The organism is Clostridium moutaii (genome assembly GCF_041205085.1).
Lineage (GTDB): Bacteria > Bacillota > Clostridia > Clostridiales > Clostridiaceae > Clostridium_B > Clostridium_B moutaii.
The window spans coordinates 1-56,448 of record NZ_JBGEWD010000016.1; the positions used below are offsets into that span (position 1 = coordinate 1).

The following is a 56,448-nucleotide window of genomic DNA, read 5'->3' on the forward strand; positions in this document are numbered from 1 at the left end:
AAGACGGTGTCTTCTGAGTCAGTACCTTCCAAAGTATTATTTTCTGAGGTGATGTCTTCTGAATCAGTATCTTCCGAAGTATTATTTTCTGAGGTGATGTCTTCTAAATAATAATTTTTCAGAGTGCTATTTTCTATATCAGTATTTTCTAAGGAAGTATAGTTCTTATTTTGTGAAATATTATATTTTATATATCGTTGGTTTTGATCGTCACAATAACTTTTATATGGATCAGTATACTCTACAATTTTATCATGCTCAGGTGTTAAAGATTCTTTATAACAATATTTTTCCGAATGATGACGATGCCCTTTGTGGCGGTTTTTATCATATTTTCTATTATGTCTATCATCATGTTCTCTTTTAACATGTTTTTTGTCAGGGTGTCTTTTATGGTGATTTTTATCATGTTTCCTATTATGTCTATTATCGTCATGCTCTTTTTTATCATATTCTTCGTCAGGGTATCTTTTATGGCGGTTTTCATTATGTTTTCCGTTATGTTCATCATGTGTTTTTTCACGATGTTCTTCGCCATGGAGTCTTTTATGACGTTTTTCATTATGTTTTCTATTATGTCTATCATCATAATAATTTTTTTCAGGATGATCTTTATCATATTTTCTTGAATGGTGTCTTCTCCCCATAATTTATTCGCTCCTTAAAAATATTGTAAATTGAAGTACTTGAAAGATATAATTATTTATAAATCGATTTAGCTATAGGTCCTTTTGGATCAATAATATCTTTTATAAAATTAAGTGGTATAGTAAATTGAGTAATACAATAAATAGAAGAGCAATTAGGTATGCACAAATATTTATCTTCTTCTAAAAACAGATCCAAAACCTATCTTAAGCAAGTTTTGGATCTTCAGTGTATAAAATTAGTTTATATTAAAAGATATTATTAAATTTCTAGGCTTAACAATCTTTTTCTTTAGGCCATGGATCATCTGATTTAGATGGTTCGCATGAAGGACATTTAGGAGCAGGAATAGCATATTTTTCAGGCGCTTTTTTAGGTCTGCCCAGTGAATCAATTCTTACTTGTTGTTTTTGTAATACTTTCAAAGTTAAATCTATTACTATTTTTTCAGTGAATTTACGGAATTCTTGCTCCGTAGGATTTTCACAGAATTTATTATTTATTGAAGTTGGATATTTATGAATATCAACTTCAGTAATACATGTCTTTACTAATTCACAGAAAGGTTTTTCATTAAATATTTCTGTAGTAGTGAAATTTTGATCGCAAGGATCACGTCCAATTACAGGATCTGCACAAACATCGCAGCTTCTAAGATTATCTGTAAAGTATTGTAATTCTTGCGGATTAGGATTATTACAGAAGAAAGGTTCCCTAAAGAAAGTAACTCTAGTAGTACAATTAAAAGGTACTTTAACTGTACAGTGCCTTATATCTCCACATATATTTTTTCTGTCATTGCTTATACATCTTTCTGTTGCATATTCAATATTTTTTCTCACAAAACCGGATATATATAATATACCAGTACCAGACTTCTTATCCTGAGAGAATGGGATAAGGTGGCATTGGGTTAAATATACATTCTTTTTAATACGTTTTATCTCTATGGCCTCTCTGTCTAATGTGATTGTAGCTTCAACTGGAATCGTTATATTTGTTTCTGCTAGTATAACTGGAATTTTAACAAATGCATCTCCATGCGGAATTACATTAGGCTTTACATGAACTTGATCACACATACCTTCAGTTTTAGCTGTAACAGCTGCACAAGATCCATTAGTATCTTCAGTACAAGCTAAATTATCAGGATTATCATCTGCATAAACGTCATTTTTTTGTGTTGATTCATATATATCATTCATAAATAATGTTATCCTCCTTTTTATCTAACAAAAATATAATTTAGTGAATGTTAATTCTGTCAGGTTCTAATATATATTATTCAGGCTTATGTTTTTTGTTACAGGACTTAATTGATAAGGAGGATTTGTTTTGATATAATAATTCAAAATATATATAATATAGATTTGATTTTTAAGAGAAGAGGAATGAAAATATATGAAAGTACTGCTTATGAAAATTACCTTGAGAGCAACGTGGGTGCATTCATTGAAAGAAAAGAGAATGGTTGTAAAAAGTATAATTCAAAAATTGAAAAACAAGTTTAACATATCAGTAGCTGAAGTGGATAAACAAGATATTCATCAAATGATAGTAATAGGTATTGCAGGCATATGTGGAAGTTCGGCACAATTGGATTCCACAATGGAGAATGTTATAAATTTTACAGAATGTAATACTGATGCAGAAATAATTGATATTCAAAAAGAAGACATTAGAAATATTTAGATTATTTTATCCGAAGTTTATCATTGCTAACATCCCCAGCTTCGTAAAGTGGGGGTGCCAGCAGTGCTTGTTTTTCAGACAATAGCTGTTTAAATAATTAAATATATTGCTGTATTATTAGAAAGAATATTTATTAGCATAACTGTCAAGATATACTTTCCTATATTCAAGCTTTTCAAGATCTGCAGGGGATGGAATTTTAGCAGCATATCCTACTGAAATCATGGATAATACATTTATATTTGAAGGTATGTTTAGGATCTGACGTACATAATCTTCAGATGTTATATTATCATTGTATTTTCTATTTCTAACTTGAATCCAGCATGATCCCAATCCTTCAGATTCAGCTGTTATATGCATTAAAGCAGATGCTATAGAGGCATCTTCAATCCAAACATCACTTAGCTCAGAATTTCCAAGGACAACTATTCCTAAATCTGCATTTTTTAAAAAAGCTGCTCCTGCTTTTGTAAAAGAGAGTTTTTCTAATTTATCTTTATCTTCAACTATTATAAATTCCCAAGGCTTGGAGTTTTTTGAAGAAGGGGAAAGTAATCCAGCTTGAATTATTTTAATGATTTTTTCCTTTTGAACTTTGCGTGGGGTGTATTTTCTGATGCTCCTTCTTTTCCTCAATAATTCTACCAATTTTTATACCTCCTATACATTTTTATTAATTTTACCACTAAAATAGGAGAAAATATATATTAATTAAGAATAAAAAACATTTAAAATTGGATTTTTAATTACAAGTAAAGCTGAGAATAAAGTATATATTCTCAGCTTTACTTAATATTAATATTTAAATGTAGTTATTTACCAGGATTTATAAACATCTGAACCCAATATGGAGTTCCATTTTTATCTTTAGCAACTCCAACTCCAATTTCTGTAAAATTAGAATTTAATATGTTTGCTCTATGACCTGAAGAATTCATCCATGCATTCATTACTTCAGCAGGAGTTTTCTGGCCATATGCTATGTTTTCACCTGCAGCTATATAGCTGATACCAAATTTTTTCATCATATCAAAAGGTGAACCATAAGTAGGTGAAGTATGGTTGAAATAGTTTTTATCAATCATATCCTGGGCCTTCAATGTTGCCACTTTAGATAATTCAGCATTGGCCTTAAGTGGAGCTAGTCCATTTTTACTTCTCTCCACATTAACTAATTTTATTACTTCATTTGCTTCTGCACTTATAGTAGAAGTTTGTCCACTATTTTGTGCTGGTTTTGCAGGCGTAGTATTAGATTTTGTACTAGCTGCAGGCTTTGTAGTATTTGCCGATGATTTGGCGGCACATGTATTGTTGTTTACAACTGTCTTTTTTGAAGTAACAATTTTTAAGTCTTTAAGCTGAGGATATTTAGCTGCAATATCTTTTAACAACGTCTGTTGATTTACTGAAGTAGGGCAGGTAGTTCCGGCCGCCTTTGCTATATTAGGTACAATAGTTGGTATAGTTCCAGCAATAACTAGCGCTGCAATTATTGACTTAATTCTTTTATTCATAAAATGAACCCCCAAAAGTTTTGATTTGTAAGAAATTATACTAAATTAATATGTAGAATTTAATATAATTTCAGTGTAGCTTTTTATATATTAAAAAACTTATTTTAGAGTATAAATAATAAATATGAACAACATGTCACTATTTTGTAAATGCAGTAAAAACATTTCAAAAAATTCTCAAAACATTCTGGTAATAAAGGCTCATATTTCAATATAAACATAAATTTAAATATAAATTTAGAAAGATGTTCCTAATCAGTCATTTTTATGCTCAGCATAAAATTTTTTATAGTTTCCAAGCTCTCTTTTTAAAAGATTTGGAGTATCTAGTTTATATGGGCAATGATTTTTACAGTGTCCACATTCTATACAATTATTTATTAGCTCCATTTTTTCTTTGAAATCATCTTTCATGAAATCTTTGTAGGGAGATCTTCCCAAGAGCAGAGTTATTCTTGCAGAGGTAGGAATATCAATTCCAGCAGGACATGGAAGGCAATATCCGCAGCCACGGCAGAAATCTCCAGCTAATTCAGAACGATCCTTGTTTATAATGGCCCACATGGATTCATCCAGTACTGGTGGCTTTTTCTCAAGGGCAATAAATTCATCTAATTCAGATTCCCTTTGTATACCCCATATGGGTACAACGTTATTGAACTGCCTTAAAAATGCAAATGTGGATGCAGCATTGGTTATAAGTCCTCCTGAAAGAGCTTTCATTGCAATGACTCCAATATCTCTTTTTTTGCATTCTGTTATGAGTTTTAAATCATTGTCTGCAGATAAGGAGCTTAGAGGAAACTGGATGGTATCGTATAGCTCAGAGTTTGCAGCCTCTATAGCATTATCTATTCTATGATTTGTAATTCCTAAAAAGCGGGTCATACCTCGTTTTTTAGCTTCCAGAAGACCAGCATAAAGTCCTTCAGGATCTTCAGGATCAGGTAGTTCATCAGGATTATGTAACTGGATAATATCTACATAATCTGTTTTTAAATTTTTTAGACTTGTCTCTAAATGTTTCAGTAAGGTTTTTTTATCTTTTGCATGACTTTTAGTAGATATTATAATATCTTTTCGCACATCTGCAAGAGAATAGCCTATTTTTTCTTCACTATCGGAATACATTCTTGCAGTATCAAAAAAGTTTATTCCATTGTCATAGGCTTTACGTAGAATCTTTTTAGCTTCTTCAAAGGAAACTCTTTGTATGGGTAAAGCACCAAAACCGCTTCTTGTCACCATCAAATTTGTTCTTCCCAATCTTATTTTATCCATAATAACACCTCCGAGTATTCTTATAATTGTATATTTAATTATATACTAAAATCAGGCAGCTGGTAACATAAAATATAATGTATTTATATTATTTTATATTTTTAATTTATGTATTATAATTATTAGATTAGATAAAAAGAATATGAATATTTCAAAGTATGTAGGAGGACAAAATGGAGTATACATTAATTGCAACATCAACATTTGGATTGGAATCCATAGTTGCCAGAGAACTTAAAGATCTTGGATATGAGGATTTAAAGATTGAAAATGGAAGAGTCATATTTCAGGGAGATGAAATGGATATAGTTACTTGTAATCTATGGCTCAGAACTGCAGACAGGGTTCTTATAAGAATGGCGGAATTCAATGCAGAGAGCTTTGAGGAGCTTTTTCAAGGTACACTTTCTGTGGAGTGGGGAAGCCTAATGCCTGAGGATGCATTTATGCATGTGACGGGAAAATCTATAAAATCAAAGCTGCACAGTGTACCTGACTGTCAGTCCATAGTTAAAAAAGCCGTAGTTGAATCCATGAAAAATAAATATAATATAGAAAGGTTCGAGGAAACTGGAGCCGAGTATAAAATAGAAGTTGGCATTTTAAAAGATGTTGTTACATTGACGGTGGATACATCCGGTGAGGGATTGCATAAAAGAGGGTACAGGAAGAATTCAGGGGAAGCACCTATAAAGGAAACCTTAGCGGCAGCTATGGTACTGTTAAGCAAGTGGGAGCCTTCCAGGGTGCTTGCAGATCCAATGTGCGGTTCTGGAACCATTGCCATTGAGGCTGCATTAATAGGGAAGAACATAGCTCCAGGACTAAATAGAAGTTTTGTTTCAGAACAGTGGAATATAATTCCCCAGGATTTATGGAGAGATTTGAGAAAATTCGCTTTAAACTCTATAAATAATAATGAATTCAGAATTTTGGCGTCGGATATAGATGGAAGAGTAATTAGAACTGCCATGAACAATGCCGAAAAGGCAGGGGTACAAGATTATATAGCATTTCAAAAAATACCGGTACAGAAGTTCAGCTCAAAGAAGAGTTGTGGATTTATAATAAGCAATCCACCTTATGGAGAAAGACTTGGAGAAAGGGAGGAAGCTGAAAAACTGTATGAGGACATGGGCAAGGTATTTTCAGAGCTTAAAGACTGGAATTATTTCATAATAACGGCTCATGACAAATTTGAAGAGCATTTTGGAAAAAAGTCTGATAAGAACAGAAAACTTTATAATGGCAGATTAAAATGCTATTATTATCAGTATTTTAATGGTATCAAGTGATTCCTGGATTCAGAGGGAGTTCTAAAATAACCAGGAGGGATTGGCAAGATCCCTTCAGTTAAATGCCAGGTGCTCAAATTTATTTCATTGCTTTTTCAGCTCTTATTGTTTTACCTTTTATAGTTTTATTTTGAAGTGACTTAAGAACTATATCACCTTTACCGGATAGAATGTTTACATAGGAAAAATTATCCTCTATGTCTATTATGCCTACGTCATCAGGATTTACTCCCTTTATACTTGATATAGTTCCAGCTATGTCTCCGGGTCTTATTTTTTTCTTTTTCCCTGCACTTATATATATTTTGGTCATATCTTTGTTTATATATCTGGAGCTGTCATTTTTTATTTTTGGTCCGGTTTTTAATTTTTCATTGAATGATTTTTTACCTGTTTCAACTTCTTCTCTTGATGGAATTTTACCTTTTTCAATGTTCAGATTAAAAAACTCACCTATTTTTTCTAAAAATCTATATTCTTTAGGAGTAACAAATGTTATAGCAATTCCTCTATTTCCTGCCCGGCCTGTTCTTCCGATTCTATGAATATAGCTTTCTTTTTCCATAGGTATGTCATAATTTATGATATGCGTTATATTTTCAACATCTATTCCACGGGCTGCTATATCCGTACATACCAGGAAAATGAACTCTCCTCTTTTAAATCTTTTAGTTACATCAATTCTCTTAGATTGAAGCATTCCGCCATGTAGGCCGTCACATGGATAGCCTTTATCTTTCATCTGTAATACTAAGTCATCTACATTTTTTTTAGTCCTGCAAAATATCATAACACTATCAGGTTTCTCAGTATATATTATTTTATTTAGCAGATCAAATTTTTCAGGTGCTTCAACTTCATAGTATAGTTGCCTGATTCTGCTTACTGCAGAATTTTTAGATTTAATGTTTATATTAATTGGATTATTCATATAATTATTAAATAATTCCAGCATTTCCTGAGGTATAGTTGCAGAAAAAAGAAGAGTCAGTCTATTTTTGGGAAGAGCATCTATTATAAGTTTAACTTGATCTATGAATCCCATATCCAGCATCTCATCTGCTTCATCTATAACTAAATATCTTATTTTTTTAAGATTTAAAGTATTTCTCTTTATATGATCCATTATTCTTCCAGGAGTTCCAACTACAACATGAACTCTCTGTTTAAGTGCTCTTATTTGAACTGTTATAGGTTCTTTGCCAAATACAGCGGTGCAGTTTATCCTCTTGAATTTTCCTATATTTGAGAAGTCCTCCATTGTCTGAAGAGCAAGTTCTCTTGTAGGAGTGAGCACCAGTACCTGAGGCAGTTTTTCCTCTAATTCTATTTTCTCACAAATTGGTATGGCAAAAGCTGCAGTTTTTCCGCTGCCGGTTTCAGATTTTATTATAATATCTTTATTTTTTAAAATGAGTGGGATAACTTTTTCCTGAACCTCGGATGGATTTTCATATCCTAATTTTTTTATTGATTCCAATATGTCTGAATCTAGTCCAAAATCATTAAAGCTTAATTTATCCATATTATTTGACCCCTTATGTTTTAATAATACTATAATACTATTATATATTCATAATGTATAGGAAAACTTATTGGAGTACACCATACTGGGTAGTTTCAAGTTGGACATCTACATTTATTACAGAATCCCTATATACTCTTGACCAATCATTTTTCTTCCAATAGCTATTATATTTTGCTCTCACTATATTGCCTATTCCAATTGGGTCACTATTTATTTCCTGTAAATAATTGATTACATTCCTGCAGTCTTTATTTAACTCCTCCTGCATTTTTAAGTTTAAATTTTCTAGGTTTCCGCTCTCATCAAGATTATCAGTTTCATATTCATCAATGCTAGCTGATAGTTTTAAAGAGATATCTACTACAGGTCTATTGTCTATGATTTTTACTTTTATTTTTCTTTTACACTTGTTGAATCCGATGGAAATCCCGTGCTTTGACCGTAAATCATTTTCTGATAAATACAGGGAGTTGAATTGATATTCTGTGTGTTTTAAACTTCCCATCATAGTCATTAATAATGAAGTATTTTTTGGAGTTAAACTACCAACCATCTTATCTTTTGAAAATAGAGCTGTTCCCTCAATGACAACTCCATCTTTCTCCATCTTTACAAGAGGTGCAATATTATCAACACCTTCTCTGAAACTAATAGTATCAAATTTATTAACTCTAGTTTCAGGTGTATAACCACTTTGAGTATTTCTTTCAAGAAGCTGTGTTAAATATATAGAAGGTCTTTGTTTATCAGATAATTTTTCAATCTCCCTTAAAAATCCCTCAGTGCTTCCATCTACCACTATTAACCATGCAATTATAGAGTCGGTAGGATCTCTTTCAAGGATCTCATTTATTTTATATATTTTTTCTTTTTCAGCAATTTCTTTAGAATAAAGTACCACTTGAGTCTTACCTGCTTCCATGGATTTAGAAGACTTTCTTCTTAATTCTTCTCTAGATGATCGAATCAGACTGGATGTGGTGGTAAGTATTTCACTTCGACTTTTTGTTTCGGGATCTGTTACGGGACTTATGGTAGTAATTTTCATTCCGGAAATATCTTTGGATTCTTCTATTCCTAACAATGTTATAAAACCAATTCTTTCAAAAGGATGTTGATCCCAACACCCGGAAAATATCATGGCAGTTATTATAAATGTTACAATAATTATAGGCTTATGAATTGATTTATTCACTTGTTTTAACTCCTTCCTTTTTCACAGAAGAAAAAAAATGACATAATATAACAAATGCCAAAAATATAGCTCCATATATTATTATAATGTGAGTATATTTATAAATCTCGTAATGATTTTTGGGAATTCTGCTAATTAAGACAGTTGCTACTGTAAATAATATGAGAGAAGGTATTTTCCTTTTTATTTTAAAAAGTTTTTGTATACTATAGTAAGCAGGGAAAAAGTATGAGCTTACGGACATAACCATAACGGGAATCCATGAGGAAATATATAGCAGATCAATTCTTTCAAATATAGGAACAGTATAGGTCCGTGATAATCTGATTAAGGGAAAAACCATTTTTTGCAGCTGATTTTCACCAAAAAAAGTTGTACATATAAGGACAATTGATAAAAAAAATGTAATGACAATACTTTGAGTTATTAAGGAATATTTTATAATTTTCTCCTTATCGGTGATGAATGGATAGATAATTACTATAATTTCAAAACCTAGAAATATATAATAACACTCCCCCATTCCACCTAAAATTCCAGAAAAGCCGCTTTCTCCTATGGGCATCAAAATTTTTATATCACAGGAATTTATAGAAAATAATAATAAAGTATAAGTAATTACTAAAAAAAACCATATAATAAAAGAAAATCTAGCTATTGCTTTAAAACCATACATACATAAATAAAAAGTAGGTGATATTATAAAAAAAGTCAATACAATGCTTGGAGTAAATCTTAAGTAATTTATTTTAAGTGTTTCAGCAAACAGCCTTAAATTTAAACAGGCAGCAAACCATAAATATAGAAAAATAAGGATATTGAAAAGTGTACCTATATATTTACCATAAAGATAATTACTGATATCATATATTGAGCTATTTTTACATTTTTCAAGCAGCATAATAATAAATATTAGGGAAACAGCTACAAGGATACCTACTATAATTACAGGTATCCATCCATCATGACCGCTTTTTTGAGCCAAAACGTTTGGAGTCTGAAGTAACTTTACACCTATCTGGGCAGACAATAAAAAATTAATCAATTGTCTGCAGGTTATATTATTGCTATTTTTCTTCTTCATTTTTATGACCTCTCCATTTATCCTTTGGCTTTGCAATATCAGGTCTTCTTTTTAGATGTTTTATGGAAGCTCTCATGTTGGTATCTTTAAGTTCCCTTAGCTTTAAGGGTTCTATAGGTTGAAGATAAGGCTGACCCAATGATTCAAGTACTACAAGATGAGCTATAAGAAGTAAAATTGATATCATTATACCTACCATTCCGAATACAGCTGCAGCTATCATTACTAAAAATCTGGTAATTCTAAGTGCAATGCCCATATCGTACATTGGTATTGTAAATGTTGCTATCATGGTCAATGCAACTGCAATTACCATCTGACTACTCACAATGCCAGCTTCTACTGCAGATTGCCCTATAATAAGCCCACTTACTACTCCTACTATTGAACCTATATATGTTGGAAGCCTGATAGCTGCTTCTCTTAATATTTCAACAAATATTTCCATAACAGTAGCTTCGATTATAGGTGGAAAAGGAACTCGGGATCTTGACTGAGCTATATTTACAAGCAAACCCACTGGAATTATATAGTAGTTATATGCAATTATAGCTATATAAAGACCTGGAAGAAATATAGCTATAAATAGACAGCTCATTCTTAAAAGTCTGAGAAAGGAACCGGAAAACCAGGGTACATTATAATCATCAGGTGCCTGGAGGAAGGAGTAAAAATTAACTGGTGCTATAAGTACGGTTGGTGTGCTTTCTAAAATTATTGCAAACTTTCCTTCCAGTAAATCCGCAGTGATTTTGTCTGGCCTTTCAGTAATATTGTATTGTGGGAAAATAGAATAAGGATGATCTATAATCATCTCTTCAATAGATCCTATTCCAATAAAACCATCATAATCCACAGTGCTTATTTTTTCACATAATGTCTGCAGCAGAACATCATTTGCTATATTCTGAATATAGGCTATTGCTATGGACTGATTTGTGGAGGCACCAATCCTGAATATTTTAAATTTAAGATTTGGATTTTTTATTCTCATTCTTAATATGGAGATATTTGTATTTAGATCTTCAATGAAACCATCATGAGAGCCTCTTACATTTTTTTCTATCTCAGGCTCGCTAATAGCTCTTTTATTGAATTTTTTTAAAGAGCAGGATACAGCAAATTCAAGGGCTTTACTTATAAACACCGTATTGCCTAACATTATTTCATTTACTATATCATAAATATTCACAGGATAATTAATACTGCCTACAGGTATTGTATTATAGAGAAAATTAAATTGATTATAATTGGAATCTTTTAAATTGATTACGGGATTAATAAAGTCTCTCTGAATAAGATCCACATCCACGAGCCCTTGGACATAGAAAAAACAACCTTCACTATCCATATTTGAGTATACTTTTGTCCTTACTATATCTGGGCAATCAGTTAACATCTGTTCTATTTTTGAAATGTTCTGTTCATAGTCTGATGTCAGTATATCTTTAAAAACTTTATTATTTTTATCCATAAAATATCACCAATTTTAGTATAGCCAGATTTGAATATATTATTTATACTTTTATGTAACAGATATAATAAGGACATACTTGTTAATAAAATTATTGAGTTATATAATAACACTTGAAAGAGAAAATTATAAAATAAGGAATTTATGAGGAGGCGTATATTATGAAAGTAGTTGCTTTTAATGGAAGTCCTAAAAAAAATGGAAATACTTATGAGGCAATAAAAGCTGTGGCGGCGGAATTAAAAAAAGAAAACATAGAAGTAGAGGTTGTTCATGTAGGAAATAAGGTAATACGTGGATGTTTGGCCTGTGGTGGATGCAGTAAAAATATGAATGAAAGATGTGTTATAGAAAATGATGAAGTTAATGACTGGATTCAAAAAATGAAAGAAGCGGATGGTATTATTTTAGCTTCCCCAGTACATTATTCAGCCATAGCAGGAACTATGAAATCATTTTTGGATCGTGCATTTCTTGTAACATCTGTAAATAATGGCATGCTCAGGCACAAAGTAGGGGCCAGCGTAGTTGCAGTGAGAAGAGCCGGTGGTGTTCCTGCATTTGGGCAATTGAATAATTACATCAACTATTCAGAAATGGTAATGCCTACGTCAAATTATTGGAATGTAGTTTATGGAACAAATCCGGGAGAGGCAGTCCAAGATAAAGAGGGAATGCAAATTATGAGTGTCTTAGGCAAAAATATGGCCTGGTTGATGAAGAGCATTGATTTTGCAAAAGATCATATAAAGGAAAATCAAATAGAAGATAAAATATTTATGAATTTTATAAGATAGGATTTAAAAATATTTATGAAAATGCTTCACAAATTTATTTGTGGTGATAGTAACTAATTTGGAATTTTAGAAAACTTATTCAAGCTTATGGCGGAAATGCCTATACTGCAAAGGTAAATACAAATGGAGAATGGATGAAGCCATAAGACAAACAGAAAATGAGTTAAAAATAAAACTTATAGAAATATTTATAAAAATAGATATTTCTATAAGTTGAAGATATATTAATTCTTATTTTATCAAATTTTGATCTCTCAAAAACTGATCAGCAACTGTCTCTGGTTTTTGTCCCAGACTATCAACTTTATAATTCAATTCCATCATGGTTTCATCATTTATTTTTCCACTCAATTTATTTAAAATTCCTTCAAGTTCAGGATGTTTCCTTAAAGTTTCCTCTCTCACTATAGGTACAGCATAATAGGGTGGAAATATTTTTTTGTCATCTTTTAAGACTTTTAAGTTAAATTGCTTAAGCAGTCCATCTGTAGAAAAAGCATCAATTACGTCTGCTTTATTTTGATTTAGTGCAGTATATCTAAGTCCTCCATCCACACTATTAATTTCTTTAAAATTAATACCATATACATCTTGAAGAGGTTTTAACGTATCTGATCTTCCTGAATTAAATTCCATGGTACAACTTAGTCTTAAATCATTACTTACCTTTGCAAGATCAGATATGGTATTTAAATTATATTTACTAGCAGTATTTTGAGATACGGCCAGTGTATAAGTATTATTGAATCCAATAGGGCCAAGCCATTTTATCCCAAGGTTCTTAGCATAGTAATCTTTAACTGTACTGTATACTTTATTGGGATCCTGAATTAAACCATGTTTCATTACATCCATGAGCCCGGTACCTGTATATTCTACACTTACATCTACATTTCCCGATTTCATGGCACTGAGTACTACATTTGTCCCACCTAAATTGGGCTTGTAATCCACTTTTATATTACTATTCTTTTCAATAAGTTCTCCCACCATGTCTACTAATATGATTTGCTCTGTATAGTTCTTTCCTCCAACTACTATTTTATTTTTTGAATTATTATAATAAAATATTGAACCAGCAGCTATTACGATACAAAGTACGGCAGCAATTGATCTTTTATATTTTAATGATATTTTCTTCTTTTTTCTTTTAGTTGCTGATTTTTCAATTTTACCGATTAAAAAATCTATAGCGAGTGCCAATATACATGCTGGTATTGCTCCTGCAAGTATCATATTATTATTAACACTTTGGACTCCTGTAAATACCATGTATCCCAGGCCACCGGCTCCTATAAATGCAGCTATGGTCATCAGTCCAACTGCTGTAACTGCCGAGATTCTTATACCTGCCATTATTACAGGGAGAGCAAGGGGCAATTTCACGATTTTCAAAATCTGTGATTCTGTCATCCCCATTCCCTCAGCAGATTCTATAATATTGGGATCTATACCTATAAGTCCAGTATAGGTATTTTTTATAATTGGAAGCAGTGAATATAAAATCACCATTACGATGGCCGGTTTACTTCCAATACCTAGAATGGGAATTAAAAATCCTAAAAGAGCTAAACTTGGAATTGCCTGTACTACATTTGCGATGCCTATTACAGTTGAAGATAATTTCTTTTTATTTTCTATAAGTATTCCTAAAGGTACTCCTATTAATATGGCTATAGCAACTGACAATAAAGTCAATTCAATGTGCTGCAAAAAAAGCTGTAATATTTGATCTGATCTGCTTGCCAAAAAATTGCAGAATTCTATAATCGAAGTCATTAAATACCCTCCTCATCATTCAAAAATTGAGTACTTAACACTGTTATAAGACTACTTCTTGTAATAAGTCCCACCAGTTTACTTTTGCTATTTAAGACAGGTACATAGCCTATTCTATTATCACTTATCTCCTGAAGTACATCAACTATGCTATCTTCTTCAGATACGGTAAATACATCTTTTTCCATTATATTTTTTAATCTCAGTGTTTTATCCATACTTTTTCTTATATCTTTAAAGGTTACTATTCCAAGAAGTGTTAAATTTTTATCTACTATCATAAGGCTGTCTACTTTATTTGCCCTCATTATCTCTACTGCTTGAACTATAGTCCTCTCTGAATTGGTCATTACCGGGTTGGTTATCATTATGTCCTTTGCTTTTATGAACTCTGGTTTATTCCAAATCCTATTTTTACCTATAAATTCTTCTACAAAGCCATGAGATGGATTTTTTAATATTTTCTCAGGAGTATCAAATTGAAGTATATTCCCATCTTTCATTATGCATATTCTATCTCCCAGCTTTATTGCCTCATCCATATCATGGGTTACAAATACTATAGTCTTTTTTAACTGTTGCTGGAGACTGAATAACTCATCTTGAAGCTGGTTTCTGCTTATAGGATCAAGAGCACTAAAAGGTTCATCCATAAGCACTATATCTGAATTCATGGCAAATGCTCTTGCTACTCCCACTCTCTGCTGCTGGCCGCCGCTGAGTTCATTGGGATATCTGTCTAAAAAATCTTTTGCATTCATGCCAATCATGTCTAAAAGTTCAACAGTTCTATGTTCTATCTTATTTTCAGACCATTTTTGAAGCCTTGGTATCAATGTTATATTTTCCCGTATGGTCATATGGGGAAAAAGGCCGGTTTGTTGAATTACATATCCGATATTTCTTCTAAGGTTTATAGTATCTTCCTCCTTTATGTTTTTACTATTCACAAAGATATCGCCAGAAGTGGGTGTTATGAGTTTGTTTATCATTTTTAAAGTGGTTGTTTTCCCACATCCGCTTGGACCAATGATTACTGCTAATTCGCCTTTATGGATCTTTAAATTTATATTGTTCAATACTGCTTTGTTTTTAAAAGATTTATTTACATCTTTAAACTCTATCATAAATCATCCTCCGTTTCATTAAATACGATTTTCACTATTTGTGGAATGCAAATTACTGAAATTTAGAAATTCTATAGATATATATAAGAATTGATTTTAAAAGCTGTAGCATACTAATTTTAATAAGCTACCTGATAATTATATTTAATTATCAAATAATTTTATATATTTAATAATTTGACTAATTTGATGTTATTACTTTTAATGTTAACATAAAAATACCTTATATATCAAATGGGTAAACTTGCGAAAAGCACAAATAAAGAAAAATTTTGTAAAAAAAGAGGACATTTTTATAAAATAATAGCTGCACTCATGCCCTTTATTAGAGACCTTAAAGCAGATTTTTATAAATTTAAAATTTTTTTGCAATTTAAATAAAAATTTACATTATATTAACATAAATTTTATATTTTTATTTTCCAGAATATTAATTATCGAAATATACAAACCCATGAAATTTGTAAAAAGCTGTAGAAATATTTTAATATACATTATTAATATTATGTATATTAAAATATAAAATAAACCAAAAGATAAATTTCAATATGTCGCTATATCACATGATTTGGGAACTTTCTTATTTTACTCCAATGCAGGGTATATTTGATCTCATAAATACATACCAGCCTATGAGCGCTGCGCATGAAAAAATTGTTATTAAACATCCAAGTTCTATAACTATGTTCCCACAGGGTATGGAGGCTATGGACATTCCCATACTGCCGAATACAGTAAACAATGTATTGATTAATGAAGAAGCTGAACCTGTGTCTCCCTTTTGCTGATCAAGGAGAACGTTGGTACTGAATGGCCGAATTGCAGTGCCCATAAGAGAAGTTATCATAAATGACAATACAAAAAACACCGGAGACAACCTTCCAATGATCATTACCAGAATTCCGCTTAAAACACTTAACAAGAAACAGACCATGGCAAAAGTATTTTTCTTTAATGTGCTTAAATACTTCACGTATATTACAGGCCCCATAATGGATACTAAGGCATTTGCAGCAAAAAAATAGCTGTAAGCTTGCTCGGTAAGTCTGAAATAGTCCACATATATGTAGGATGATATGGCAATGTATCCCATGAAAGGCAGTGAACTCAGTGAAAATATAAGTGTCGGGATGATGAAACCTTTATTTTTCCCAACCACAAACAAACGTCTTATGGCTCCTGACAATGTTCCTGTGTATCTTTCATCATTTTTTAAGGTTTCTTTATATAGAAGTGCCAATAATAAATTTACAGCACTGACTGCTGCCAAGATCCAGAAAGTGCCTCTCCAATTGAAAACCTTTAAAATAAAAGCTCCCATAATAGGTGCAATCATAGGTGCTATACCTGACATTGATTGCACTATTGCCAATATAGTTTCTCTTTTTTTCCCTGAAAAGTAGTCTTTGATTATAGCAATTGAGATAGATGTGATGCCACCAGCACCAATTCCTTGTGTTATTCTCGCCAAAATAAGGAAATAAATACTTGAAGATAAGGCACAAAAAATACTGCTTATCATATATATAATACTTCCTATAATAAGAACAGGTTTGCGTCCATACTTATCGCTTATAGGTCCCCAGATTAAAATACCTACTGCATAAAAAAAGAAAAAAGCACTCAACGTCAAATTGGTTATTGAAGTATTAGTTCCAAAATATGAACTCATTTTAGGCAAAGCTGGTAAATACAAGTCCATAGAGAGCGGAATAAACATATTCATTAATGTTATAAAAGCAATAAGGCCTTTATCTTTTAAATACTTCTGACCGTTTATCAATTGTGCAGTTTTATATTTTTTTTGATTCATTTTTTACCTACTTTCTACAATCCTTAATCCCTTTTGACAATTCTCAGTATAGTTAAAATCATTCCAACGATACATATAAAAGCTGCAAATAAATACACCACCTTCATACCATAAAGAAATATATCAGGTCTTCCCTGTACAAATCCTGTAACTTTATATCCTATTTTGCTGCTCATTCTATTATACAAAAGAGCTACGGAAAAAGTTATTCCCGATACCATTCCTATATTCCTGACCAATCCATTTATACTGCCCACTATACCCAATTTATTTTTTGGTGCCAAGGACATCACTATGGAATTATTAGGAGATTGAAACATACCATTTCCTATACCCATTAACGCTATGCTGATGGCTATTTGTACATAGCTGGATTTGAGATTCAAAAAAGCCATGGCACAAAGCCCTGAAGCCATGGTAAAAAGTCCGAATACAGTAAATATCTTGGCTCCTATTTTATCTGATATATAACCGCTTAGAGGTGCCACTATGGCTGTACTTACAGGAATGAACAGCATGATAATACCAGATACAGCTGGAGATATTGACCTGGCGCTTTGGAGATAAAAAGGCTGAATTATGTTTACACAAAACATACACAGAAAAGAAATAAATGCACACAATATACTTATATTGAAAAGTTTATTGTGGAATATGGAAAAATCAATCATTGGATTTTTGGAAGTTTTTTCTGTAAAAAAGAAACTTAATCCACAGAGTATGCTTATAATAAAACCTATAATTATCTTATTGTTACTCCAGCCTATGGTTTCACCGCTTAATAAGGCCCAAAAAAGAGAAACTATTAGTAGTATGAATAAAAAAGCACCTTTTAGATCAAAATTCAGTGAAACTTCATTTGCTTTTTCTTTTGGAAGTATGAATTTGCCTGCAATAAATGCAAAGATGGATATAGGTATATTTATTAAAAATATAGATTGCCAGTTAAAAATCTGTACCATAATTCCTCCAAGTGGAGGTCCAAGCATGGTGCCAATGGCTACAGAACTTCCTAAAAGCCCAAGAGCTCTTCCTCTTTCTTCTTTAGGAAAAGAAACAACTATTATGGCTTGATTTGCAGACATGAACATTGCAGCTCCTATAGCTTGAATTATTCGCGAAAAAACCAAAAAGCTGAGACTTTTTGAAATTGTACATAAAAATGAACCAAATCCGAATATTAGAAAGCCATAATTAAAAATAACTACCTTTCCAAATTTGTCAGATAGCTTTCCAAATATAAGTATAGATGCAGATATTACTATTAAATAACTTGTAACCACCCATTGTATACTGTTTATTTCAACACCCAAATGATTAGACATCACAGGCAGTGCTATGTTCACAATACTGCTATCTATATTCCCCATAAATGGAGATATTAAAACTACTGCTAATATTCTCCATCTGTTTTTATAAATTTCTTCATTCATACTAAAAATCTCCTGCAAATTATATACGATAAATAATAATATACAAGGAGAAGTTAAATTTGTCAACTTTTACATGATTTTAAGAAAATTTTAAGGAAACACCTATAAAATTTAGATGTATAGGTAAGGTTTACAAAATTAAATTTAAGAGGTGACATTGATGAATACTATAAGTGATAATCAAAGTACAATTAATTGGTATCAACAAATTAAAAATGTCCAGGATCAGGAAAGTACCATACAAAATATCTTTAACTCAGGTGAACAATTTCAATAATAGATTATTTTTATGATAGGATAGTGGTAGTTGTATGAAAAGGAAATTGATTTCATTGGTAGTCAGTATATTCATAATTGGAAGTTTCTTTCCTGCTGTTAACGCCAGTGCTTCTAAAAGTCAATTGAGGATGGATACCTCCAGGTATATAGTTACTGTAACATCTCAAAAGGATATCAATAATATAAAATCTAGTATTCCACAGGCAGGAGTCAAGGTATTAAATAATGGTCAAGCTATTGTATACTCTAATCAGATTTCAAAAAATACGCTTAATAAGGGATTGTCTAAAATTAGAGGAGTAAAAGATGTAAGAAGTCCAGTCAAAATGAGCATAGATGGATTCTCAAGGAGAACAGCCAGTAATTCTCCAAGAAATTTGGAGTGGGATATATCTGATGTAGAGGCCGATAAGGCATGGTCAAATATAGATCAGGGAGAAACTGTAAAAATTGCTGTAGTGGATACCGGAGTGGATTATAATAATTTGCTGCTGAAAGGAAAAATTGATGTTGATGATGGTTATAATTTTATCACGAATACTTCAAATGCGATGGATGATAATGGACATGGTACAGGAGTGACAGGTATTATAACCACGAATTCAACATTAAATGGTACGGGGCTTCTTGGTATAGATGGAAACTTAGATGTTCAAATAATTCCTGTAAAAGTACTTGATAGTACTGGTTCTGGTGATTCTGATATAATTGCAGAAGGCATACAATATGCAGCAGACAAGGGAGCTGATATAATCAACTTAAGCTTTGGAGGAAAAGGATCTTCACCTGAGATAGATTCTGCTATAAAATATGCTACCTCCAAAGGTTCATTTGTAGTTACTGCAGCAGGTAACGATAATGCTGATGTAAAAGATTATTCGCCTGCGTCCAATCCAGATGCATTTACTGTATCAGCGCTCAATATGCACAATACTAAATCCTATTATTCAAATTATGGTTATAATGTTCAAGGTGCTGCACCGGGAGATAATATTTTGAGCATTGAATTAAATAATACATATTATTTTATGACAGGTACGTCTATGTCAACTCCGATAGTATCGGCAGTTGCAGCTATGGTTAAGTCTGTAAATCCAGCTCTAAATTCATCCCAGATAGATCAGATACTTGATGAATCTACAGATAGTATTATGACAAGTGGAAAAAATATATATTATGGATATGGGAAGATAAATGCATTGAAAGCAGTAGAAACAGCCATAAAAGCTAATAATCAGTAAAATAAAGCAGCCATATGGCTGCTTTATTTTGTAGTGAATCTGGTATAAAATAACTAGAAAAATCAGGGACTCGGCAATATTTTAATATTTATCTCATTAAATATATATTAAAAATTCATTTTTAATAAAATTTTTCTGTAATTTAATTTTATTTTAATATATATGGATTAAAATAATTAATGGTGAAAAATTGTAGTAAAACTAAAAATAATAAAAAATATATTAATCTTATAAGGAGGTGATTAAAAAATGTATTTGGTACTTATAATAAAAGCCATTATAATAGGTATTGTAGAGGGTATTACTGAATTTTTGCCTATATCATCTACAGGTCATATGATTATAGTAGGTGACTTAATAAATTTTAGGGATCCAACTTATAGAAAAGCTTATGTGGATATGTTTGAAATTGTAATTCAACTAGGAGCTATACTTGCAATATTGGTGCTTTACTGGAATAAGATATCTGGTTCATTAAAAAATCTTGCCCCTGGAAAATGGGGGTTTAGACTCTGGTGCAATGTAATGATTGCTTTTATACCAGCTGCTGTAATAGGTGTATTATTTAACAATATAATACAGGAGAAATTATTTAATTCTATTACAGTAGCTTGTGCACTTGTATTTGGTGGTTTTCTAATGATATTTATGGAAAATAAGTACAGAATGGGAAATAAAATAAATAGAATTGAAGATATAACTGCAGGACAGGCTTTTAAAATAGGATGCTTTCAATGTCTTTCCCTTTGGCCGGGAATGTCCAGGTCTGCATCTACAATAATGGGTGCATGGACAGGTGGACTTACCAATGTGGCAGCAGCAGAGTTTTCGTTTATTCTGGCAATACCAACTATGATAGCTGCGTCAGGTTTTTCATTGTTAAAGGTAAAAATAACAATGACTGCTCCAGAAATAATAGCGCTTATAATAGGGTTTGCAGTTGCATTTGTAGTTGCGTTGGTGGTTGTTGATAAATTCATAAGCTTTTTAAAGAAAAAACCCATGAGAGTTTTCGCCATATATAGAATATTTATAGGAATATTGGTATTGATATTGACATATGCAAATATCATACATGTTACAAAATAAATTAATACATCTTTATTTAACCTTAGTTAAGTAACTTGAATTTTAAAATTACTTAACTAAGGTATTATAAATCAATTCTAATTTGAGAACTTCCTATTATTCGATTATTATAATAAGCATCCACTTTCTAATATGCTTTAGATTTAATAATGTCAATATTCCATCTTTTACACAGTATCTTCCATAATCATAGGTAACACGTTGAATAATTATATTTTTTATGCAAATTTAATATAAATACAATTATATTTTAATAATATAGATTTAAAATAGAAAATACAGTTGAGATATTAAGTGTTACCTTAGTTGCTGAAAATAAAATTTGAATTGATAATTAAGCTAATTATATGAGGGGGAGTAAAAATGGATGATAAACTAGCTATGTGCAGAATAATAACTAATTTTAAGAATTTTAATATGTTAATTGATGAGTTTATTGAAAAATTTCCAGCAAAAATTGAGAACTATGGGTATATTACAATAATTAATTCTTTTATTATCAATAATATGCTCAGTTTTGACATTAAGTATTCTTGTTCAGATCAAGATATAAAAGATATTTTTGGAGATGTATTTAAAAATGTAGTTAAAGAAATAATGAAAAGTCCGTCAAAATTTACAATTGAACTAGAAGCCATTAATTAAAACAACAGAAGTTTAAACAAGAGAGTCATACTTATCTGTATCATATTTTAGCAGTACTCTGGTTAAATGTTCGGCATGCTCTTTTTCATCACTGGCTATTAAATAGAATATACGCTTGATGTCTTGTTGATAGAATTCCACTAAGTGTTGTTCATATAAAATAACAGCTTCAAATTCACCTTTTATATCTGCTCTGACATTATTTAAAATAATTTGTTTATCATAATTAGGCTTATATGATTGCATAGTTGTTTTGATGATGGGAGGCTGATTTTTTTGAACATTGTATTTTTGATATTGTACCGAATCATATTTACGAAGTAAATTAAGTAACATTCCATAGTGATTTTTTTCATCCTGTATTATACTTTTCCAAACAGCATTGATGTCTTCCATATTTGAGTCTGCTATGTGTTGGGCGTATCCGTTTATAGCAATAATTTCACCGATAAGAGCTTCACGTATCTTATTTGTAAAAAAATAAGGATGTCCTTGTGGTTGACCGTCTTTAATAGTATAGCTCATTATAACACCTCCAGGTCTTTTTTATTTATTATATTATGGGTTATAATATAATATGTCTAAATACATTAGTTTTTAATTTGATTTTAATCTATTTAATTTAATATACAATATTGAGGAAAAGTGTTAAAGTACTATTTTAGAGGTGATTTTTTGGAAAACTATAAAATACTTATAATTGAAGATGAAAAGAAAATGTCAACATTTATTCAAATGGAGCTCAATCATGAAGGATACACTACTGACGTTGAATATAATGGAAGAGATGGGTTGGAAAAAATACAGAATGAAAACTATGATCTGGTGCTTTTAGATATAATGCTGCCTGGGCTAAATGGAATGGAGGTCTGTAGAAGAGTGAGGCAGTTTTCCAAGATTCCAATTATAATGATAACTGCTAAAGATGATGTGACAGATAAAGTAATGGGGCTGGATATTGGAGCGGATGATTATCTTACAAAACCATTTGCCATAGAAGAGCTTCTAGCTAGAATACGTGTTATAAGAAGAAATAATAATGAAAATTTAAATGATTACAAATATAAAGTAGATAATCTAATAATGGACACCAAAACACATGAAGTTACAAGAGATGGTAAACTTATTGAACTTACTAAAAAAGAATATGATCTTTTAGAGCTTCTTCTAGCGAATAAAAATGTGGTTTTAACAAGAGATCAACTGATTGAAAAAGTCTGGGGTTATGATTATTTTAATGATACCAATGTGGTTAGTGTATTTATAAGATACCTTAGAAGTAAAGTTGATGATGGATTTGAGAATAAATTAATCACTACCGTAAGAGGAGTTGGATATGTAATAAAGGGAGATAAGTCATGAATTTAAATATAATAAAAGATGCAAAGATATCTGTTAAATTGACCGGAATATTTGCTTTCATGTTCTCTATAATGCTTGTAGTGTCTAATGCATATATATTAAATGGATTAAAGCATTATTTATATACACAGGCAGGTAAACGTGTAGAAGATGTAAATGTAATAATACTCAATAAGTTAAAATCAAATGAAAATTCCAATAATGAGTTATTTTCCGATATAATGCCTAATGAAAATATATTTATAAAAATAATGGATAAAAACGGAAAAATAATAAGCGAATCAAATAAATTTAATTATCGTTTAAAAAATTCTGAGCCCTATGGTAAAATAAAACATATGGAAGAACATGAAAAACATCTTACGTATTTAAATACAAAAATATTAAATAAAAATTATGGAACTGTATATATACAAATAATTAAGGATATGGACAATGAATATGATTTCTTGAAGATATTGTTTTTCTTTATGGCTGCGGCAGATTTATTCGGAATAATTTTATCAATTCTACTAGGATATGTTATAAGTAAAAAAATGCTGAATCCGATTGACAGTATCACAAAAACTGCAGAGGAGATAAGTATTAACAATTTAAAAGAGAGAATAGATATACAAGGTCCCAATGATGAGCTTAAAAGGCTTGCAAGTACACTAAATGATATGATCGACAGGCTACAAGGATCTTTTAATAGGCAGGTTCAATTTGTATCAGATGCATCTCATGAGCTTAGGACACCGATAGCCATAATTCAGGGATATGCCAGCCTTTTAGATAGATGGGGAAAAGATGACAGGGAGGCTCTTGAAAAGTCTATTGAAGCCATTAAATCCGAGTCACATAATATGGGCAAACTAGTAGAAAAATTGCTTTTTTTAGCCCGTGGTGATAATAAGTCGCAAAAGATAGAGAAAAATAGATTTCATCTCAACAAATTGATAGATGAAGTTATTGAAGAGACTAGATTAATAGATAAAAATCATATAATATCAAATACCAACAATGAAAATATACAGGTTGTTGCAGATTATAAACTTATAAAGCAATTGGTCAGGATAATTGTGGATAACAGTGTAAAGTTTACAGCAGAGCATGGAAAAATAGATATAAGTTCTATTAAATTTGGGAAATACATTAATATAGTAGTAAGTGATACCGGTATAGGAATTCCACAAAGTGAAATTCCTAAAATATTTGATAGATTTTATTGTGTAGATAAATCCAGATCTAAAGATATTGGGGGAAGTGGGCTTGGACTATCCATTGCTAAGCAAATTGTGGATACATACAATGGAACTGTGGATGTTAAAAGTGAAGAGGGGAAAGGTACGAAAATAACTATAAGTTTAGATATATGATTGAAGATTACATATTATTAATTGCACGTCATCAGCTTAATCTAGCACGTTTATGTAATATATCTTTAACCTCATTTATATCTTTTGCATTATTCTTTGCCATTTTTATATAAGCTAAAGCTGAAGGAATTAAAAATAGTTGAAATAATGATAAGGTAATTATATAATTCTGAGGTTCTCTTATATTTACAGAGATAGCGGAGAGTAAAATTCCTACCCCGGCGTTTCCTATAGTTCTACCCAGGCCATTAGCTAGATTAGCTATACTAAAAGCAGTTCCTCTGTGTTCAGGAAGATTTACATCGGTTATTAAAGCAAGCCAATTTGGTGTATTTGCAGATTGCAGTGCACTTGCAAAAAAAGATAAAGTAAATATCATGCATACCCATGGATTTGTTACAATTCCTTTCAATAAGGTCATAAGTATCATTAATGGATCGTTATTTTGCGGTAGTTTAAGTCCATTCATTGGGACTATAAACATTGCTATGTAAAATGGTATTATGGCGAATACAAAATATGAGGTGAGAATAGCTCTTCCCTTATATGTTTTCTTTTGAACTATATCACCTATATGACCAAATAAAGGAGATGTTAAACCACCTAATTGAAATATTGCAAAAAGATATCCGGCAGCAATAATTGAAACTTTTGGACTGTAGCCTTGTTGCTGAATTTTTGAAATATATAAAGTTGGCAGCCATATTAGAGTACCGGTTGTAATATTCATAAAAAATGCCTGTAAAAACAATAAAATATTACTTCGCTTTGAAATGATATCATATAGATGATTAAATTCAATGCTGTAATTGTATTCATATCCTTCTTTAATAAGCTTTTGTAGTTCGGGTTCTGACTCGCCTACAGTGGGTTCTTTTATAAAAAAATATAGTATAATTAATAAGAAGCCTATTATACTTACAATTTCAAATGGCTTTCTCCAGCTTGTAAAAGAGGCTACCAATGATGCCATTAGTGCTCCTGATATTCCACCAAATCCCTGAGCCATACCCCAAAGGCTTAATAACATTCCTCTGTACTTATTTGGAATACAGTCAGTTAAAATGCTAAAACCAATTGAGGCTATACATCCTAACCCTATGCCGGTAAAAATTTGAAGAATAAAGAGTTGAAGATAATTACTACAACGTGATATTAAAAATACTGAGAATGACCATATAATAGTGCCTATAATAACAAGAAGCTTTCTATTGAATTTACCTGTAAGGTAACCCCATAGGATTGATGAAAAAGATGTAACTAAAATGTTAATCGCTGAAATAATTCCCAACGAAGAAATTTGCACATTCATATCTTTTGCTATAGAAGAAAAAAGTGGTGGAAATAATCCTATGATGATATTATCAAAGGCAGCTAAAGCTATAAAAACAAAAACGGTGTAAATAATTTTTATATTATTGATGTCCATAAAAATCTACAGCTCCTTTATTTTTTAGATCTTATTTATTGTAATCCATTTTTTAATCAAATATTAAAATTTAATATAATTTTAATTAAGTTTTAATATTGATTTATACTTGATTATGTAAAATATTATATATATAATGGTATAAAGTTTCTACAACAATATTATTGGTAGTATCCATATTTTAACTTAACTAATGAAAGGAATTAATTATGATTAATAGTATACTTATCATTTCATCTAATTTTACTGGACACGGGCACAAAAGTATAGCTGAGTCCCTATGTGAAAAGTTTTCAAACAACAAAAATGTCAAAATTCATATTGTGGATGGGTTTTCACTTGGTGGAACAACCTTGTTAAATATAGCCAAGGCATATGGACCCATAACTAGAAAATCAGAGAGCCTATGGGAACTTATATGGGATATATCATCTGTTAAACCATATCTCATTAATGAAATTATCGAACTAAAGGTAAAAGATAGATTTTTGGACTTATTAAAAAAAGTAAACCCAGATTTGATTTTGTCCATACATCCAAATTTCAATGGCTCTCTTATGAATATATTAAAAAAATATAATATCAAAATACCATTTATTACACTTATTGCGGATTTGGTGAGCATATCCCCTCTGTGGGCTGATCCAAGAGCTGATTATATTATAAGTCCTACAGAAGAAGCAAAATATAAATGTATGGAATTTGGTGTTCCTGCAGAAAAAATAAAGGTTTTGGGTTTCCCGGTTCGTTCGAGATTTTATAATCACACATGCCAACGTGAAGAAAGTGAAGATTACAATACGAATAGACCTCTAAATTGTATGATAATGAGCGGCGGTGAAGGTGTTGGAAACATGAAAAAAATAGCCGAGATTCTGCTGGATAATTTTAACTGTACAGTAAAAATTGTAGCAGGCCGAAACACAGAATTGAAAAAAAAATTGGAAAAATCATTAATCGAAAAATATGGTAATAAAGTTGAAATATATGGTTTTACAAAGAATATACAGGATTTGATGTGGTGTTCTGATATTGCATTTACACGAGGAAGTCCTAATGTCATTATGGAAGCCATAGCATGCAATGTACCTTTAATAATAACCGATGCTTTACCTGGGCAAGAAGAGGGAAATCCAAAATTTGTTGAAAAGTATAATCTTGGAATTATATGTAAAGATACAAGAAAAATAGAAACCGTAATAAGTGAGTTGATTGCAAATAATTTGGAAAAACTAAATAAAATTAAAAGATCTCAGAGAATTTATGCCAATCAAGATGCTGCAGAAGATATTGTAAATTTTATTTTAAGTATGAAAAATAATTTTAATGAAGTAGAAATAAAGGATGCAAATTTTTTGATTCCAAAAGTAAAAATGTGAATGTTATTAAAAATTCTTATTTAATTATAACTTTTTTTTAACCATATCTTAATTTTATATGTATAAGATAATACATATAAAAGTTAAGTTAAATACATTTGAATTTTAAATAATAAAAGGGGAGAAAAGTTATGAGCGTCATAGGAAATTTAATTAATATTGTATTACATCTTGATAAGTATTTAAATATTATAATACAAAATTATGGAGTATGGACATATGGTATCATATTCCTGATTATATTTTGTGAAACAGGTTTGGTTATTACGCCATTTTTACCGGGTGATTCCATTATCTTTGCAACTGGAGCGCTTGCTTCAGGAGGTATGCTCGAAGTGTTCACGTTACTTATTGTATTTTTTTTAGCAGCAGTAATAGGAGATACTGCTAATTATTATATAGGTAAAAAAATTGGAACCGGTATTTTGGAAAAAGAAAATATCAGGTTTATCAATAAGGATCATCTTGACAAAGCACACAGGTTTTATGAAAAACATGGATCTATGGCTATAGTATTGGGAAGATTTATTCCGATAATAAGAACCTTTGTACCATTTGTAGCTGGAATTGGGAAGATGAGCTATTATAAGTTTATAACTTATAATATGCTTGGGGGATTCTTATGGGTATCCTTATTTTTAGGCGGAGGGTATTTCTTTGGCAGTTTACCTTTTATAAAAAGTAATTTTTCTTATATAATAATTGCTATTATAATAATATCGCTTATTCCAGCAGTTATTGTGTTTGTCAATGAAAAGAAAAAAGAGGAAAATAACAATGACGGTACTAGTGCGGAAATTTGATGTTTTCATAATGCTTTTTATAAATAAATATTTAAGAAACAAGTATTTAGATATATTTATGTGTATAATGACAAAATTGGGGAATATGGGAGCTGTTTGGATTGCAATAGCGATTTATTCATTGATGGACAAGCAATACAGATATGAGGGAAAAGTTGTATTGAGTACTTTGATAATAAGCACAATTATTGGAGAGGGAGTACTGAAAAATTTAATAAAGCGTTCAAGACCTTTTGACGCAGAGAAAAATGTAAAACTTCTTATTACAAAACCTATATCATATTCCTTCCCTTCTGGACATGCTCTGTCCTCTTTTGCTGTTGCAGGTGTTCTATCTGTGTATTTTGCAAAGTATGAACTGATTTTTATAGGATTGGCATTTTTTATAGCCATTTCAAGAATATACTTATGTGTTCATTATACTACAGATGTCATAGGTGGAATTGCCATAGGGTTGATATGTTCTAAATTTATTCTTGTAGTGTTAAACTTCAAATAACATTATAATAATGGAAAATAGTATATAAACTTAAAATCTGTAACTATTATTTTAATATATAATAATATATAAGTATAGTCTATAAATTGGAAGTGAAAAGATGAGTTATTGTCCATATGATTTTGACTGTCACTTTATGAGGTATCCAGCAAATTTGCAAAATGGCATGGATGAAAGACCATACACCTATCCAGACAATTTACCTAGAGCAATTAATTTAATAAGAGAAGCTGTATCCGGAGAAAGAGGGGATGAACTTTTCTATGATTACTTGATAAAAAATTCTCCTAATGAAGAATCTAGAAATGTTATAACAGGAATTAGAGATAATGAGAGAAAGCACAACAGGATGTTTAGACAGATTTATCATGATTTAACCGGGAAAAGTGTATCTGGTGTTCAAAATGAAGAAATGCAATATCCAAAACATTTTTGTGACGGCGTTAAAAAAGCATTATATGGAGAACTAGCAGCAGTTCAAAGATACAGAAAAATATTATTTGCAATGCAGAGCAGAGTTCACATAAATATGCTGACTGAAATTATTACAGATGAAATAAGGCACGCAAGTCTATACAATTTTTTATATTCATTTAATCAATGCTTTAAAGGTTAGAAGGTTAGCATGTAATTTATATAATTAAATTAATTTTAAAATGAATTATCGCAAATTATGATAATTCATTTTTCATATAAATATATAGAAGAAACAAGACTATTAAAAAGTTTAAGCAATTTATTTTTGAATTAATTGTTTTCTATCATTAAAAAATTTCTTGTAACTTAAATAACAAGCTGTAAAAGAAGTTACAGAAGTAGCGGAAAGTAACATAAAAGTGACTATTATCTGATATTTCACGGCACTAACAGGTGAGGTACCTGCAAGGATAAGTCCTGTCATCATACCTGGAAGTGCCACTATTCCAAGAGTCTTAGCTGAATCTATAGTAGGAAGCATACCAACTTTAATAGAATCTTTTATTATACTTGCAGATGATTGATAAATATCAGCTCCAAGGGAAAGTTTTGTTTCAACTTCATCTTTTTTATTTTTAAAATTCAACTTTATTTGTTTGAAACTTAATCCCAAACTTACCATGGAGTTGCTTATAATCATTCCACCTATAGGTATTACTTGATAGGGTTCATATTTTATAATTCCCAAAGATACAAGAATAATCAAAGTAATTGATGTCCCAAAGATTATTGATATGAAAGATATAATAAAAATATTTTTAATTTTACCTCCCCTTTTTGCTGCATTATATGAAGCATTCACTATCATAAACATTAATAAAAATGTAGTAAATAATACATTCTTTAATCCAAATACATAATTTAGTAGATATCCTACAATAATTAGTTGTATCACAGCTCTTGCTATACTTATAATTATATCTTTTTCAAGGCCTAATTTTTGCCAATAAGAGAATATAAGAGAAATTAATACAAGTAATAGAGAAAAGAGAATAGAATAAATACTAATATTTGTAGCTCCAGTCATTTTATAACCTCCAAAGATTTCAAACTTCCATTTTCAATTGATAAAATCTTGTTTGCATGCTTTTTATTTTGCTCCGGATTATGAGTTATCCACAAAATAGTGGTTCCTTTTTCATTTAAAGATTTGATTACATTTTCCACGATAGAAGTATTTTTTTCATCAAGTGCTGACGTAACTTCATCTAACAGGAGAATTTTAGGAATGAAAATTAAAGTTCTAATTAGTGCAATCCTCTGTTTTTCTCCACCTGAAAGATTATTTATGGTTCTAGATAAATAGCTTGAATCCATTTTAAAATCTTCTAAAAGTTTTTTGATTAAATTTAAGTCCACTTCTTTATTTCGTATAGAAAAAGGAAACATTAGGTTGTCCATAACCGTATTTTCAAAAAGACAGGGAGTTTGAAAGCAATAGGCTATTTTTTTCCTCCATTCTATAGGGTCATATTTAACATAAGGTATGCCTTCATAAAATATATTTCCGCTAGTGGGACTTATAAGTTGTGAACATAACTTGAAGAATGTACTTTTGCCGCTACCAGAAGGGCCAACTACAGATACGAAATCCATAGGGATGATTTCTAAAGATAAATTTTTTAGTATGTATTTATTGTCGCTGATGTATGATACATTTTTAAATTCTAATAAAGACATAAATAAATCTCCTCAAATATATAAAATATATTTTTATTTTATACTATTAGCATTAAAATCAGATTAAAATTCCCAAAAGATGTGAACTAATATAATTCTAATTTTATATTAAGGAGTTTTTAACTAAATTCTAATCTTGTAAATTTATAATTTTATATAAAGTCAAACTTGAATCAGTTGGGTTTTGGCCCAAATTGATTTTTAGTTGAACTAATCAAGAGATGTAGCAGTTCTTTACTCCAACTTTAAAGAGGAGGAGAGTATTAGAACTAATAGTTATAGTATAAATATATTTTTATTATAGAAGGAGGAAGAGATCTATGAACATGGAGATTTTCAGATTAATAAATAATTTAGCATATAAACATGTGATCTTGGATTATATAATGATTTTCAGTTCAAAATATTTGCCGTACATTTTTATTGCTAGTATTATCTTTGTATTTTTTAAAGGAATAATTGAAAAAAATGAAAACTATAAAAAAGTAGCCATAAATACAGTGATTATTACTGTCATTAATTTGATTATTAATTTTATAATTGGAAGTATATATTATGTAGATAGACCTTTTGTACATAATAAGGTAAATTTACTTTTCAATCATTCTAGGGATGCCTCTTTCCCAAGTGATCATGCTTCTGGGACTATGAGTATAGCAATTGGAATTAAAAAATATAATAGAGTATTTCAAATATTTTTAATAGCTATGTCTGTTTTGGTAGGGTTTTCAAGGGTATATGTAGGACATCATTATCCTATAGATATAATAGGAAGTTACATGATTGTTTTTATAACAAGTTATGGATATAATAATCTGTTTTATAAAAAAACAGATAAGATTTATGATGTTTTGGAGAATAGGTTAGAATTAATTTTAGGCAGAAAAAAAACAATCTCATAAGTGTCCTTTTTGCCTAAAATCAGAAGATAACTTACTGGTATATACAAAAATTTGACATATGCAAGGTATAGAAACTAGGAACATTCACATACTGTTAAATATGGCAAACAGTGTATTGATTAATAAAGAGGCTGAACTCGTTCTTTTGTTGCTCAAGGAGAATATTGGTACTGAATGATCAAATTGCAGTGCCCATAAAACCTTGCTCACAAGAGCACAAGATTTTACGGACTGAATTAAAATCTTAATTCAAAGGTTTATCTTTCATGTATAACCTGTAACCTATTTCTTCAAATAGTGAAAACAAGCTGGTAGTTATGAAATATAATCCTATGGCAACTGGGGCTTTAACTGTAATAAATATGCTGAAAATACTTATAAATATAAGGTTCGATTTTGTCATTTTCATCCATTCTACTGTTTTCAAGTATTTTATATATGAAAGTAAATTGGGGCTTAATGATATAAGTGCATATATTAAGGGAATTATAAAATATTTATCTGGCATTTTAATGCTGACTATCCAGGGAATAATGATTGTACCAACATTTACAGGCATTTTTATAATCACAAAATATAATGAAGATATTATAGGCAATTGCAACAGACTTACAAAGCATCCCAGCATGCTTTTAGTGCTTTGTCTATAATATTTTTGCATTTCTGATTCAAGTTTTTTCTTGTCGTTTTTATATTTTTCTTTTATGCCGCTAATTTTTTTTGACAATATATGCTGCTGAACAATACTTGTTTTTTGTTTTATTGATACAGGCAAAAGTACAATTCTAACTGTTATCGTCAATAATACAATTGCAATTCCAAGATCTCCGGTCAGATTAAAAAGATAGTGAAGCAAGGTATTTAATAGATTAAAAATGATGTTCATAAAATTCTCTCCTTGTTTAATATATTTATTTTGTTAGGATACATCATTTTTAATTAAAGGTACACAAAGAATCTCCATATGCTGTATTTTTCATAGACAGTATATTCATCTACAGTCATACCATCTGAATATTTTAATTTTCCCCTCCATGTACAGGTGATGAATTTATAATTGACTTTTCTTATATCATTCTTGTATGAATATAAAATCCAGGAAAGGAACCCAGCTATACAAAAGAAAATTAAAATAAGTTGAATTATATTTACAATATCCAATTTCATAGTATTCTACCTTTTGTAATATATTTTTTGTAAACTTCAATTGATAAAATAAATAATAGTATTATTGCTGCATAGGGAAGTGTTTTGTATAAAACTATGGTGTAACTGAGAATTTCACTATTCAGTGATTTCTCGAATATAAGGTTTAATAATCCAACGCAAAGCAATGCTGAAAGAAATGAATAACAAGTTGATTTAGTCAATCCTTCATTTATCATGTAAAATCTTTGAGGAAGATAAAATATTGATGAAGTTTTTTGCCTTTCTTTTTTTGATGCAGGTATAATGATAAGGGAGATGACATTTGCCAGTATAAGCTGGTTTAAGTTGATGCCAAAATAAAATGGCTGGCTGAGTATTCCTCTTAACAGCGTGATAAATGCTGAAATCAAGATCGTCCATAGAAAATATTTTTGTATATAATCTAATGAATTGTAAACTGTACCTCTACCGCTGCCGTATTCTTCAATAACCGATTTGCAAAATTCTTCATAGTTTTGTCCGATAATCAAGTCCGCAGATTTATTTTCCATTTGTGCCTGCAATAACATATCTATAATTTGCTGGAGAATTTCTTCCTTTTCAATTGTTCTTAAATTGCTGTTTTGAATATAAACAGTAATACTTTTATATAAGTATAAGTTGGTGCTGTTTAATTTTTTTTGCTCTTTCAATCTTATTTTTTTAAATCGCCATTCTAATAACATAATCATTCCTCCAATACATTATCAATGCTCAGCCTGATTTTTTTCCACGATAATATAAAACTTTCCAATTCTTTAGTACCTTCGTCAGTAAGATAATAATATTTTCTCATAGGACCCAGTGGAGATTTTTTCATAACAGAGTAAAGCAATTTTTTCTTTTCCAGTCTTATAAGTATAGGATAAACACTTCCTTCTGAAATTTCTTGAAAACCATAATTAACTAAACTCTCACATATTTCATAACCATAGGTTTCATGGCTATTTACTATTTTCAAAATACAACCTTCCAGTAATCCCTTTAATATTTGGGTAGTATTGGACATATAATCACCTACTTTGTATTGTATAATAGTATATGTAAATTATATATGTGCTACTATGTATTGTCAAGTAGATGGAAACAATAAAATCAATGGACATTTGAATAAACAATAATGTATTATCAGGAGGAGATTATTTCGTATAACTGTGATTGATATATGGTAAAAGTATTTTATATTTACATCATAAATATTATGTAAATATAAAATAAAGTAAACTAAATAATAAAGCAAATACAGTTGAGAATATATTTGGTTTATTTATGATATCAACATTAAATAGAAAAATCACTTTAGCTGCAAGTGGATTTTTATGATAACTTGTGTACTTTCTAGCTATTTCATTTACAAAAAAACGGATGACTTTTTTATTTGTTATATAGTCTCGTGGTGATTTGTGCTGAAATAAAGGATGCTATGGGCACCGTGAAAATTACTGCCATGCTGCCTGTAAGGCCCTGGATGATTTCCAGACTTACCATATCCATATTGATTAATTGATTATAACTTAAATTATAGGAATAAATTATTATAAGCATGCTTAAGGATGCACCAGCAAAAGCTAAAATAAGAGTGTTGGACATGGTACCCATCATATCTCTGCCTACATTCATTCCAGATTCAAATAGATTTTTTTTACTCATTTGTGGATTGGACATGTATATTTCCTGAATGGAAGAAGCTATGGATATGCTGATATCCATCACAGCACCTAGAGATGCTATTAGAATTCCTGCGGCTAAAAGCCCATATACCTTCATGCCGGATACATTGGAGATCATATTTAGACTCTCCACCTGGGTCAGATTTAAACCCGTTAAATGAGCAAAATGTCCGAAGATGAATTCAATTATTCCGGCAATTATGACTCCTGATATGGTAGCCAATATGGCGGATAAAGTTTTTGAACTCTTCCCATTTAGTAAAAACAATGAAATACAGGTGGTTATAATTATTACGAAAATTGAAGCTAAAATTGGTGAATATCCTCTGTAGAGCATGGGAATGAACAGAAATATAATACAGCATAACGTAAATATAAGACCCAATACGGATTTAAATCCTTTTTTTCCTCCGATTATACAGATCAGGGCAAAAAATATAAAGATAAATATATATTGAACAGTAGCCCTGTAATAATTGTATACTGTCACACTATATCCACTGTTGCCGGCGGTGGCTATATCTACAACTATTTTCATATTGGGCTTTAAGTATACATTGTGAGTGTCACTCAAATAATTTGTGACGTTCTTAACCTCTCCTTTGTGCTCTCCTGAAAGAATCTTGAGTTTTACTTCCTGAGTTCCAAAATATATGTTCTTTGACTCATTAAACTGTTTTAAAGAATTATTTTTTACATCTAACACTTCGGCTTTTTCATATTTCACATAGGATTTACCATCTTGCCTGTTGTAGGTTACAGGATGGCTTATGTTGAAGTTATATAAAAAAGCACCAAATAGCAGCGTGGCTATTATAAAAATCAATATCCTGGATGTTTTTGAAGACTTTATCATGTTTGTTCCCCCATATAGTTTAATCACCAGCTAATTATATTATTTTAATACAATATCCCTATAAAGATTGTGTAAAGTTTGGGTTAAATATATAAATGTTATGATTATTTTACATGAATTTTACATAAACATGACAGATGGAACACAAAAGTGATGCTAGTATAAAAAATATAATGCATTAACTAAATTGCTAATGCTTATATATCATATCTACAAGGAGGAGTTTCATGAAACAGTATCTAAAAAAAGCAGCATTGTTTATGCTGTGCTCTTCATTTATACTTTCAGGTATTATGATACCAATATCAGCCAATGCCGATACAGGTACAGATGTTGCAGTAAATCAATCAATTACGCTCAAGGGAGAAACCTCGGGAAATATCAAAGATATAACTTTTGCACCCGGCAAAGATCCATCCCAAGTTAATTTTACATGGTATTCCAATAAGGATACATCGGATGCTCAGGTTCAAATTGCATTGAAGTCCGATATGACGGCTAGTGAATTTCCGGAAGACAAAGCCCAGTCATTTAAAGGCAAAAAATCAAATGGCAATGATGATTATTCTTCCAACAAGGTGACGGTAACTGGATTAAAGCAGGCCACAGCATATGTATATCGTGTAGGTGATGGTACTAACTGGAGTTCTCCAAATAATTACACTACGCAGGATATATCAAATGGCTTTGATTTCTTGTTTGCAGGAGATCCTCAGATTGGTGCAGGTGGTGATATAGACAAGGATTCAGCTGGATGGGTTGATACAGTAAAAAAAGCCACGGATAAATTTTCAACCAACAGCTTTATAGTGTCCATAGGCGATCAGGTCAACAATGGAAAAGAGCTTAACGGGCAGACAAATGAATTGGAATACGATGGATATTTCAAAGCAGATCAGTTGAAAAATATTCCTGTTGCTGCAATCCCGGGAAATCATGAGGGATATGGGATAGGTCATATCACCCATTTTAATCCTCCGAATATGTCTGATAAATATGGCATTTTCACCAACAATGGATATGAATCGGATAATAGTAATGGTACAACAGGTAATGATTACTATTTTGTATATGGAAATACACTTTTTATGATGCTGAACAGCAATGATATAAATGCAGAAGATCATAAGGCATTTATGCAGGAAGCAATAGCAGCGAATCCAGATGCAAAATGGAAGATAGTAGGTATGCATCATTCCATATACAGCTCTGCAAATCATGAAACGGATGCAGATATAGCAGCAAGGAGAATAACTTATCCGGAAGTATTTCAGGAATTGGGAATAGATGTGGTTTTAGACGGACATGATCATTGTTATACAAGATCTTATCAGATGGTAGATGGTCAAGCAGTAAGTGGCAAAGATGATACAAATGTTACTGATCCAAACGGTGTGCTTTATGTAACCGCAAATTCAGCAAGTGGAAGCAAGTATTATGAGATTCAGGAACCAAACTACAACAATTATTATGAAGCTAAAAAAGAACAGGACAAGGTTCCTACATTCTCAAATGTAAGTATAACAGATAAGAGTTTTACAATTACCACATACAGAACTGATACCATGGCTGCCATAGATAATTATACTATAAATAAGACAACTTCCCATAAAAATGTGTCCAGATTAGCAGGACAAGACAGATATGAAACTGCGGCTAAGATATCACAGAGCAACTGGGATACAGCAGATGCGGCAGTATTGGTTTCAGGCCAATCTTTTGCGGATGCACTTAGTGCAGCTCCTTTTGCAAAACTGAAAGATGCACCTGTACTCTTGACTTCAAGCAATACATTGAATATAAATACTAAAGATGAGCTTTCAAGATTGAAAGTCAGAACGGTTTATATAATTGGAGGTACTGGAGTAGTATCAAATTCAGTGGAAGATTCCTTGAGAAATATGAAAATTGTTGTTAAAAGAATAAGCGGAAGCGACAGATATGCTACTTCGCTGGCAGTTGCCAAACAGATAAGTGGACCAAAGCAGGTATTTATAGCTTCAGGAGAAGGATTTGCAGATGGACTTTCTGTATCTTCATATGCAGCCTTGTCGGGAAGTCCAATACTTCTTACAAATGGCAAAGAATTGAGCAGTGATATACTTCAGTATGTAAAAGGAAGCGGAAGTACACCGTATGTAGTTGGCGGGAACAGCGTGGTAGATGACAGTGTGGTTAGCAGTCTTGGAGCTGAAAGAATATACGGATCGGATAGGTATTCTACAAATCTTGCCGTACTTAATAAGTTTAGTGACAAGTATGATACATCAAATATCTATCTGGCATCAGGCAGTGATTTTGCAGACGCACTTTCCGGATCAGCAGCGGCGGGTGAAAAAAGTGCCCCAGTGGTGCTGGTTGGAAAATCTGGCTCCAGCGATACTAGAAATTACATCAATGGAAAATTAGCGGGTGTTGGTCAGATCACCATTCTTGGAGGAGAAGGGTCAATCTTACAAAGTGCTGTTAATGAGCTTTTACAATAATAGCAAATAGGGTTACGGAATCAGGAATTTTACTTTCGATGAAGAGTAAGCCTGTACCGTAGCTCTTTTTATTAGGTTAAACACATTAAATATTCTTAACAGGAGATTATCATGAAATTAACAAGAAAATTGTATAATTTCATTAGAAATAAAGTGCAGGAGGTGAAAAATATGGAATCAAAAGATAAAAGCGAATTGGAAAAGATATTGAAAGATAAAAATATTGCCACGGTATTTCAACCTATTGTGTCACTTAAAGACGCATCTATTGTAGGTTATGAGGCACTCAGCAGAGGACCAGAAAGTTCCCCGCTGCATTTACCTGTAAAACTTTTTCATGCAGCAGAGGTATTTGATAAAATATGGGAATTGGAGTTGCTGTGTAGAAAAAAGGCTATTGAAAGGGCAAATAAAATAGATAAAAATAAGCTCTTATTTATAAATGTAGATCCCAAGATATTTAAAGACGATAGATTTAAAAGTGGATTTACCAAAGATTTTTTGGAAAGACACAATATGTCTCCAGATGTCATTATATTTGAAATAACGGAGAAAACGGCCATAGAAGATTATGAAGGCTTTAAAAAAGCACTGAATAACTATGTGGGCCAGGGTTATAAAATTGCCATTGACGATATGGGTACAGGTTATTCAGGTTTGAGGACCCTTATGGAGACAAAACCCCATTATATTAAAATTGATATTTCCTTTATAAGAGATATAGACAAAGACAGCTTTAAACAAGAGCTGGTGAAAACATTTGTAACACTAGGGCAGTCTACAAATATGAATATAATAGCTGAGGGGATTGAAACGGAAAGTGAGCTTGCAAAACTTATAGAATTAGGAGTGTGTTCAGGTCAGGGATATTTTCTCCAGAGGCCTTCGGGAACTTTTCTTGATATTCCCGAAAATGTGAAAGTAAAAATAATAAAGTATAATAAAATGAAAATCAATAGATTTCAGATTGAAAAAAATTGTATCGGCGATATCGCACAGCAAAATCCAGCTTTTTCTTCTGTGACTTTGAGCAAGGAGATAAAAAATTTTTTCGATACTTACAATATAACAGGGGTATGCATTGTAAATGAAGGATACCCTATGGGACTTGTTATGCAGCACAATCTGGATTACGTGCTTGCCACTCAGTATGGAATTTCAGTATTTTTTAGGCGCCCGGTATCTTTGATAATGGATTCCAATCCAACCATGGTAGACTATAATGCAGCCATAAGTGATGTATCAAAAACAGCCATGGCCAGAGATTATAAAAAAATATACGATTATGTCATAGTTACTAAGGATGGAAAATACTATGGTATTGTCACCATAAAGGATTTGTTGGAGTACACTCTTGAATTTGAAAAGAAACATGCAAAGAATCTCAATCCACTCACAGGCCTTCCCGGAAATAAAATTATAGATAAAGTTCTTGACAATATGATACATTCTCATATGGAATTTTTTCTAATCTATGCGGACTTGAATAATTTTAAAACATACAATGACACTTATGGCTTCGAGAATGGAGATAAAGTGTTAAAGATGACTGCAGAGATCATGGAAAAACAGGTAGAAAAGTATGTCATTTACAATGGATTTGTGGGACACATAGGAGGAGATGATTTTTTATGTATAGTTGAAAGTAATGTTGAAAAGGGACATAAGTTGTGCCAGAAGATAATTTCGCAGTTTGACACCAAAATACTTGATTTTTTTAATGAAAAAGACAAGCAAAATGGATACATTGAATCTTTTGACAGGAAAGGAAATAAGGATATTTTTCCACTTACATCCATAGCCCTTGGATGCATATATGGAAATTTTGACAAGTTTAAAAAGGCGGATGATATTGCTGTATACATGAGTAAAATCAAGAAAAAAGCTAAGGAAAGCAAAAATAGCTGTTATGTTGTCTATAACATAAATTCAAATAAGTAGTTTGGGGGAAATTCTATGAGGAAAAGAGTCCTGAAAGTTTTACATGCGATTTCTAAGATGATGGATAAAATAAATGGACATTTGAATAAACAACAATGTATTATATAATTGATAATTATATATGACAATAGATTAAATATTTTCTTTATATTGCCAGGGAAATTTTGAGAGTAGAATTATTGAAATATAGTTTTCTCTAAGATATGTGTCAAGTGATTTTTGGGTTCAGACGGAGTTTAGTAGTTAAGAGGGTGTTATTAGTGGAAATAATTAAATCAATATTTTATTTTATATTAGCAGGATTATTTGAAATAGGAGGAGGTTATTTCATATGGCTGTGGCTCAGGGATGGTAAAAGTATATTATATGGTTTAATTGGAGCTGTAAGTTTAATTATTTATGGCATAGTGCCAACTTTTCAACCATCAAATGCCAGTTTCGGCAGAGTATATGCAGCCTATGGAGGAATATTTATTTTTCTTTCAATTTTATGGGGATGGAAAATAGATAATGTTGTTCCTGATAAGTTCGACTTAATTGGAGGAACTATTGCGCTTATTGGAGTTTTAATAATAATGTATTTTCCAAGGAGTTAGGAATTTATTGATTTATAATTAATACTACTGATAAATACCAGTCATATAGGATATGATTGGTATTTATCATATTTCCCAGGAAAAACCTCATGAGATATTTATTGGTAGTTTATTGTGCTTTTAATAGGAATTTTATATCTGTAGGATGGTTATCTAATTTATATCTTGGAAAGTATTTTGTTAGATGAAAAGAAATGTTATTGTAATAAAGATCTTTCATTTATAATGCAGTTGTAGGGAAATAGGAAACAGTGAATTCTATTAGTATTTAGTCTTTCATATTTTTGCTAAATAGTGATATATACAAATGATTTTTAGAAGGATATATAAGGATACATTATGTATAAATAAATATAGTAAAATTAATCATTATGTAAAATGAATTTACAGAATATATATGCTATTCTATGTTTATACAATAGTTTTTCAAACCTACAAGAATGTAAATGTTTTAATTAAAGGGAGGTAGAGTAAATGGAAATTATAGGAGAATTAATAAATACCAGTAGAAAATTAATATCTGAAGCTGTGAAAAAAAAAGATGGACAATATATAAAAGATATTGCGAAGCTCCAGCAGGATAGTGGAGCCACATATATTGATGTGAACTGCGGCACATTTATGCAGACTGAAGTTGAAGCTATGGAATGGTTAGTGGACAATGTGCTTCAGGGATGCAGCGTACCTCTTTGTATAGATAGTCCCAACCCGCTTGCATTAAATGCTGGACTTAAAAAAACACAAAAGGATAAACCTATGATAAATTCTTTGAAACTTGAAGGGGGAAATGTATGGAAGCTAAATTTGGATCTTTAGTAAAAGAAGCACTTGAATTGAAAGCTGATCATGCAGCAATGATAGATGTATCTCAAATTAGATTTTATGAGGATGCTAGAAAAGCCTGTGAAAGGAATGTCTGTGGCAATTACAACACTAATTGGATGGGTCCGCCAGCTGTAGGCCCAATTGATAAATTAATAGCTGAAGCTAAAGGATATAATGAGGGACTTTTAATACAGACAGTGCATCAACTGTCAGGTCCATTTGATTTAAAGGGAATGAAGGCTTCAGTTCAAGTTCATGAGGATATATTCAGAAAAATTCTTTCTCATGTAAAAAGTAAATATAAATTTAAAGAACTGCTTTCTTTAAGTGCTGGATGCTGCAGGCTTTGCAAAGTATGTACCTATATTGATGGAACCAAGTGCAGATTTCCAGACAAGGCACTCTCATCTTTAGAGGCATACGGAATTGATGTAATAGCACTGGAAAAAAGTTGTGGAATTCCATATTACAATGGATTAAATACAGTTTCTTGTGTGGGGCTAGTACTTTTCAACGAAAATTAGTTTATGATTTAAAATATCGACAATAAAAAATGTCAATATCAAAATTTTTATATTTATTAAGGGGAGGATATGTTGTGAGTAAAAAATTAGCTGATGCAATGTCAAATCTAGACGAAGATATGGTGCTTTCAGAAGTAAAGACATTAAAAGAAGGAGGAACTGAGCCACTTGAAATTATAGGTTATTTGCAGGAAGGTATGTCAATTGTTGGAAAAAGGTTTGAGAAGAAGGAGTATTTCCTTTCTGAGCTAATTATGTCTGCAGAAGTGTTTAATGAGGCTTCACAGCTAATTGGTGGAATTAGCAAATCCAGTGATTCCAAATATGGTAAATTTGTTATAGGCACGATATACGACGATATCCATGACATAGGGAAAAATATTGTATCTACCATAATGAGAAGTAATGGATTTGAAGTGATAGATCTGGGAGTTGATGTGCCTACCTCAAAATACATTGAAGCCATAAAAAAGTACAATCCTAGGGTTATAGGAATATCCTGTCTTTTAACTACCTGTTTCAATAATATAAAGGAATGTATAAAAGCTATAGAAAATGCGGGAATTCGGAAGGATTTGAAAATATTAATAGGTGGAGGACCTGTAGATGAATCAACAGGTAAATATGCAAATGCAGATATGGTATGTAAGGATGCCCAGCAAACTGTAGATTTTTGTAAAGAAATTATGAGAGGTGCAGCAAAATGAAAAGCAACCAGGAATTATATAATGAGCGCCTAAATAGATTAAAAAAAACATTGGCACTTGAAAAAACGGATAGAACGCCTGTTATATTAATGATGGATGGATTTTGTGCCAAACATATGGGAGTCAAAATGTCTGAGTTTTGCAAGAGTATTAAAATATCCAACAAAGTGATATGGATTCTATGAAGGCTTTTGGGGAGGTAGATGGAGTAAATCCTTCCTATAGTGAGTTTTCCTCACCTAAATTATGGGAACGTTTTGTAGTGTATGATATTCATTGCGATGGGAACTGGGAGAGAGATTTGGATTATTTTAAGGATTTTCCAAAAGGCAAAATTGTATTTGAAACAGATAGTGTAACTGATATTTATAAAATAAAAGATAAATTAGGAGATCGTGAATGCATTAAAGGAGATGTACCTGCAGGAAAACTTGTTTTTGGAACTCCTGATGAAGTATATGATTATGCCTCCAGACTTGTTAGGAACATGGAAGATGGTTTTATTCTATCTAGTGGGTGCAGCATATCTCCAAATGCAAAGCCTGAAAATGTAAAAGCCATGATATCTGCTGCAACTGGAAAATAAAATTTTAGAAATAGTAAATGAGGGTGGATTTGTGTAGAGGCCAAATCCACCCTCATCATCTTAGCATGATAAAATGGTATAAATCTTAATCTTATAAGAACTTGTCTAGGGGTGAAGCAGAGCTTGTTCCCTGCTTTACGAAACTGAGGATGCTAGCAAAATTGCATCCCTCGAATAAATTTTTAAAACTGCATTCCCCGTGCAAATTCCAGATTAAAATGTTTTTGTGCTCCTAGTTCAATGTAGGTAACTTTATTTGTGATCTCATCTGCCCGTTCAAATTCAATTTGTGATAATAGAGCAAGCTTTGCACCGCTGCCGGCGGCATTCCCCACCATTTTGATTTTAGATCTCAGTTCTTTTGGAATCAGGCCTATTGTGCAGGCACTATGTGGATTCATATAATTTCCAAAGGCACCGGCCAGAAGAACTTCTTTAATGTCATCTAAATTTATTTCAAGTTTTTCCACAAGTATTTTAATGCCAGCCGAAATGGCTCCCTTCGCCAACTGCAGTGAAGTGATGTCATTTTGTGTAATTAGTATAGGATTTCCGTTGGCTGTTTCAGATGCAGGTACCATTAAAAAGGCATTGGTATCATTATAAGTTATTATACGATTACTATAGTTTTCTGCTGCAGGATTGGTGAATTTGTCCGGCGATAATAATTTACCTCTTTTATTTATAAGACCCACTTTAACAAATCCTGCAACAATATCTAAAAGGCCAGAGCCACATATGCCCCTGGGTTTTTCATCGCCAATGACTGTATAAGTCATTGATTCCCCAAAACATACATGATCTATGGCGCCATTGGCTCCCCTCATTCCACTGCTTATCTGAGCTCCTTCAAAAGCAGGGCCTGCTGCTGTAGAACAGGATACAAGTTTCTTAGAAGACCCCAATACCATTTCACCGTTGGTGCCTATGTCAACAGCTAATTTTATGTCTTTGCTTTTATCAATATCCGTAGCCAAAATTACAGCTACCGTATCAGCTCCTACAAATCCAGCAATAGTGGGCAGTGCAAATACCCTTCCAGCAGGGTTTATATTGAGATTTAGTTCTGATGCATTTAATTCTATACTTTCATTTATTACGGGCACATAGGGGACGGCTGCTATGTATCGTGGAGTTAGACCCAGAAAAAGATGATGCATGCAGGTGTTGCCTACTACAGTTAAGGCATATATGTCATCTCTTTTTATATTTGATTTTTTTGAAACATCATCTATTAATTCATTTAATAACTTTAAAATAGTAGACTGGAGTAATTTTAAACCGTTATCATTTTGATTGGCATAGGTTGTACGTGAAATTACGTCTGCACCAAATTTAATTTGAGGGTTGAGTGAAGATGAAACAGCCAATTCTTTTCCGGAATAGAGATCCATTAAATATCCAACTACAGTGGTGGTGCCAATGTCAAAAGCTATACCAAACATTTTATGGCTGGTATTACCTTTTTCTATTCCTAAGATTTCGTTTTTATCAATTATTACAGTTACCTTATTATGTGATTTACGAAGCTTGTCAGGTAATTGCTGTAAAATTGAAATCCCTATTTTTAAATCTCTATAATCAGGATTTTTTAGAATAAGTTTTTCTTTTAAACGGCTTAAGTCAGATTTTTGATGTTCCAAAGAAGGCAAGTTCAACTGAATGAAATCTTTTTTTAAAAGAGGGAATATGGCAGAGTTCTTCTCAACAGATGATTGTAGTATATTATAATCTGTATTTTTTTCCATGTTTAATTCTACAATCATATTGCTGTGAATTTCTGTAAGACAGGCTAAATGCATGCCCTCTAAAATTTCATTTTTACTAAGGTGCTCTACTTCTTTTTGAAGTGCTTCAATTTTGGGGCTTAAAACTTTAACAAGACATTTCCAGCATTTTCCTATTACGCCGCAGGGAAAATCAAAGTCCAATCCTGATTTTACAAGTGCATCTTTAAGGGTACTTCCTTCAGAAGCGGAGACTTTATAATTTACAGGCTTAAAAGTAATTGCATAATTATTCATCAATAACACCTCCATGAATATCAATATATTTAAAAATTATAAAAGTTAGTGTAAGACTAAAAATTGTAGTAATGTTATTTAAATCTATGCTCATTATTTGTTGAATCCTTTTCAGGCGATGAGACAAGGTACTCCGACAGATGTTTAAGTTATCGGCCGTCTTCAATTGACTTTTTTTATTTGATAAATAGGTGTAAAGGCAGTGTACATAATCCGTATTATTAATTTTATCATATTTCATTAGGGTAAATATTGAAACATGGCAAAATTTTTTCAAATCATCCTGCTGGGAACAGATCTCTAAAAGGTGATATACTACTAGATCTTCATAGTAAAAAAGAAATTTGCTTTTTATAATTCGTATTCCAAGCTCAATAGACTTTACTGAATTTACAGAAGGGAATTGAAATTGCAGAAAAAAATTTTGAGGAAAAAAATATTTTATGTCCGAACTTATTATATCTGGGGAAATATTTAAAGAAGCCTCACAAATACTTAAAAAAGAATTTCCTTCAAGAACTTCAGAGCGTGGAAATTTTATTATAGGGACTATATATGGAGATATACATGATGTAGGTAAAAATATTGTTGGTACTGTTATGAGCAGTAATGGTTTTCATGTAATAGATCTGGGAACTGATGTATCCTATGTTGAGTAAAACCGTTCAGAAAACTGTTGAATATTGTAAAAAGTTATACGGTCTGGATTAAATTATATATTTATTCTATTTGTCGGCCGCTGTTGTATTTATATAAGTCCCTATGTTATAATAGGGCTTAATAAAATCTATCATAATAAATTCCAAAGTTATTATAATAAAATAAATCTATACTTTAGAGGTGATAACATGCCAATAAAAATAAAAGATGATTTACCGGCTGCTGAAATTTTAAATAATGAAAACATATTTGTCATGCCCGAAAATGTAGCATTTCATCAGGATATCAGGCCTCTTAAAATTGCAATTTTAAATTTGATGCCAATTAAGATTACCACAGAAGTTCAATTGCTAAGACTTATAGGTAATACTGCATTACAGATTGAAGTTGAGTTACTCCATCCCAAAACTCATATATCCAAAAATACTTCGGAAGAATATTTAACCAATTTTTATAAGACTTTTGATGATGTAAAAGATGAAAAGTTTGATGGATTGATTATTACTGGAGCTCCCATAGAACATCTGAAATTTGAACAGGTGAATTACTGGAGGGAGCTTGAGGATATAATGGAATGGAGTATACACAATGTATACTCCACTTTGCATATATGCTGGGGCGCACAAGCAGGACTTTATTATCACTATGATATACCCAAGTATATATTAAAGGAAAAGATGTTTGGAATATTTAAGCATAAGGTTGTACAAAAAAGTGTAAAATTACTTCGGGGATTTGATGATGAATTCTTCGCACCTCATTCCAGATATACGGAAGTGAGAAGAGAAGATATTGAAAAAGTGGACGAACTAACCATATTAGCCCAGTCAGAGGAAGCAGGAGTGTATTTGATTTTAGCTAAGAATGGAAGACAAATTTTTGTTACAGGACATTCGGAATATGATCCTCTTACTTTAAAGTCGGAGTATTTGAGAGATGTAGCAAAGGGCTCAAATATAAAGATACCAAAAAATTATTTTCCGCAGGATGATCCTGAAAAAGAACCGGTGGTAAGATGGAGGGGACATTCCAATTTATTGTTTTCAAATTGGCTTAATTATTATGTTTACCAGGAAACTCCATATAATTTGAATGAAATAGAGCCTTTAAAAAAGAGAGATAAAATCAAATAGGTTAGGAGAGTGAAGGCCGTTATAACTATATTGGATTAACGGTATATTATGAATTTAAATACAAATATAAGAGAAGCAGTGAACTATATAAATTCAAATATAGAATTAAAACCTAAAATAGGAATTATACTGGGTTCAGGACTTGGAAGCATGGCTGATGAAATTGAAGATGCAAAAGTTTATAAATACAGTGAAATACCCCATTTCCCAGTTTCTACAGTACAGGGACATAAGAATCATTTTATTATAGGAAAGCTTCAGGGGAAAGTTGTAGTTGCCATGCAGGGAAGATTTCATTACTATGAGGGATATTCAATGAAGGAGGTAACTTTCCCCATTAGGGTTATGAAAATGATGGGTATTGAAACTCTCATAGTCACTAATGCTTCAGGTGGTATAAATAAAAATTATAATAGCGGAGATTTAATGCTTATAAAAGATCATATAAATTTATCTGGACAAAATCCGCTCATAGGACAGAATTCGGAGGAGTTTGGTCCTAGATTTCCAGACATGTCAGAGGCCTATAATAAGGGACTTAGAAAAATTGCAAAAAAAGAAGCATTAAAATTGGGCATAAATCTTCAAGAGGGAGTATATGTATATATGACTGGACCCAGTTATGAGACACCAGCGGAGATCAATATGATGGGTATGCTTGGAGGAGATGCAGTGGGGATGTCTACAGTACCTGAGGTAATTGCAGCCAATCATAGTGGAATAAAGGTTATAGGAATATCTTGTATAACTAATATGGCAGCCGGAATACTAAATCATAGGTTGAGCCATGAAGAAGTTATAAAAACTTCTGCTGTTGCCAGTGAAAAGTTTATAACCTTTACTAAAGAATTAGTGAAGGTTATATAAGATATTATATGAAATTTTAGTGTAATGATGTCATACTATTTTTGAAGAAGTTTTTCGTCTTTGGCATTTACTTCTGCAATATGATGGAGTATTAATTTTATAGCTATGACATCATCTAAATATCCAAAAGGGAATATATAGTCAGGAATAATGTCCACTGAAAGTATAAAATACAATAGTCCGCTTCCAAGCAAAGCGTGAATTTCTTCTGAGGCATTCTCATCACAAAACCTTTCGTACATTTGTTTTAATTCATCTACAAATAAACCACTTCCGTTTATATCTTCTATTTTTTCTTTAAAATTTTTATATATGGTATTCTTACCTTCTTTTGTAACGGCATATCTTTTGTATTTATCTAATTCGTCTTCTATTTTAGATAAATCATAGTGGTAATCCAGTAGATTTGAAAATCTTAAGAGTTCTTGAATGTTTTTTATGAATGAAGGTGAGTTTAAAAAATTTTCATTTTTTAAAACATCTATGTCGTATCCATCTGCTATTAATAATTTTTCTATGGGAACATTTAAATATTTGGAAAAATTTTGAAGATGATTCATATTTGCACGCTGTTTTCCATTTACAATTCTTGAAATAGTTGCAGTGTCTATTCCACTTAAAGCACTGAGTTTACGCATAGAAAGTAAATTTTTTTTTAATAAATCTCTAATCAGTGATCCTAGTTCAGATTTTTTTTGACACACACTTTATTCACTCCTTAATTCATTGGACAATTACCTAATTAGCAGATAATTATCTATAGTAAATTATATGCACTAAAGTATTAATTAGTATATAAACCTGTTGAAATTATTTCAACAATAATTGAAACATAAGCAACAATTCCTGTACAAAAGTATAGTATATATTAGTTGTAATTATCTCAACAATATATTCTGGAGGTACAATCAAATGAATCAATTAAATGAAAGTAGTTTAGATGGGTTTAATATAGATAATTCAAAATTTAAGTTTAATATATTATTATTATCCCTTGTGGGTCCTGGAGTTTTAGCTGCAATGGGGGATAATGATGCAGGAGGAATAATTTCATATTGTGTAACAGGTGCCAAATTTGGCGTAAGCTTATTTATACCTTTGTCCATTTGTCTTAGTATACTAACTTATACAGTTCAAGAGATGTCCATGAGACTTGGCACTGTTAGTCAGAAGGGATTTATAGCACTTATTGGTGAGTACTATGGCAACTTCTGGATGAAATATCATCTGTATACTTTATTGTTTCAAAATATTTTAATGCTTACTACTGAGTTCATGGGTATGACAGCAGGACTTATTGTAATCGGAGTACCTCCCTGGATGGGAACGGTAATTAGCTTGGGATTCATATTATCAATTATTACTTTTTCCGGTTACTTAAAAAAAGAGAGAATAGCACTCCTCATGGGTATTTTAAATATGGTGTTTGTGTTGATTGCATTTATGGTCAAACCGGATATACCATCTATGGTAAATGCTTTTGTAAACTGGAATTATCATGGCTATAGTCATAATCTATTATGGTATATTGCTGCAATCGTAGGAAATTCAGTAGCACCTTGGATGATATTTTTTCAAGGAAGTGCTTATATAGACAAAGGAGTAGTTGCAGAACACATTCACCTTGGGCGTATTGATATACGCATAGGATGTATAGTTCAGGTAATAATAGCAGTTTGTATAATTATCTCCGGTACGGCATTATTTGGTCAAATCGTAAATATAGAAAATGCTGGACCCGCTTTGGTAATAAAAGCTCTTGCAAATCATATGGGAAAAGCTGCAGGCATACTATTTGCAGTGGGTATATTTAATGCAGGATTGCTTGCTTCAATTACAATAACTCTATCATCATCCTGGTGTGCTGCAGAAGCTTTTAAATGGCCCCACAGCTTAAATGATAAGATAAGTGAAGCACCTAAGTTTTACACTGTATACATTGGAAGTGTCATAGTGGCAGCTTGTGTTGTTTTAATACCAAATCTTCCTTTAAATTATATGGCTCTTGCAACACAGGTTATAGGAGGGCTTCTAATAATACCAATATTGATTTTTTTAGTTATGTTTACAAATAAGGAAGAAATAATGGGAAAGTACAAGAACAGTTTATTTGTAAATATAAGAGCCTGCATAGTTACAGTTTTATTGATAGGTGCAGCTTTGTTCTTCATATGTTATTCCTTGATATCGTAATATATATAAAGTGCTGCTGTTTTTATAACTTGCGATTTGAATAACCGGATGTTACAATAAAAGGAAAAATCATGGTATACAAATAGATGGATTAATTTCAACTTTTGAGGGGGTCTAGAGGTGAAGAAAAAAATTTATAGGGGTAATAGAGTTGTAATTTTAGCTTTTACATTTATAGCCATTATAATGTGTATAGTAACTGGAATCTATTTATTTTATGGTTTGTTTGCCAGTGTGATTTTTTCATCATGTCTATTTGTAAAGGGTGGTTTTACTTTTAAAGAACTTTTGACAATGATAAAAGATAGTCTTGTTGAATGTAGGGAATTATTTATTTTAATGCTTTTGGTGGGTATAACCATTCCAATATGGTTTTCTTCTGGAATCATACCTGCCATGATGTTTTACGGATTTAATTATTTTATAGGAAAAAATTTAATATTTGCAGCATTTATATTTACATCTATAGTTTCGGTTTTTATAGGGTCATCCATTGCTTCTATAAGTACTATTGGAATTGCACTTCTGGGGCTTGGAAAGGTATTTCACGGCCCGGATTATATTTTTTTAGGTGCAGTTGTTTCTGGTGCATTTTTGGCAGACAAGCTTTCTCCAATTTCAGGACTGGTAAACCTTATGCTGTCTATTACCAAGGTATCTTATAGAAAAGCTTTAATTTCCATGTCCAAGATATTTTTACCTGCTTATGTACTTGCGTCAGCCATATATTTTTATATTGGTAAAAATTACATTGTAACCAATGGAAATTTAAGTAATTTTAAAAATTCCATCAGGGAAAATTTTTTCGTATCTCCACTGCCTTTATTGGTGCTGGTTGCTATATTTATAATGTGCTTTTTGGGAATAAGGGTAGTTAAATCTCTTTCAATAGGATTAATTGCAGGTATATTGATAAGTATATTTTTACAAAAAGTAGCGGTGGCAAAAATTTTTGAATACATATTTTTTGGCTACAGTGAGGCCACTAGTTCTCAGGAATTAAATAAAATATTAACTGGAGGTGGAATTGAATCTGTAATTGGTATAATTTTCATAATAATGATGGCCATTGCCTTGAGCAGTATATTCAAAGGTACAGGTTTTATAAATCCAATAGTAGATAAAATAATTGCCAATGTTAAGGATCCAGGAGAGCTTGTTTTAAAAACCGGAATTATAAGTGGAATGTTGACTGTATTATGTGATCAAAGTGTAGGGGTAATAATGCCGGGAGAATTATTAAGAGATAAATATAAAAAATTGAAGGTTCCAAACCATGTACTAGCAAGAACCATATCCGATACTGGAATTATTATAGCTCCTCTTATACCATGGAATGGAAATTCCCTGTTTATTTTAGCACTTACAGGAATATCTTCAATTAAGTATTCACCTTATGCATTTTTCTGTTACATATTACCAATAGTTACTTTTATTTCAGGAATATTTTATAAAAAATTATCCTCATTTTGCAATTAAAATAGGAATGGATAATTTATGTTTTACCTTATCTGTTATTGTACCAAATAGTATATCAGATATACCATGATGGCCGTGGGTGCCGAATATAAGCAAGTCTGCAGAATGTTTTTTTACAATCTCAGCTAGAGATTTTTCTGCCTTGCCATATCCTATTTCTGATATAACATTTTCAAAGCCCAGTGATTTTAATTTTTTTACATAAATATTAAGCCTTTCAATGTCCTGTTTACTTTCAATATCGTTTGCTTTTGTGCCATAGATGTTGGCACTTACGCTTTCTACTATATGGATTAAGATTAGATTACTGTCTTTACTGCAAAAATTTACGGCATGGGATAATATGTCTTTGTCATTTTTACTAAAATCCAGAGCCAGTGCAATTTTAGTGTAAGGTTTAATTTTGTTTATTTCAGGAAAGAGTATATCACCATGAATATCAATTACATTTCTGTTTCCTGTCCCATGGATTATAGGTTCCAATATTATATAGATAAGTAAAATACCGAGTAATATACAAATTGTTATAGGTAAATATTCAATGGATTTTAAACTGCCATTGGACATCCATTCTCCCAGGGCCTCAATAACCAGTTTTACATTTAGGTATATTATTAAAATAGATAAAATCCATGCCAGTATTTGTGCTTTTCTGGATATGACAAAATCCTTCATTAAATCTTTACTGCTGACGAAGTGTATAAGGGGAACTAGGGCAAAACCAAGCTGAAGACTTAATATGACCTGGCTTAGTATAAGCAGCTCTCCGGTAGCTGAATCACCAAAGTATATTATAGTTAGGATTGAGGGAATTATTGCCAATATCCTTGTGATAAGTCTTCTTACCCAGGGCTGAACTCTAAGATGTATGAAACCTTCCATTACAATTTGCCCAGCATAAGTGCCTGTTATAGTTGAAGATTGTCCGGCGGCAATTAGAGCAACGCCGAATAAGATAGGTGCTAGAGTATTGCCCAAAATAGGTTCTAAAAGTTTGTGTGCTTTTAGAATATCGTCCACGCCATAGTTACCGCTTTTATGAAATACTGAAGCAGCTAATATAAGTATCGCGGCATTTACAAGAAAAGCCAGGTTTAAGGCCACCAATGAATCTATGTTATTGAATTTGACGGCTTGTTTCAAGCCATCCTCTGTTCTCTCAATATTTCTCGTCTGTACAATGGAAGAGTGGAGGTAGAGATTGTGAGGCATTATAGTGGCTCCTATTATGCCTATGGCTATAAAAAGTGCATCTTTATTTGGAAGAGTTGGTATAAAACCTAAAGCTATTCCGTGGTAGTCCGGTTTTGATATAATTATTTCCATAAAAAAACTTATACCGATTATGGCAATTAATCCAATTATAAAGGCTTCCATTTTTCTAATACCGAGTTTATCAAGAAACAGAAGAAGCAGTGTGTCAAATCCGGTTATGATTACACCATATACAAGGGGAAGATTAAATATTAGATTTAATCCTATGGCCGTACCTAAAACTTCCGCAATATCTGTGGCAATAATTGCAATTTCACATAAAATCCACAGTATGTAATTTACAGTTTTATTGTAGTGACTCCTGCATGCCTGGGCTAAATCCTTACCTGTTATAATACCAAGCCTTGCACATAGGGTTTGAAAAAAGATTGCCATTATATTAGACATTAGTATTACCCATATGAGTTTATAGCCAAATCTGCTTCCTCCTGCAATATCTGTAGCCCAGTTGCCAGGATCCATATAACCTACACTTACCAGATACGCAGGGCCTATAAATGCCATTAATTTTTTATAAAAACTTTTTCCTCTGGGAATTTGAATTAAATTGTTGTTTTCTTTCATAAATATGCCTCCTCAAAGTTAAAGATAAGTCCTAAAACCTGTTAAATACTATTATAATAGCATTTAATATATTTTGCATTACTAAAATTTCATGAAAAATATTAGGGGGTTTTAGCAGAGAACTATATTTTGTAGTTGCAGAAGGGGAAATCCTTGGATATAATAATAAATAGATGATTTTAATTGTGGAGGTGTATATTATTAATAAAAATAATAATTTAAATGAACAGATTAGGGTAGAGAAAGTCAGATTAGTGGGGGAAAATGAGAGTACCATTTTAAAAACCAAGGAAGCCTTGGACATGGCTAGAGAAAAAGGCATGGATTTAGTAATGGTTTCACCTCAGGCTAAACCTCCGGTGTGTAAAATAATGAACTACAGTAAGTTTCTCTATGAACAATCTAAAAAGGTTAAGATGGCCAGAAAAAATCAAAAAATTGTTGAAATGAAAGAAATTAGGTTAAGTGCTACTATCGAGTCAAACGATATAGAGATTAAAGCTAATAATGCCAGAAAATTTTTAGATAAAGGCGATAAAGTAAAAGTCTCTATAAGGTTTAGAGGAAGACAAAACAACTATACAAATTTAGGCAGAAGTGTCTTAAATGTATTTTTAAGCAAGGTTGGGGAAGATGTATCTGTAGAAAGGGCTCCTAGACTGGAAGGTAATAATATGTTTATGATTTTGGCTCCTAAAAAGTAGTGCTTTCTAAGTAAAAATAGAGTAGTTAATCAGGACTTGATAATTTTAGGCCCTGATTTTATTTTTTTATAAATTACTTGATACTATGATGTAGTTTATAATTTAATATTATTAAAGTACTTTGTAACATGAAGTACTTTATCCTGAGATATAGAAGGATGTAGTTATCCAGGATTTACCCGGTATCTATTCTCTTTCGCCTTATACGCTGGAAGAAGTGGTTTCAAGGAATTATCTGATTAATGAGAAGCCTGACTCAATTATCAATATTGTGGATGGTACCAATATTGAAAGAAACTTATATTTGACTACACAGCTTACAGAAATCGGAGTACCTGTTGTAATGGCTTTGAACATGATTGATATGGTTCGTAAAAATGGTGATACCATAGACACAAAAAAACTGGGAGAAGCTCTTGGCTGCGAGGTTATAGAAACATCAGCATTAAAGGGCATTGGTTCCAAGGAAGTGGCTCAAAAGGCCATAGAGCTTGCTAAATCCAAAGCTGCTCATCCTTCATCTCATATTTTTTCAGAATACCTGGAGAAAACCCTAGCACAAATTGAGAATATTGTTAAAGATAACGTAAATGATTTGAATTCCCGTTGGCTTTCTATAAAATTGTTTGAACGGGATGAAAAAATTTTAGAGCAGATATCTTTTGCTGAGGATGTAAAAGGACGTATTGAGGACATAATCACAAGTTGTGAAAAAAAGTTTGACGATGACAGTGAAAGTATTATCACAAATGAGCGTTATGCTTATATAAACAAGGTTATAAACATAGTCCTGTATAGAAAAAATAAGGCTAAGGTAAAAATGTCCGATAGGATTGACAGGATTGTAACCAATCGAGTTCTAGCCCTACCTATTTTTGTCGCAATTATGTTTTTGGTTTATTACCTTTCTATTTCAACGGTAGGCGGCTGGATGACCGAATGGGTAAATGACAACTTATTTGGTGACTTTGTACCTAACAATGTCCAATGGATATTAAATACCATTGGTACTGCTGAATGGTTGAATTCCTTTATTCTAAATGGTATTGTTGCCGGTGTAGGTGCTGTACTTGGATTTGTGCCTCAGATGATGGTGTTGTTTTTATGTCTTGCCGTATTGGAAGACTGTGGTTATATGGCACGTATTGCTTTTATCATGGATAGATTTTTTAGAAGATTCGGGCTGTCAGGTAAGTCCTTTATTCCCATTCTTATTGGAACGGGTTGTGGAGTACCTGGTATTATGGCAAGCAGGACAATTGAAAATGAAAGTGATCGAAAAATGACTATTATTGTAACTACTTTTATTCCTTGCAGTGCAAAGCTTCCTATTATTGCTTTAATTACAGGCGCATTGTTCAATGGAGCCCCTTGGGTTGCCACATCTGCATATTTCGTCGGAATTGCAGCAATTGTTATTTCAGGTATTATTCTTAAAAAAACAAAACTCTTTGCTGGAGATCCAGCTCCTTTTATAATGGAGCTTCCGCCATATCATGTGCCAGGTGCCAAAGGTGTTCTAATCCATATGTGGGAGCGTTCCAAAGCGTTTATGAAAAAGGCTGGGACAGTAATACTTCTTGCCACCGTGGGCGTATGGTTCTTAAGCTCCTTTAACTGGAGACTGCAGATGGTTGATATAGAAAAATCAATTCTTGCTGGTATTGGAAATGCAATTGCACCTATATTTGCTCCGTTGGGATGGGACAACTGGAAAGCTGCAATAGCTTCTATAAGTGGATTAATTGCAAAAGAAAATGTAGTAGGAACCTTTGGCATACTTTATGGATTCTCCGAAGTTGCTGAGGATGGTGCCCAGATGTGGGGAAAACTTCAAGCCTCATTTACGTTAATTTCCGCATATTCGTTTTTGCTTTTCAATTTGCTGTGTGCTCCTTGTTTCGCCGCAATTGGTGCAGTTCGTAATGAAATGGGTTCAACAAGATGGACATTGTTTTCTGTAGGTTATCAGTGCGTATTTGCCTATATCATAGCGTTGATTGTATTTCAGATTGGTTCATTGTTTACAGGTAAAGGATTTGGAGTTGGTACAGCTGTAGCCATTCTCTTAATTGGTGGATTGATCTATATGTTGTTTAAGAAACCTTATAAGGCTAAGGGGATTACTAATGAAATTGGTAATTCTATAAAGGAAAAAGAGGTGGTATAATATGGCAACATTTTTAGTTTCAGCAGTTATATTTGGTATTGTAGCATTTTCCGGATATAGGACTTACAAGTCTCACAAAAAAGGAGGTGGCTGCAGCTGCGGCTGCTCTGGTTGCAGTAAATCTATTAATTACTCCAAGCATTAACTGATGTTAGTATAAAAGAGTAGACACAAAAAAATAGATTTACTAA

53 protein-coding genes and 2 pseudogenes are annotated in these 56,448 nt (G+C 31.7%); 29 read left to right on the forward strand and 26 right to left on the reverse strand.

Translation table 11 applies throughout. The features are described 5' to 3' along the window. A pseudogene (locus AB8U03_RS14005) lies at nt 1-647 on the reverse strand (hypothetical protein); the annotation flags it as partial. Nucleotides 648-923: 276 nt separating this feature from the next. Further along, on the reverse strand, nt 924-1,853 hold the full coding sequence (locus AB8U03_RS14010) for a CsxC family protein (RefSeq protein ID WP_369705181.1): 930 nt from the start codon (nt 1,851-1,853) through the stop codon (nt 924-926). Between the two features lie 196 nt (nt 1,854-2,049). Between AB8U03_RS14010 and AB8U03_RS14015 the strand changes: the two genes are divergently transcribed. After that, a complete protein-coding gene (locus tag AB8U03_RS14015; RefSeq protein WP_369705182.1) occupies nt 2,050-2,340 on the forward strand; it encodes a DUF503 domain-containing protein in 291 nt (96 codons plus the stop codon). 117 nt (nt 2,341-2,457) lie between these two features. Here AB8U03_RS14015 and AB8U03_RS14020 read toward each other — a convergent pair whose 3' ends face one another. The 3 genes from AB8U03_RS14020 to AB8U03_RS14030 all read right to left on the reverse strand — a co-directional run bounded on the left by AB8U03_RS14020 (nt 2,458) and on the right by AB8U03_RS14030 (nt 5,141). Continuing rightward, nucleotides 2,458-2,991 (reverse strand): nitroreductase family protein, encoded by a 534-nt coding sequence (locus AB8U03_RS14020; protein WP_369705183.1) that lies wholly within the window; start codon nt 2,989-2,991, stop codon nt 2,458-2,460. A gap of 164 nt (nt 2,992-3,155) precedes the next feature. Then, nucleotides 3,156-3,860 carry a CAP domain-containing protein gene (locus AB8U03_RS14025; RefSeq protein ID WP_369705184.1) on the reverse strand — a complete coding sequence of 235 codons (705 nt, stop codon included), beginning with the start codon at nt 3,858-3,860 and terminating at the stop codon, nt 3,156-3,158. A 255-nt stretch (nt 3,861-4,115) separates the two neighbouring features. Then, the gene (locus AB8U03_RS14030) at nt 4,116-5,141 is read right to left on the reverse strand and encodes an aldo/keto reductase (protein ID WP_369705185.1); all 1,026 of its coding nucleotides are present in this window, start codon (nt 5,139-5,141) and stop codon (nt 4,116-4,118) included. A gap of 173 nt (nt 5,142-5,314) precedes the next feature. Between AB8U03_RS14030 and AB8U03_RS14035 the strand changes: the two genes are divergently transcribed. Continuing rightward, entirely contained in the window at nt 5,315-6,436 is a 1,122-nt protein-coding gene (locus AB8U03_RS14035; protein WP_369705186.1) for a THUMP domain-containing class I SAM-dependent RNA methyltransferase, read from the forward strand. Between the two features lie 79 nt (nt 6,437-6,515). Here the strand turns inward: AB8U03_RS14035 and AB8U03_RS14040 are convergent, their stop codons facing one another. From AB8U03_RS14040 to AB8U03_RS14055, 4 genes are all read right to left on the reverse strand, one after another. Then, nucleotides 6,516-7,961 carry a DEAD/DEAH box helicase gene (locus tag AB8U03_RS14040; protein WP_369705187.1) on the reverse strand — a complete coding sequence of 482 codons (1,446 nt, stop codon included), beginning with the start codon at nt 7,959-7,961 and terminating at the stop codon, nt 6,516-6,518. Nucleotides 7,962-8,028: 67 nt separating this feature from the next. After that, a complete protein-coding gene (locus AB8U03_RS14045) occupies nt 8,029-9,159 on the reverse strand; it encodes a Ger(x)C family spore germination protein (protein WP_369705188.1) in 1,131 nt (376 codons plus the stop codon). Then, nucleotides 9,152-10,243 (reverse strand): GerAB/ArcD/ProY family transporter, encoded by a 1,092-nt coding sequence (locus AB8U03_RS14050; RefSeq protein ID WP_369705189.1) that lies wholly within the window; start codon nt 10,241-10,243, stop codon nt 9,152-9,154. The genes AB8U03_RS14045 and AB8U03_RS14050 overlap by 8 nt, the downstream gene beginning before the upstream one ends. After that, nucleotides 10,227-11,717 carry a spore germination protein gene (locus AB8U03_RS14055; protein ID WP_369705190.1) on the reverse strand — a complete coding sequence of 497 codons (1,491 nt, stop codon included), beginning with the start codon at nt 11,715-11,717 and terminating at the stop codon, nt 10,227-10,229. The genes AB8U03_RS14050 and AB8U03_RS14055 overlap by 17 nt, the downstream gene beginning before the upstream one ends. 161 nt (nt 11,718-11,878) lie before the next feature. On the opposite strand from AB8U03_RS14055, the gene AB8U03_RS14060 reads away from it, so the two are divergent. Further along, a complete protein-coding gene (locus tag AB8U03_RS14060) occupies nt 11,879-12,514 on the forward strand; it encodes a flavodoxin family protein (RefSeq protein WP_369705191.1) in 636 nt (211 codons plus the stop codon). Nucleotides 12,515-12,745: 231 nt separating this feature from the next. On the opposite strand, the gene AB8U03_RS14065 is transcribed toward AB8U03_RS14060, so the two are convergent. The 4 genes from AB8U03_RS14065 to AB8U03_RS14080 all read right to left on the reverse strand — a co-directional run bounded on the left by AB8U03_RS14065 (nt 12,746) and on the right by AB8U03_RS14080 (nt 18,666). Then, entirely contained in the window at nt 12,746-14,293 is a 1,548-nt protein-coding gene (locus AB8U03_RS14065; protein ID WP_369705192.1) for an ABC transporter permease/substrate-binding protein, read from the reverse strand. Continuing rightward, nucleotides 14,293-15,420, reverse strand: coding sequence for a betaine/proline/choline family ABC transporter ATP-binding protein (locus AB8U03_RS14070; protein ID WP_369705193.1), 1,128 nt, complete (start codon nt 15,418-15,420; stop codon nt 14,293-14,295). The genes AB8U03_RS14065 and AB8U03_RS14070 overlap by 1 nt, the downstream gene beginning before the upstream one ends. A gap of 580 nt (nt 15,421-16,000) precedes the next feature. Then, nucleotides 16,001-17,233: a multidrug effflux MFS transporter gene (locus tag AB8U03_RS14075; RefSeq protein ID WP_369705194.1), complete on the reverse strand. Its 1,233-nt coding sequence runs from the start codon at nt 17,231-17,233 to the stop codon at nt 16,001-16,003. Between the two features lie 23 nt (nt 17,234-17,256). After that, nucleotides 17,257-18,666: an MFS transporter gene (locus tag AB8U03_RS14080; protein WP_369705195.1), complete on the reverse strand. Its 1,410-nt coding sequence runs from the start codon at nt 18,664-18,666 to the stop codon at nt 17,257-17,259. A gap of 311 nt (nt 18,667-18,977) precedes the next feature. Between AB8U03_RS14080 and AB8U03_RS14085 the strand changes: the two genes are divergently transcribed. From AB8U03_RS14085 to AB8U03_RS14095, 3 genes are all read left to right on the forward strand, one after another. Beyond that, nucleotides 18,978-20,186, forward strand: coding sequence for a S8 family serine peptidase (locus AB8U03_RS14085; protein WP_369705196.1), 1,209 nt, complete (start codon nt 18,978-18,980; stop codon nt 20,184-20,186). Nucleotides 20,187-20,435: 249 nt separating this feature from the next. Further along, nucleotides 20,436-21,275 carry an undecaprenyl-diphosphate phosphatase gene (locus AB8U03_RS14090; RefSeq protein ID WP_369705197.1) on the forward strand — a complete coding sequence of 280 codons (840 nt, stop codon included), beginning with the start codon at nt 20,436-20,438 and terminating at the stop codon, nt 21,273-21,275. Between the two features lie 363 nt (nt 21,276-21,638). Further along, nucleotides 21,639-21,920, forward strand: coding sequence for a hypothetical protein (locus tag AB8U03_RS14095; protein WP_369705198.1), 282 nt, complete (start codon nt 21,639-21,641; stop codon nt 21,918-21,920). A 12-nt stretch (nt 21,921-21,932) separates the two neighbouring features. On the opposite strand, the gene AB8U03_RS14100 is transcribed toward AB8U03_RS14095, so the two are convergent. Then, entirely contained in the window at nt 21,933-22,445 is a 513-nt protein-coding gene (locus tag AB8U03_RS14100) for a ferritin-like domain-containing protein (RefSeq protein ID WP_369705199.1), read from the reverse strand. Between the two features lie 150 nt (nt 22,446-22,595). Here AB8U03_RS14100 and AB8U03_RS14105 point away from each other — a divergent pair, with 150 nt between their 5' ends. Then, complete coding sequence (locus AB8U03_RS14105; protein ID WP_369705200.1) at nt 22,596-23,282, forward strand: response regulator transcription factor; 687 nt, start codon at nt 22,596-22,598, stop codon at nt 23,280-23,282. Beyond that, on the forward strand, nt 23,279-24,640 hold the full coding sequence (locus AB8U03_RS14110) for a sensor histidine kinase (RefSeq protein WP_369705201.1): 1,362 nt from the start codon (nt 23,279-23,281) through the stop codon (nt 24,638-24,640). The genes AB8U03_RS14105 and AB8U03_RS14110 overlap by 4 nt, the downstream gene beginning before the upstream one ends. 31 nt (nt 24,641-24,671) lie before the next feature. On the opposite strand, the gene AB8U03_RS14115 is transcribed toward AB8U03_RS14110, so the two are convergent. After that, complete coding sequence (locus AB8U03_RS14115; RefSeq protein ID WP_369705202.1) at nt 24,672-26,069, reverse strand: MFS transporter; 1,398 nt, start codon at nt 26,067-26,069, stop codon at nt 24,672-24,674. A 209-nt stretch (nt 26,070-26,278) separates the two neighbouring features. On the opposite strand from AB8U03_RS14115, the gene AB8U03_RS14120 reads away from it, so the two are divergent. The 4 genes from AB8U03_RS14120 (at nt 26,279) to AB8U03_RS14135 (ending at nt 29,366) form a co-directional block, all read left to right on the forward strand. After that, nucleotides 26,279-27,448 (forward strand): MGDG synthase family glycosyltransferase, encoded by a 1,170-nt coding sequence (locus AB8U03_RS14120; RefSeq protein ID WP_369705203.1) that lies wholly within the window; start codon nt 26,279-26,281, stop codon nt 27,446-27,448. Nucleotides 27,449-27,579: 131 nt separating this feature from the next. Continuing rightward, nucleotides 27,580-28,251, forward strand: a complete 672-nt coding sequence (locus AB8U03_RS14125) for a DedA family protein (RefSeq protein ID WP_369705204.1) — start codon at nt 27,580-27,582, stop codon at nt 28,249-28,251. Further along, entirely contained in the window at nt 28,226-28,750 is a 525-nt protein-coding gene (locus AB8U03_RS14130; RefSeq protein WP_369705205.1) for a phosphatase PAP2 family protein, read from the forward strand. The genes AB8U03_RS14125 and AB8U03_RS14130 overlap by 26 nt, the downstream gene beginning before the upstream one ends. 100 nt (nt 28,751-28,850) lie before the next feature. After that, nucleotides 28,851-29,366 (forward strand): ferritin family protein, encoded by a 516-nt coding sequence (locus tag AB8U03_RS14135; RefSeq protein WP_369705206.1) that lies wholly within the window; start codon nt 28,851-28,853, stop codon nt 29,364-29,366. A gap of 120 nt (nt 29,367-29,486) precedes the next feature. Here the strand turns inward: AB8U03_RS14135 and AB8U03_RS14140 are convergent, their stop codons facing one another. Continuing rightward, nucleotides 29,487-30,254 (reverse strand): ABC transporter permease, encoded by a 768-nt coding sequence (locus tag AB8U03_RS14140; RefSeq protein ID WP_369705207.1) that lies wholly within the window; start codon nt 30,252-30,254, stop codon nt 29,487-29,489. Beyond that, nucleotides 30,251-30,907 carry an ABC transporter ATP-binding protein gene (locus tag AB8U03_RS14145; protein ID WP_106011092.1) on the reverse strand — a complete coding sequence of 219 codons (657 nt, stop codon included), beginning with the start codon at nt 30,905-30,907 and terminating at the stop codon, nt 30,251-30,253. The genes AB8U03_RS14140 and AB8U03_RS14145 overlap by 4 nt, the downstream gene beginning before the upstream one ends. A 320-nt stretch (nt 30,908-31,227) precedes the next feature. Between AB8U03_RS14145 and AB8U03_RS14150 the strand changes: the two genes are divergently transcribed. Beyond that, nucleotides 31,228-31,809 (forward strand): phosphatase PAP2 family protein, encoded by a 582-nt coding sequence (locus AB8U03_RS14150; RefSeq protein WP_369705208.1) that lies wholly within the window; start codon nt 31,228-31,230, stop codon nt 31,807-31,809. Between the two features lie 244 nt (nt 31,810-32,053). Here the strand turns inward: AB8U03_RS14150 and yidC are convergent, their stop codons facing one another. From yidC to AB8U03_RS14175, 5 genes are all read right to left on the reverse strand, one after another. Next, nucleotides 32,054-32,695: a membrane protein insertase YidC gene (gene yidC, locus AB8U03_RS14155; protein WP_369705209.1), complete on the reverse strand. Its 642-nt coding sequence runs from the start codon at nt 32,693-32,695 to the stop codon at nt 32,054-32,056. Between the two features lie 53 nt (nt 32,696-32,748). Continuing rightward, nucleotides 32,749-32,976, reverse strand: a complete 228-nt coding sequence (locus tag AB8U03_RS14160) for a hypothetical protein (RefSeq protein WP_369705210.1) — start codon at nt 32,974-32,976, stop codon at nt 32,749-32,751. After that, complete coding sequence (locus AB8U03_RS14165) at nt 32,973-33,683, reverse strand: hypothetical protein (protein WP_369705211.1); 711 nt, start codon at nt 33,681-33,683, stop codon at nt 32,973-32,975. Before AB8U03_RS14165 ends, AB8U03_RS14160 begins: the two co-directional genes overlap by 4 nt. Before the next feature lie 2 nt (nt 33,684-33,685). Beyond that, nucleotides 33,686-34,006, reverse strand: a complete 321-nt coding sequence (locus AB8U03_RS14170; protein ID WP_369705212.1) for a PadR family transcriptional regulator — start codon at nt 34,004-34,006, stop codon at nt 33,686-33,688. Nucleotides 34,007-34,371: 365 nt separating this feature from the next. After that, nucleotides 34,372-35,523 (reverse strand): YibE/F family protein, encoded by a 1,152-nt coding sequence (locus AB8U03_RS14175; RefSeq protein ID WP_369705213.1) that lies wholly within the window; start codon nt 35,521-35,523, stop codon nt 34,372-34,374. 227 nt (nt 35,524-35,750) lie between these two features. On the opposite strand from AB8U03_RS14175, the gene AB8U03_RS14180 reads away from it, so the two are divergent. From AB8U03_RS14180 to AB8U03_RS14215, 8 genes are all read left to right on the forward strand, one after another. After that, nucleotides 35,751-38,009 (forward strand): cell wall-binding repeat-containing protein, encoded by a 2,259-nt coding sequence (locus AB8U03_RS14180; RefSeq protein WP_369705214.1) that lies wholly within the window; start codon nt 35,751-35,753, stop codon nt 38,007-38,009. 171 nt (nt 38,010-38,180) lie between these two features. Then, nucleotides 38,181-39,950 (forward strand): GGDEF domain-containing protein, encoded by a 1,770-nt coding sequence (locus AB8U03_RS14185; RefSeq protein ID WP_369705215.1) that lies wholly within the window; start codon nt 38,181-38,183, stop codon nt 39,948-39,950. A 260-nt stretch (nt 39,951-40,210) separates the two neighbouring features. Continuing rightward, nucleotides 40,211-40,546: a YnfA family protein gene (locus tag AB8U03_RS14190; protein WP_369705216.1), complete on the forward strand. Its 336-nt coding sequence runs from the start codon at nt 40,211-40,213 to the stop codon at nt 40,544-40,546. Between the two features lie 474 nt (nt 40,547-41,020). Next, complete coding sequence (locus tag AB8U03_RS14195) at nt 41,021-41,362, forward strand: dihydropteroate synthase (RefSeq protein ID WP_369705217.1); 342 nt, start codon at nt 41,021-41,023, stop codon at nt 41,360-41,362. After that, nucleotides 41,338-41,895, forward strand: a complete 558-nt coding sequence (locus AB8U03_RS14200) for a DUF2284 domain-containing protein (protein ID WP_369705218.1) — start codon at nt 41,338-41,340, stop codon at nt 41,893-41,895. Before AB8U03_RS14195 ends, AB8U03_RS14200 begins: the two co-directional genes overlap by 25 nt. A gap of 74 nt (nt 41,896-41,969) precedes the next feature. Further along, complete coding sequence (locus tag AB8U03_RS14205; protein ID WP_369705219.1) at nt 41,970-42,602, forward strand: cobalamin B12-binding domain-containing protein; 633 nt, start codon at nt 41,970-41,972, stop codon at nt 42,600-42,602. Further along, nucleotides 42,599-42,787 (forward strand): hypothetical protein, encoded by a 189-nt coding sequence (locus AB8U03_RS14210; protein ID WP_369705220.1) that lies wholly within the window; start codon nt 42,599-42,601, stop codon nt 42,785-42,787. Before AB8U03_RS14205 ends, AB8U03_RS14210 begins: the two co-directional genes overlap by 4 nt. After that, nucleotides 42,775-43,188 carry a uroporphyrinogen decarboxylase family protein gene (locus tag AB8U03_RS14215; protein ID WP_369705221.1) on the forward strand — a complete coding sequence of 138 codons (414 nt, stop codon included), beginning with the start codon at nt 42,775-42,777 and terminating at the stop codon, nt 43,186-43,188. The genes AB8U03_RS14210 and AB8U03_RS14215 overlap by 13 nt, the downstream gene beginning before the upstream one ends. A gap of 182 nt (nt 43,189-43,370) precedes the next feature. On the opposite strand, the gene AB8U03_RS14220 is transcribed toward AB8U03_RS14215, so the two are convergent. Continuing rightward, nucleotides 43,371-45,212 (reverse strand): ASKHA domain-containing protein, encoded by a 1,842-nt coding sequence (locus AB8U03_RS14220; RefSeq protein WP_369705222.1) that lies wholly within the window; start codon nt 45,210-45,212, stop codon nt 43,371-43,373. Continuing rightward, on the reverse strand, nt 45,205-45,453 hold the full coding sequence (locus AB8U03_RS14225; RefSeq protein ID WP_369705223.1) for a helix-turn-helix domain-containing protein: 249 nt from the start codon (nt 45,451-45,453) through the stop codon (nt 45,205-45,207). Before AB8U03_RS14225 ends, AB8U03_RS14220 begins: the two co-directional genes overlap by 8 nt. A 202-nt stretch (nt 45,454-45,655) precedes the next feature. Between AB8U03_RS14225 and AB8U03_RS14230 the strand changes: the two genes are divergently transcribed. The 3 genes from AB8U03_RS14230 to AB8U03_RS14240 all read left to right on the forward strand — a co-directional run bounded on the left by AB8U03_RS14230 (nt 45,656) and on the right by AB8U03_RS14240 (nt 47,872). After that, complete coding sequence (locus AB8U03_RS14230) at nt 45,656-45,871, forward strand: cobalamin B12-binding domain-containing protein (RefSeq protein WP_369705224.1); 216 nt, start codon at nt 45,656-45,658, stop codon at nt 45,869-45,871. A 189-nt stretch (nt 45,872-46,060) separates the two neighbouring features. Next, nucleotides 46,061-47,005: a homoserine O-acetyltransferase MetA gene (gene metA / locus AB8U03_RS14235; protein ID WP_369705225.1), complete on the forward strand. Its 945-nt coding sequence runs from the start codon at nt 46,061-46,063 to the stop codon at nt 47,003-47,005. A gap of 48 nt (nt 47,006-47,053) precedes the next feature. Continuing rightward, nucleotides 47,054-47,872, forward strand: coding sequence for a purine-nucleoside phosphorylase (locus AB8U03_RS14240; protein ID WP_369705226.1), 819 nt, complete (start codon nt 47,054-47,056; stop codon nt 47,870-47,872). A gap of 35 nt (nt 47,873-47,907) precedes the next feature. Here AB8U03_RS14240 and AB8U03_RS14245 read toward each other — a convergent pair whose 3' ends face one another. Next, nucleotides 47,908-48,576 carry a helix-turn-helix domain-containing protein gene (locus AB8U03_RS14245; protein ID WP_369705227.1) on the reverse strand — a complete coding sequence of 223 codons (669 nt, stop codon included), beginning with the start codon at nt 48,574-48,576 and terminating at the stop codon, nt 47,908-47,910. A 208-nt stretch (nt 48,577-48,784) separates the two neighbouring features. Between AB8U03_RS14245 and AB8U03_RS14250 the strand changes: the two genes are divergently transcribed. Together AB8U03_RS14250 and AB8U03_RS14255 are read left to right on the forward strand one after the other, a co-directional pair. Beyond that, a complete protein-coding gene (locus tag AB8U03_RS14250) occupies nt 48,785-50,065 on the forward strand; it encodes an NRAMP family divalent metal transporter (protein WP_369705228.1) in 1,281 nt (426 codons plus the stop codon). A gap of 120 nt (nt 50,066-50,185) precedes the next feature. Continuing rightward, nucleotides 50,186-51,544: a Na+/H+ antiporter NhaC family protein gene (locus AB8U03_RS14255; RefSeq protein ID WP_369705229.1), complete on the forward strand. Its 1,359-nt coding sequence runs from the start codon at nt 50,186-50,188 to the stop codon at nt 51,542-51,544. Here AB8U03_RS14255 and AB8U03_RS14260 read toward each other — a convergent pair. Continuing rightward, nucleotides 51,530-53,383 carry an Nramp family divalent metal transporter gene (locus AB8U03_RS14260; protein WP_369705230.1) on the reverse strand — a complete coding sequence of 618 codons (1,854 nt, stop codon included), beginning with the start codon at nt 53,381-53,383 and terminating at the stop codon, nt 51,530-51,532. The two genes, AB8U03_RS14255 and AB8U03_RS14260, sit on opposite strands and share 15 nt — an antisense overlap. Nucleotides 53,384-53,556: 173 nt before the next feature. Here AB8U03_RS14260 and infC point away from each other — a divergent pair, with 173 nt between their 5' ends. The 3 genes and pseudogenes from infC to AB8U03_RS14275 all read left to right on the forward strand — a co-directional run bounded on the left by infC (nt 53,557) and on the right by AB8U03_RS14275 (nt 56,402). Next, nucleotides 53,557-54,087, forward strand: coding sequence for a translation initiation factor IF-3 (gene infC / locus AB8U03_RS14265; protein WP_369705231.1), 531 nt, complete (start codon nt 53,557-53,559; stop codon nt 54,085-54,087). 154 nt (nt 54,088-54,241) lie between these two features. Continuing rightward, nucleotides 54,242-56,257, forward strand: a pseudogene (gene feoB / locus AB8U03_RS14270) (ferrous iron transport protein B); the annotation flags it as partial. Between the two features lies 1 nt (nt 56,258). Beyond that, nucleotides 56,259-56,402: a FeoB-associated Cys-rich membrane protein gene (locus AB8U03_RS14275; protein WP_369705232.1), complete on the forward strand. Its 144-nt coding sequence runs from the start codon at nt 56,259-56,261 to the stop codon at nt 56,400-56,402. The last annotated feature ends 46 nt before the right edge of the window (nt 56,403-56,448 follow it).

Excerpts from the sequence above, each read along its gene's own strand:
- AB8U03_RS14065 (WP_369705192.1), bottom strand. The coding sequence starts at position 14,293 with ATGACTTCGATTATAGAATTCTGCAATTTTTTGGCAAGCAGATCAGAT.
- AB8U03_RS14115 (WP_369705202.1), bottom strand. The coding sequence starts at position 26,069 with ATGGACATCAATAATATAAAAATTATTTACACCGTTTTTGTTTTTATA.
- AB8U03_RS14085 (WP_369705196.1), top strand. The coding sequence starts at position 18,978 with ATGAAAAGGAAATTGATTTCATTGGTAGTCAGTATATTCATAATTGGA.
- infC (WP_369705231.1), top strand. The coding sequence starts at position 53,557 with ATGATTTTAATTGTGGAGGTGTATATTATTAATAAAAATAATAATTTA.
- metA (WP_369705225.1), top strand. The coding sequence starts at position 46,061 with ATGCCAATAAAAATAAAAGATGATTTACCGGCTGCTGAAATTTTAAAT.
- AB8U03_RS14030 (WP_369705185.1), bottom strand. The coding sequence starts at position 5,141 with ATGGATAAAATAAGATTGGGAAGAACAAATTTGATGGTGACAAGAAGC.
- AB8U03_RS14090 (WP_369705197.1), top strand. The coding sequence starts at position 20,436 with ATGTATTTGGTACTTATAATAAAAGCCATTATAATAGGTATTGTAGAG.
- AB8U03_RS14040 (WP_369705187.1), bottom strand. The coding sequence starts at position 7,961 with ATGGATAAATTAAGCTTTAATGATTTTGGACTAGATTCAGACATATTG.
- AB8U03_RS14170 (WP_369705212.1), bottom strand. The coding sequence starts at position 34,006 with ATGTCCAATACTACCCAAATATTAAAGGGATTACTGGAAGGTTGTATT.
- AB8U03_RS14160 (WP_369705210.1), bottom strand. The coding sequence starts at position 32,976 with ATGAAATTGGATATTGTAAATATAATTCAACTTATTTTAATTTTCTTT.
- AB8U03_RS14250 (WP_369705228.1), top strand. The coding sequence starts at position 48,785 with ATGAATCAATTAAATGAAAGTAGTTTAGATGGGTTTAATATAGATAAT.
- AB8U03_RS14195 (WP_369705217.1), top strand. The coding sequence starts at position 41,021 with ATGGAAATTATAGGAGAATTAATAAATACCAGTAGAAAATTAATATCT.
- AB8U03_RS14180 (WP_369705214.1), top strand. The coding sequence starts at position 35,751 with ATGAAACAGTATCTAAAAAAAGCAGCATTGTTTATGCTGTGCTCTTCA.
- AB8U03_RS14055 (WP_369705190.1), bottom strand. The coding sequence starts at position 11,717 with ATGGATAAAAATAATAAAGTTTTTAAAGATATACTGACATCAGACTAT.
- AB8U03_RS14110 (WP_369705201.1), top strand. The coding sequence starts at position 23,279 with ATGAATTTAAATATAATAAAAGATGCAAAGATATCTGTTAAATTGACC.
- AB8U03_RS14120 (WP_369705203.1), top strand. The coding sequence starts at position 26,279 with ATGATTAATAGTATACTTATCATTTCATCTAATTTTACTGGACACGGG.
- yidC (WP_369705209.1), bottom strand. The coding sequence starts at position 32,695 with ATGAACATCATTTTTAATCTATTAAATACCTTGCTTCACTATCTTTTT.
- AB8U03_RS14230 (WP_369705224.1), top strand. The coding sequence starts at position 45,656 with ATGTCCGAACTTATTATATCTGGGGAAATATTTAAAGAAGCCTCACAA.
- AB8U03_RS14075 (WP_369705194.1), bottom strand. The coding sequence starts at position 17,233 with ATGAATCAAAAAAAATATAAAACTGCACAATTGATAAACGGTCAGAAG.
- AB8U03_RS14140 (WP_369705207.1), bottom strand. The coding sequence starts at position 30,254 with ATGACTGGAGCTACAAATATTAGTATTTATTCTATTCTCTTTTCTCTA.
- AB8U03_RS14070 (WP_369705193.1), bottom strand. The coding sequence starts at position 15,420 with ATGATAGAGTTTAAAGATGTAAATAAATCTTTTAAAAACAAAGCAGTA.
- AB8U03_RS14185 (WP_369705215.1), top strand. The coding sequence starts at position 38,181 with ATGGAATCAAAAGATAAAAGCGAATTGGAAAAGATATTGAAAGATAAA.
- AB8U03_RS14215 (WP_369705221.1), top strand. The coding sequence starts at position 42,775 with ATGGATTCTATGAAGGCTTTTGGGGAGGTAGATGGAGTAAATCCTTCC.
- AB8U03_RS14035 (WP_369705186.1), top strand. The coding sequence starts at position 5,315 with ATGGAGTATACATTAATTGCAACATCAACATTTGGATTGGAATCCATA.
- AB8U03_RS14130 (WP_369705205.1), top strand. The coding sequence starts at position 28,226 with ATGACGGTACTAGTGCGGAAATTTGATGTTTTCATAATGCTTTTTATA.
- AB8U03_RS14125 (WP_369705204.1), top strand. The coding sequence starts at position 27,580 with ATGAGCGTCATAGGAAATTTAATTAATATTGTATTACATCTTGATAAG.
- AB8U03_RS14050 (WP_369705189.1), bottom strand. The coding sequence starts at position 10,243 with ATGAAGAAGAAAAATAGCAATAATATAACCTGCAGACAATTGATTAAT.
- AB8U03_RS14060 (WP_369705191.1), top strand. The coding sequence starts at position 11,879 with ATGAAAGTAGTTGCTTTTAATGGAAGTCCTAAAAAAAATGGAAATACT.
- AB8U03_RS14260 (WP_369705230.1), bottom strand. The coding sequence starts at position 53,383 with ATGAAAGAAAACAACAATTTAATTCAAATTCCCAGAGGAAAAAGTTTT.
- AB8U03_RS14080 (WP_369705195.1), bottom strand. The coding sequence starts at position 18,666 with ATGAATGAAGAAATTTATAAAAACAGATGGAGAATATTAGCAGTAGTT.
- AB8U03_RS14095 (WP_369705198.1), top strand. The coding sequence starts at position 21,639 with ATGGATGATAAACTAGCTATGTGCAGAATAATAACTAATTTTAAGAAT.
- AB8U03_RS14100 (WP_369705199.1), bottom strand. The coding sequence starts at position 22,445 with ATGAGCTATACTATTAAAGACGGTCAACCACAAGGACATCCTTATTTT.
- AB8U03_RS14240 (WP_369705226.1), top strand. The coding sequence starts at position 47,054 with ATGAATTTAAATACAAATATAAGAGAAGCAGTGAACTATATAAATTCA.
- AB8U03_RS14025 (WP_369705184.1), bottom strand. The coding sequence starts at position 3,860 with ATGAATAAAAGAATTAAGTCAATAATTGCAGCGCTAGTTATTGCTGGA.
- AB8U03_RS14010 (WP_369705181.1), bottom strand. The coding sequence starts at position 1,853 with ATGAATGATATATATGAATCAACACAAAAAAATGACGTTTATGCAGAT.
- AB8U03_RS14275 (WP_369705232.1), top strand. The coding sequence starts at position 56,259 with ATGGCAACATTTTTAGTTTCAGCAGTTATATTTGGTATTGTAGCATTT.
- AB8U03_RS14135 (WP_369705206.1), top strand. The coding sequence starts at position 28,851 with ATGAGTTATTGTCCATATGATTTTGACTGTCACTTTATGAGGTATCCA.
- AB8U03_RS14200 (WP_369705218.1), top strand. The coding sequence starts at position 41,338 with ATGGAAGCTAAATTTGGATCTTTAGTAAAAGAAGCACTTGAATTGAAA.
- AB8U03_RS14225 (WP_369705223.1), bottom strand. The coding sequence starts at position 45,453 with ATGAAATATGATAAAATTAATAATACGGATTATGTACACTGCCTTTAC.
- AB8U03_RS14145 (WP_106011092.1), bottom strand. The coding sequence starts at position 30,907 with ATGTCTTTATTAGAATTTAAAAATGTATCATACATCAGCGACAATAAA.
- AB8U03_RS14150 (WP_369705208.1), top strand. The coding sequence starts at position 31,228 with ATGAACATGGAGATTTTCAGATTAATAAATAATTTAGCATATAAACAT.
- AB8U03_RS14015 (WP_369705182.1), top strand. The coding sequence starts at position 2,050 with ATGAAAGTACTGCTTATGAAAATTACCTTGAGAGCAACGTGGGTGCAT.
- AB8U03_RS14210 (WP_369705220.1), top strand. The coding sequence starts at position 42,599 with ATGAAAAGCAACCAGGAATTATATAATGAGCGCCTAAATAGATTAAAA.
- AB8U03_RS14165 (WP_369705211.1), bottom strand. The coding sequence starts at position 33,683 with ATGTTATTAGAATGGCGATTTAAAAAAATAAGATTGAAAGAGCAAAAA.
- AB8U03_RS14175 (WP_369705213.1), bottom strand. The coding sequence starts at position 35,523 with ATGATAAAGTCTTCAAAAACATCCAGGATATTGATTTTTATAATAGCC.
- AB8U03_RS14220 (WP_369705222.1), bottom strand. The coding sequence starts at position 45,212 with ATGAATAATTATGCAATTACTTTTAAGCCTGTAAATTATAAAGTCTCC.